The sequence below is a fragment of the Vannielia sp. ABF1_015 genome, from assembly GCF_056160745.1.
The window spans coordinates 584961-639376 of the sequence record NZ_JBSWXT010000001.1; the positions used below are offsets into that span (position 1 = coordinate 584961).

Annotated in this window: 60 protein-coding genes and 1 tRNA gene (2 of these 61 cut by a window edge); 31 read left to right on the forward strand and 30 right to left on the reverse strand. The window is 62.5% G+C overall.

Translation table 11 applies throughout. From position 1 onward, the window contains the following. The 6 genes from ACXAG6_RS02945 to ACXAG6_RS02970 all read left to right on the forward strand — a co-directional run. Positions 1-98: the 3' end of a uroporphyrinogen-III synthase gene (locus ACXAG6_RS02945; RefSeq protein WP_475334853.1), read on the forward strand. The gene continues 589 nt to the left of window position 1, outside the view; 98 of the gene's 687 nt are visible here — the last part of the coding sequence; its start codon lies beyond the left edge, outside the window; the stop codon is at positions 96-98. Between the two features lie 46 nt (positions 99-144). Next, complete coding sequence (locus ACXAG6_RS02950; protein ID WP_475334855.1) at positions 145-1602, forward strand: COG4223 family protein; 1458 nt, start codon at positions 145-147, stop codon at positions 1600-1602. A 14-nt stretch (positions 1603-1616) separates the two neighbouring features. Then, on the forward strand, positions 1617-3107 hold the full coding sequence (locus tag ACXAG6_RS02955) for a heme biosynthesis HemY N-terminal domain-containing protein (RefSeq protein WP_475334857.1): 1491 nt from the start codon (positions 1617-1619) through the stop codon (positions 3105-3107). A gap of 43 nt (positions 3108-3150) precedes the next feature. Beyond that, positions 3151-3226 (forward strand) — tRNA-Thr (locus tag ACXAG6_RS02960). A gap of 222 nt (positions 3227-3448) precedes the next feature. Next, the gene (locus tag ACXAG6_RS02965) at positions 3449-3604 is read left to right on the forward strand and encodes a hypothetical protein (RefSeq protein ID WP_475334859.1); all 156 of its coding nucleotides are present in this window, start codon (positions 3449-3451) and stop codon (positions 3602-3604) included. A 181-nt stretch (positions 3605-3785) separates the two neighbouring features. Then, positions 3786-5054: a PAN domain-containing protein gene (locus ACXAG6_RS02970; protein WP_475334860.1), complete on the forward strand. Its 1269-nt coding sequence runs from the start codon at positions 3786-3788 to the stop codon at positions 5052-5054. A gap of 119 nt (positions 5055-5173) precedes the next feature. Here ACXAG6_RS02970 and ACXAG6_RS02975 read toward each other — a convergent pair whose 3' ends face one another. The 8 genes from ACXAG6_RS02975 to ACXAG6_RS03010 all read right to left on the reverse strand — a co-directional run bounded on the left by ACXAG6_RS02975 (position 5174) and on the right by ACXAG6_RS03010 (position 8023). Further along, a complete protein-coding gene (locus tag ACXAG6_RS02975; RefSeq protein WP_475334863.1) occupies positions 5174-5440 on the reverse strand; it encodes a hypothetical protein in 267 nt (88 codons plus the stop codon). A gap of 758 nt (positions 5441-6198) precedes the next feature. Beyond that, positions 6199-6687, reverse strand: a complete 489-nt coding sequence (locus tag ACXAG6_RS02980) for a hypothetical protein (protein WP_475334866.1) — start codon at positions 6685-6687, stop codon at positions 6199-6201. 68 nt (positions 6688-6755) lie between these two features. Then, complete coding sequence (locus ACXAG6_RS02985; protein ID WP_475334868.1) at positions 6756-6980, reverse strand: hypothetical protein; 225 nt, start codon at positions 6978-6980, stop codon at positions 6756-6758. Beyond that, a complete protein-coding gene (locus tag ACXAG6_RS02990; protein ID WP_475334871.1) occupies positions 6977-7168 on the reverse strand; it encodes a hypothetical protein in 192 nt (63 codons plus the stop codon). Before ACXAG6_RS02990 ends, ACXAG6_RS02985 begins: the two co-directional genes overlap by 4 nt. Continuing rightward, a complete protein-coding gene (locus tag ACXAG6_RS02995; RefSeq protein ID WP_475334873.1) occupies positions 7165-7362 on the reverse strand; it encodes a hypothetical protein in 198 nt (65 codons plus the stop codon). The genes ACXAG6_RS02990 and ACXAG6_RS02995 overlap by 4 nt, the downstream gene beginning before the upstream one ends. Beyond that, the gene (locus tag ACXAG6_RS03000) at positions 7359-7601 is read right to left on the reverse strand and encodes a hypothetical protein (RefSeq protein ID WP_475334875.1); all 243 of its coding nucleotides are present in this window, start codon (positions 7599-7601) and stop codon (positions 7359-7361) included. The genes ACXAG6_RS02995 and ACXAG6_RS03000 overlap by 4 nt, the downstream gene beginning before the upstream one ends. Next, positions 7598-7858, reverse strand: a complete 261-nt coding sequence (locus ACXAG6_RS03005) for a hypothetical protein (RefSeq protein WP_475334878.1) — start codon at positions 7856-7858, stop codon at positions 7598-7600. Before ACXAG6_RS03005 ends, ACXAG6_RS03000 begins: the two co-directional genes overlap by 4 nt. Positions 7859-7870: 12 nt before the next feature. After that, on the reverse strand, positions 7871-8023 hold the full coding sequence (locus tag ACXAG6_RS03010) for an Arc family DNA-binding protein (RefSeq protein WP_475334879.1): 153 nt from the start codon (positions 8021-8023) through the stop codon (positions 7871-7873). Between the two features lie 89 nt (positions 8024-8112). Here ACXAG6_RS03010 and ACXAG6_RS03015 point away from each other — a divergent pair, with 89 nt between their 5' ends. From ACXAG6_RS03015 to ACXAG6_RS03025, 3 genes are all read left to right on the forward strand, one after another. Further along, positions 8113-8415 carry an Arc family DNA-binding protein gene (locus tag ACXAG6_RS03015; RefSeq protein WP_475334881.1) on the forward strand — a complete coding sequence of 101 codons (303 nt, stop codon included), beginning with the start codon at positions 8113-8115 and terminating at the stop codon, positions 8413-8415. 160 nt (positions 8416-8575) lie between these two features. Next, positions 8576-9700 (forward strand): hypothetical protein, encoded by a 1125-nt coding sequence (locus ACXAG6_RS03020; protein ID WP_475334884.1) that lies wholly within the window; start codon positions 8576-8578, stop codon positions 9698-9700. 293 nt (positions 9701-9993) lie between these two features. Continuing rightward, a complete protein-coding gene (locus tag ACXAG6_RS03025) occupies positions 9994-10269 on the forward strand; it encodes a hypothetical protein (protein WP_475334885.1) in 276 nt (91 codons plus the stop codon). A 168-nt stretch (positions 10270-10437) separates the two neighbouring features. Here ACXAG6_RS03025 and ACXAG6_RS03030 read toward each other — a convergent pair whose 3' ends face one another. The 16 genes from ACXAG6_RS03030 to ACXAG6_RS03105 form a co-directional block, all read right to left on the reverse strand. Continuing rightward, positions 10438-11328 carry an Abi family protein gene (locus ACXAG6_RS03030; RefSeq protein WP_475334887.1) on the reverse strand — a complete coding sequence of 297 codons (891 nt, stop codon included), beginning with the start codon at positions 11326-11328 and terminating at the stop codon, positions 10438-10440. 291 nt (positions 11329-11619) lie between these two features. Continuing rightward, the gene (locus tag ACXAG6_RS03035; protein ID WP_475334890.1) at positions 11620-12132 is read right to left on the reverse strand and encodes a hypothetical protein; all 513 of its coding nucleotides are present in this window, start codon (positions 12130-12132) and stop codon (positions 11620-11622) included. A 3-nt stretch (positions 12133-12135) separates the two neighbouring features. Further along, a complete protein-coding gene (locus tag ACXAG6_RS03040) occupies positions 12136-12768 on the reverse strand; it encodes a hypothetical protein (protein WP_475334892.1) in 633 nt (210 codons plus the stop codon). Continuing rightward, the gene (locus ACXAG6_RS03045) at positions 12765-13325 is read right to left on the reverse strand and encodes a DNA-packaging protein (RefSeq protein WP_475334894.1); all 561 of its coding nucleotides are present in this window, start codon (positions 13323-13325) and stop codon (positions 12765-12767) included. The genes ACXAG6_RS03040 and ACXAG6_RS03045 overlap by 4 nt, the downstream gene beginning before the upstream one ends. A gap of 357 nt (positions 13326-13682) precedes the next feature. Continuing rightward, positions 13683-14027 (reverse strand): hypothetical protein, encoded by a 345-nt coding sequence (locus ACXAG6_RS03050; RefSeq protein WP_475334896.1) that lies wholly within the window; start codon positions 14025-14027, stop codon positions 13683-13685. 103 nt (positions 14028-14130) lie between these two features. Continuing rightward, positions 14131-15183, reverse strand: coding sequence for a DUF3987 domain-containing protein (locus tag ACXAG6_RS03055; protein ID WP_475334898.1), 1053 nt, complete (start codon positions 15181-15183; stop codon positions 14131-14133). Beyond that, on the reverse strand, positions 15180-16058 hold the full coding sequence (locus ACXAG6_RS03060) for a DUF7146 domain-containing protein (protein WP_475334901.1): 879 nt from the start codon (positions 16056-16058) through the stop codon (positions 15180-15182). Before ACXAG6_RS03060 ends, ACXAG6_RS03055 begins: the two co-directional genes overlap by 4 nt. Further along, entirely contained in the window at positions 16055-16264 is a 210-nt protein-coding gene (locus tag ACXAG6_RS03065; RefSeq protein ID WP_475334903.1) for a hypothetical protein, read from the reverse strand. The genes ACXAG6_RS03060 and ACXAG6_RS03065 overlap by 4 nt, the downstream gene beginning before the upstream one ends. Then, complete coding sequence (locus tag ACXAG6_RS03070; protein WP_475334904.1) at positions 16261-16473, reverse strand: hypothetical protein; 213 nt, start codon at positions 16471-16473, stop codon at positions 16261-16263. Before ACXAG6_RS03070 ends, ACXAG6_RS03065 begins: the two co-directional genes overlap by 4 nt. Positions 16474-16673: 200 nt before the next feature. Beyond that, entirely contained in the window at positions 16674-16850 is a 177-nt protein-coding gene (locus ACXAG6_RS03075) for a helix-turn-helix transcriptional regulator (RefSeq protein WP_446310051.1), read from the reverse strand. A 102-nt stretch (positions 16851-16952) separates the two neighbouring features. Further along, entirely contained in the window at positions 16953-17582 is a 630-nt protein-coding gene (locus ACXAG6_RS03080; RefSeq protein WP_475334906.1) for a hypothetical protein, read from the reverse strand. A 182-nt stretch (positions 17583-17764) separates the two neighbouring features. Further along, positions 17765-18955, reverse strand: a complete 1191-nt coding sequence (locus ACXAG6_RS03085; protein WP_475334908.1) for a tyrosine-type recombinase/integrase — start codon at positions 18953-18955, stop codon at positions 17765-17767. 210 nt (positions 18956-19165) lie between these two features. Beyond that, positions 19166-20050, reverse strand: a complete 885-nt coding sequence (locus ACXAG6_RS03090; RefSeq protein WP_475334911.1) for a transglutaminase family protein — start codon at positions 20048-20050, stop codon at positions 19166-19168. 4 nt (positions 20051-20054) lie between these two features. Further along, complete coding sequence (locus tag ACXAG6_RS03095; RefSeq protein ID WP_475334913.1) at positions 20055-22451, reverse strand: circularly permuted type 2 ATP-grasp protein; 2397 nt, start codon at positions 22449-22451, stop codon at positions 20055-20057. Further along, positions 22448-25807 carry a transglutaminase family protein gene (locus ACXAG6_RS03100; protein WP_475334915.1) on the reverse strand — a complete coding sequence of 1120 codons (3360 nt, stop codon included), beginning with the start codon at positions 25805-25807 and terminating at the stop codon, positions 22448-22450. Before ACXAG6_RS03100 ends, ACXAG6_RS03095 begins: the two co-directional genes overlap by 4 nt. Before the next feature lie 136 nt (positions 25808-25943). After that, complete coding sequence (locus tag ACXAG6_RS03105; protein ID WP_475334917.1) at positions 25944-26513, reverse strand: hypothetical protein; 570 nt, start codon at positions 26511-26513, stop codon at positions 25944-25946. Positions 26514-26903: 390 nt separating this feature from the next. On the opposite strand from ACXAG6_RS03105, the gene ACXAG6_RS03110 reads away from it, so the two are divergent. From ACXAG6_RS03110 to ACXAG6_RS03120, 3 genes are read left to right on the forward strand one after another with little or no spacing between them, the layout of a single operon-like run. Then, positions 26904-27842 (forward strand): ABC transporter substrate-binding protein, encoded by a 939-nt coding sequence (locus ACXAG6_RS03110; protein WP_475337909.1) that lies wholly within the window; start codon positions 26904-26906, stop codon positions 27840-27842. Positions 27843-27894: 52 nt separating this feature from the next. Continuing rightward, entirely contained in the window at positions 27895-28689 is a 795-nt protein-coding gene (locus ACXAG6_RS03115; protein ID WP_140012552.1) for an ABC transporter ATP-binding protein, read from the forward strand. Further along, positions 28686-29453, forward strand: a complete 768-nt coding sequence (locus tag ACXAG6_RS03120; RefSeq protein WP_475334920.1) for an ABC transporter permease — start codon at positions 28686-28688, stop codon at positions 29451-29453. Before ACXAG6_RS03115 ends, ACXAG6_RS03120 begins: the two co-directional genes overlap by 4 nt. A gap of 191 nt (positions 29454-29644) precedes the next feature. On the opposite strand, the gene ACXAG6_RS03125 is transcribed toward ACXAG6_RS03120, so the two are convergent. From ACXAG6_RS03125 to ACXAG6_RS03145, 5 genes are all read right to left on the reverse strand, one after another. Beyond that, positions 29645-30370 carry a FadR/GntR family transcriptional regulator gene (locus tag ACXAG6_RS03125; RefSeq protein ID WP_475334922.1) on the reverse strand — a complete coding sequence of 242 codons (726 nt, stop codon included), beginning with the start codon at positions 30368-30370 and terminating at the stop codon, positions 29645-29647. Between the two features lie 7 nt (positions 30371-30377). Beyond that, on the reverse strand, positions 30378-31340 hold the full coding sequence (locus ACXAG6_RS03130) for an ABC transporter ATP-binding protein (protein WP_475334924.1): 963 nt from the start codon (positions 31338-31340) through the stop codon (positions 30378-30380). Continuing rightward, complete coding sequence (locus tag ACXAG6_RS03135) at positions 31337-33220, reverse strand: dipeptide/oligopeptide/nickel ABC transporter permease/ATP-binding protein (RefSeq protein WP_475334926.1); 1884 nt, start codon at positions 33218-33220, stop codon at positions 31337-31339. The genes ACXAG6_RS03130 and ACXAG6_RS03135 overlap by 4 nt, the downstream gene beginning before the upstream one ends. Next, entirely contained in the window at positions 33217-34164 is a 948-nt protein-coding gene (locus ACXAG6_RS03140) for an ABC transporter permease (protein WP_475334928.1), read from the reverse strand. The genes ACXAG6_RS03135 and ACXAG6_RS03140 overlap by 4 nt, the downstream gene beginning before the upstream one ends. Before the next feature lie 154 nt (positions 34165-34318). Beyond that, a complete protein-coding gene (locus ACXAG6_RS03145) occupies positions 34319-35887 on the reverse strand; it encodes an ABC transporter substrate-binding protein (protein ID WP_475334930.1) in 1569 nt (522 codons plus the stop codon). A 136-nt stretch (positions 35888-36023) separates the two neighbouring features. Between ACXAG6_RS03145 and ACXAG6_RS03150 the strand changes: the two genes are divergently transcribed. The 11 genes from ACXAG6_RS03150 (at position 36024) to ACXAG6_RS03200 (ending at position 46591) form a co-directional block, all read left to right on the forward strand. After that, a complete protein-coding gene (locus tag ACXAG6_RS03150; protein ID WP_475334933.1) occupies positions 36024-36725 on the forward strand; it encodes a DUF1028 domain-containing protein in 702 nt (233 codons plus the stop codon). Next, entirely contained in the window at positions 36722-37942 is a 1221-nt protein-coding gene (locus tag ACXAG6_RS03155) for a M20 family metallo-hydrolase (protein WP_475334935.1), read from the forward strand. Before ACXAG6_RS03150 ends, ACXAG6_RS03155 begins: the two co-directional genes overlap by 4 nt. Before the next feature lie 81 nt (positions 37943-38023). Continuing rightward, positions 38024-39442 carry a circularly permuted type 2 ATP-grasp protein gene (locus ACXAG6_RS03160; protein WP_475334938.1) on the forward strand — a complete coding sequence of 473 codons (1419 nt, stop codon included), beginning with the start codon at positions 38024-38026 and terminating at the stop codon, positions 39440-39442. A gap of 3 nt (positions 39443-39445) precedes the next feature. Then, entirely contained in the window at positions 39446-40387 is a 942-nt protein-coding gene (locus tag ACXAG6_RS03165) for an alpha-E domain-containing protein (protein ID WP_140012568.1), read from the forward strand. A 9-nt stretch (positions 40388-40396) separates the two neighbouring features. Further along, positions 40397-41212 carry a transglutaminase family protein gene (locus ACXAG6_RS03170; protein WP_475334942.1) on the forward strand — a complete coding sequence of 272 codons (816 nt, stop codon included), beginning with the start codon at positions 40397-40399 and terminating at the stop codon, positions 41210-41212. A gap of 4 nt (positions 41213-41216) precedes the next feature. Next, positions 41217-41945, forward strand: coding sequence for a proteasome-type protease (locus tag ACXAG6_RS03175; protein WP_475334944.1), 729 nt, complete (start codon positions 41217-41219; stop codon positions 41943-41945). A gap of 102 nt (positions 41946-42047) precedes the next feature. Continuing rightward, on the forward strand, positions 42048-43100 hold the full coding sequence (locus ACXAG6_RS03180) for a LacI family DNA-binding transcriptional regulator (protein WP_475334946.1): 1053 nt from the start codon (positions 42048-42050) through the stop codon (positions 43098-43100). 4 nt (positions 43101-43104) lie between these two features. Continuing rightward, positions 43105-43839 (forward strand): glycosyltransferase family 2 protein, encoded by a 735-nt coding sequence (locus tag ACXAG6_RS03185; protein WP_475334948.1) that lies wholly within the window; start codon positions 43105-43107, stop codon positions 43837-43839. Beyond that, positions 43832-44137: a lipid-A-disaccharide synthase N-terminal domain-containing protein gene (locus ACXAG6_RS03190; RefSeq protein WP_475334951.1), complete on the forward strand. Its 306-nt coding sequence runs from the start codon at positions 43832-43834 to the stop codon at positions 44135-44137. Before ACXAG6_RS03185 ends, ACXAG6_RS03190 begins: the two co-directional genes overlap by 8 nt. Continuing rightward, the gene (locus ACXAG6_RS03195) at positions 44127-45590 is read left to right on the forward strand and encodes an ArnT family glycosyltransferase (RefSeq protein WP_475334952.1); all 1464 of its coding nucleotides are present in this window, start codon (positions 44127-44129) and stop codon (positions 45588-45590) included. The genes ACXAG6_RS03190 and ACXAG6_RS03195 overlap by 11 nt, the downstream gene beginning before the upstream one ends. Continuing rightward, entirely contained in the window at positions 45587-46591 is a 1005-nt protein-coding gene (locus ACXAG6_RS03200; protein WP_475334955.1) for an NAD-dependent epimerase/dehydratase family protein, read from the forward strand. The genes ACXAG6_RS03195 and ACXAG6_RS03200 overlap by 4 nt, the downstream gene beginning before the upstream one ends. A gap of 95 nt (positions 46592-46686) precedes the next feature. On the opposite strand, the gene ACXAG6_RS03205 is transcribed toward ACXAG6_RS03200, so the two are convergent. Continuing rightward, the gene (locus ACXAG6_RS03205; RefSeq protein ID WP_475334957.1) at positions 46687-47319 is read right to left on the reverse strand and encodes a CAP domain-containing protein; all 633 of its coding nucleotides are present in this window, start codon (positions 47317-47319) and stop codon (positions 46687-46689) included. A gap of 171 nt (positions 47320-47490) precedes the next feature. Here ACXAG6_RS03205 and ACXAG6_RS03210 point away from each other — a divergent pair, with 171 nt between their 5' ends. The 8 genes from ACXAG6_RS03210 to ACXAG6_RS03245 all read left to right on the forward strand — a co-directional run. Then, complete coding sequence (locus ACXAG6_RS03210; RefSeq protein WP_475334960.1) at positions 47491-48846, forward strand: UDP-glucose dehydrogenase family protein; 1356 nt, start codon at positions 47491-47493, stop codon at positions 48844-48846. 21 nt (positions 48847-48867) lie between these two features. Continuing rightward, positions 48868-49527, forward strand: coding sequence for a sugar transferase (locus ACXAG6_RS03215; RefSeq protein WP_475334963.1), 660 nt, complete (start codon positions 48868-48870; stop codon positions 49525-49527). Positions 49528-49764: 237 nt separating this feature from the next. After that, entirely contained in the window at positions 49765-50682 is a 918-nt protein-coding gene (locus ACXAG6_RS03220; protein ID WP_475334966.1) for an NAD-dependent epimerase/dehydratase family protein, read from the forward strand. Between the two features lie 22 nt (positions 50683-50704). Continuing rightward, positions 50705-51559 (forward strand): dTDP-4-dehydrorhamnose reductase, encoded by an 855-nt coding sequence (gene rfbD, locus ACXAG6_RS03225; protein WP_475334967.1) that lies wholly within the window; start codon positions 50705-50707, stop codon positions 51557-51559. A 61-nt stretch (positions 51560-51620) separates the two neighbouring features. Next, complete coding sequence (gene rfbC / locus ACXAG6_RS03230; RefSeq protein ID WP_475334970.1) at positions 51621-52190, forward strand: dTDP-4-dehydrorhamnose 3,5-epimerase; 570 nt, start codon at positions 51621-51623, stop codon at positions 52188-52190. Next, positions 52187-53224 carry a dTDP-glucose 4,6-dehydratase gene (rfbB, locus tag ACXAG6_RS03235; RefSeq protein ID WP_475334973.1) on the forward strand — a complete coding sequence of 346 codons (1038 nt, stop codon included), beginning with the start codon at positions 52187-52189 and terminating at the stop codon, positions 53222-53224. Before rfbC ends, rfbB begins: the two co-directional genes overlap by 4 nt. Before the next feature lie 197 nt (positions 53225-53421). Beyond that, complete coding sequence (gene rfbA, locus ACXAG6_RS03240; protein ID WP_475334975.1) at positions 53422-54294, forward strand: glucose-1-phosphate thymidylyltransferase RfbA; 873 nt, start codon at positions 53422-53424, stop codon at positions 54292-54294. Positions 54295-54382: 88 nt separating this feature from the next. Further along, a protein-coding gene (locus ACXAG6_RS03245; RefSeq protein WP_475334977.1) for an NAD-dependent epimerase/dehydratase family protein crosses the window boundary here: on the forward strand, positions 54383-54416 show its 5' end (the start). 1136 nt of this gene lie beyond the right edge of the window; only the first 34 of its 1170 coding nucleotides appear in the window; the start codon lies at positions 54383-54385; its stop codon lies beyond the right edge, outside the window.

Sequence of the window (54416 nt, forward strand, 5' to 3'; positions counted from 1 at the left end):
GTAGTGCGGTGGCTCAGGAATGGCCCGGAGATGCCGTTGTTGCGGAGCGCCCTGACGCAGCGGCGATGCTGGATGCTGTCAGGCGCGAGGTTGGTTGAGCCGCTGCGGGTGGCAGGCTAGGGTGTTGTGCGGCAGCGCAGCGAAATGACGAGAGGAGTTGACGTGGCGGGTTCGGACGACAAGCCGGAAGACGAGGGCAGCGAGGCCGAAGTGAACGGTGCGGATGCGCAAGATGATGGCCCGGATCAGAAGAAGGATCATGAGCCTGAGACCGCTGCAGACGCCGAAGAGTCGGCCGACTCCTCGCAGGATGACGCGACCGAAGAGACAGCCGATGAAGATGGCGAACCGGTTGAAGCCGAGGCTGACGAGAACGCTCTGACACCCGTTGAGCCGGAGGATTCGCCCAGTGGTGATGCCGCCGACCCCGAAGCAACGCTAGAAATCGCTGAACCGTTGAAGCTTGGACCCACCGAAAAGGGCGCGGATAGCCTCGAAGCCGAAGCCGAAGCCGAAGCCGAAGCCACGGATGAGGTGCCCGACCTTTCCGAACCGCCGGAGCCTGAGGCCACGCCGACCCATGCAGCGGCTCCGCCACCAGCCGCGCAAAAAGCCAGCGTCATGCCCATGCTTTTTGGCGGAATCATCGCGGGCTTTATAGGCTTTGCCGCCGCATGGGCCCTCTGGGGGCGTGACAACTCTTCCGCAGACCTGACCGCGCGGCTGACCCAGCAAGAGGAAAGCGCCGCTGGAACGACGGCCGCGCTCAATGAAAAGGCGTCTTCGGAGGATCTTGCCGCGCTGGAGGCTCGCGTGGCGGAGCTTGAAGCCGCGCCAGCCGTTACCGCCGATACCAGCGAAACCGATGCCGCCATCGCAGCACAGGCCGATGCACTGGCTGCCCTTTCAGCGCGGATGGAGGCGCTGGAGAAGGCCCCGGTGGAAGGTTCGGCAGACCCGGCAAGCCAGGCCGCCCTTGCTGCATATGGCCGAGAAGTTGAGGCCCTTCGCAAGGAAGTGGCCGAACAGATGAGCGAGATGAATGCGGCGCTGGAGGCCGCGAAGGAAACCGAGGCGCAGGCCGCCGCGCGGCAGGAAGAGGCCGCGGCCGCCGCCGCCCGCGCCGAAGAGCAACGCGCGTTGCTCGATGTGCAACAGGCCCTCGACACTGGCGCGCCCTATGCCGAGGCGCTTGCGCGCATCACATCTGCGGAGATCCCCGGAGGGCTTGCCGCCCATGCCGAAGAGGGTGTGATGACCCTGGATGCGCTGAAAGCCAGCTTCCCCGCCACGGCCCGAGGTGCGCTTCGGGTATCGCGCGAAGAAACAGCCTCGGAAGAGGGCGGCGGTTTTGGCTCGTGGCTCACGCGGCAAGTTGGCGCTCGCTCACTTGAGCCCAAAGAGGGGGATGACCCCGATGCCGTGCTCTCCCGCGCTGAAGCGGCGCTGAATGGGGGCGACCTTTCCACCGCGCTCGAAGAGCTTGCAGCGCTGCCCGAGGGCGGCCAAAACACGATGGATCAGTGGATCGCGCAAGCCAGCCGTCGCAACGATGCCGTGACCGGGGCCCGATCCCTGTCTGCCACGCTTACAAGTAACTAGGAGACAACAGACGCATGCTCTGGTCGGTTCTCAAGATTCTCTTTTTCGTCGTGATCGTGGCGGCTCTCGCGCTTGGCGCGGGGTTCGTGATGGAAAACGGCCCATCGGTGTTGCTGCGCGTTGGCTCCATCGAATTTGCGCCCTCGCCATTGGTTGCGATCATCTGCGCCCTCGTTCTGCTGCTCGCGGTCTGGCTGCTGCTCAAGCTCGCTGGCCTTCTGGTGGCTGTGGTTCGCTTTCTCAACGGCGATGAAACCGCGATGAGCCGTTACTTTGACCGTCACCGCGAAAAGCGCGGCTATGAGGCTTTGGCAGACGGGATGATGGCGCTGGCTTCCGGTGAGGGGCAACTGGCCCTGACCAAGGCCAACCGGGCTGAGCGCTACCTCGGCAAGCCCGAACTCACCCGCCTTCTGACGGCGCAGGCCGCCGAGCAGGTGGGCGACAAGAAGCGGGCCGAAGAAGCCTATAAATCCCTGCTGACCGATGACCGCACCCGCTTTGTGGGGGTACGCGGCCTACTGAAGCAAAAGCTCGCCGATGGTGACACTGACACCGCCCTCAAACTGGCCGAAAAGGCCTTTTCAATGAAGCCGGGCCACGAAGAGGTGCAGGATACGCTGCTCCAGCTTCAGGCTGGCCACTCTGATTGGTCCGGTGCCCGCAAGACTCTGAGCGCCAAGCTGAAGCATGGCTCGCTGCCGCGTGATGTGCATCGTCGCCGTGATGCTGTTCTGGCGCTCTCGGAAGCCAAGGATGTGGTTGAGGAAGGCGGCAGCATCGAAGCGCGTGAAGCCGCGATCGAGGCCAACCGTCTTTCGCCCGATCTCGTGCCCGCTGCCGTCATGGCTGCCCATGGCTACATCGAGCAAGACAAACCGCGCTATGCGACCCGGGTGATTAAGAAGGCGTGGGAAGCCCAGCCGCACCCCGATCTTGCTGCCGCCTTTGCCGCGATTCAGCCCGACGAGAGCCCCGAAGCCCGGCTCAAGCGCTTTCAGCCGCTTCTGCGTTCGCATCCTGAGAATGAGGAAACCAAACTGCTGCTGGCCGAGCTCAACCTCGCCGCGGAGGACTTTCCGGCGGCTCGCAAGGCGGTTGCGCAGCTTGCCAGCGCGGAAGGTGCCAATGCCCGGGCGCTTACCATCATGGCCGCTGTCGAGCGCGGCGAAGGAGGCGATGATCACGTGGTTCGCGCTTGGCTGGCACGTGCCCTGACAGCGCCGCGTGGCCCCGCATGGGTTTGTGAGAAATGCCAGAACATCCACGGCCAATGGTCGCCCACCTGCGACAATTGCGGCGCGTTCGACACGCTCTCATGGCGTGAGCCGCCCAAGGCTGAAGTCACCATGCCCGGCGGCGTCGAAATGCTCCCCCTCCTTGTTGGCCCCGCTCCTGAGCCAGAGCCGGAGGAGGCCCCGCTTGTCTTGCACGAGGGCGAGGTGGAAGACGCCGAGACGGTGGAGCCTGAAGAAGAGGCCCCGGTGGAAGAGAAGGCAAAATAGGGCTGGCCCGCGCGAAGCGTCCGCGCTATAGACCGCGCCGGTTGCCGCTGTAGCTCAGCTGGTAGAGCACGTCATTCGTAATGATGGGGTCGGGGGTTCGAGTCCCTTCAGCGGCACCAGTTTTCCAAAGGTAACGAAGTAAATACAATCGCTTAGCGGAAGTGCCGCCGAGTGTATCCACCCCCCTGCCCACCTTTGGCGTTCTGGTGAATGGTCATTCGTGGCCGTAGTGTGATGCAGAGAAGACCGCGCTCTGAGTTTCTCTCCAGCTTCTCCGGGTCCAAGTCTCGCAACCCCGCTCACTCGTGGCCCAGAGTGCCCCCAGGGAATGGGACTACGACATGTACCTACAGAGCTTGCGCTTCTTCCGGGACGAGGAGGAGGCTGACACCAGTGAGGCCGACAAGTGGCCCTCGGGGTGGTGGATCGTGCCAGCGGCTATCTTTGGCCTCGCCTTCTGGGCGGGAGTTGGCTGGCTGTTCTGGTCGCTGCTTTGAGGCTCCGGCATATGTCGCCTAACAATGGAAGCAGGTTACTGCCCAGCGCGCTCTGCCGATTTTCCCCAGTAAGCAAAAGTAGGCGCATCCCAGCCTAGCGCTCAACTACCTGCTTACTGCAGGCGGATTGCCCCTTGAACAGCATCATGAGACTCTTTGCGTGAAGTGCCGGAGTACGCAGATGCTGAAGAGCCAAACAATCGCCTACCTACTACCAATCGCTCTACTTTTGATTGTTGTCGCCGCGTCTCCTTCTGACAGCGCAACATTCCAGGTTGAGGCGTTTGATCTTAGACCGATCCGGGAGCCAACGATCCACGTCACTATGAGTGGACCTATCGTTTCGGGCGATGCAGAGAAGCTAACCGAGGTTCTTGCCAAGCATAGCTTCGAGGGCATGCGCGACATCCTCTTCCTGATGGACTCGCCGGGCGGAAGCCTCATCGAGGGCTTGGCCATCGGTCGCGTGATTGCTTCACTTCCAGAGATTACTTCCGCGCAAGTGGGATCAATCGAACGGCCTGATGCGACTTGCGCCAGCGCCTGTGTCCTATCGTACTTGGGCGCTGACTACCGATACTTGGCCGAGCGGGGGCGGATTGGGGTGCACCGCTTTGCAGCCCCAGACACGGACATGAGCGGCGCCGAGGCGCTTTCAGTGGCACAAGAGATGTCCGCCGTCCTTACCGAGTACATGCGCCAGCAGCGCGCCGACCCAGCTTTCTACGAGCGGATGGCGCGGACACCTTTCGACGGCATCGACTGGGTGGACCGGAAGCAGTTGGAGGAATGGCGGGTGGTCACCGGACCTGTCTACGACGAGTGGACCGAATACAGGAACGCCAACGGCTCGATTGCCCTCTTTCTCGGTCATATCAGTTTGTACGGCGAAAATAGTATGACCTTGCTCTGCGGTGATCGTGGGCTCGTGGGCCTAGCTTCACTGAATAAGCCCGAACTTTCGATGTATGGTCGCATGGAGCTGGCGATTGATGGCGACGGGTTTACTGTTCCAGATTATCAAGTCGTGAAGGACAGCGAGCGATTTGCCCAGGTTGCGTTTCAGATTCCGGCAGACAGCTTACATCGGATCGCTGCTGCTAAGTCGTTCGGGGTGCGCATCCTGCTGCCCAGCGAGTACGGCTTCTTCGGGTTCGAGATGCAGATTAAAGATAATCGGCTGCGGGAGATGGTGACGACTTGTTCAACCGCGAGCGTTGCCAACCCTAGTGCAACCGGTATGAGACTGATCCAAGGGACCGATTATCCAGGGGGAGATGTGACATCCTCCGGCATTCGCGGCATCAGCTTGGACGCGTGTCTGCGTGCTTGTGACGTAGATAACTCTTGCCGGGCGGTTTCCTACGTGACCGAACTGAGTTGGTGTTGGCCAAAGTCACAGGTAGGGCAACCGACTGCTGCGCCTGGGATCGTGAGTGCTATAAAGTGATTCCCGCCAACCTATTGCCTCACCCCGAAACCACCGCACGCGCCGTAGCCACCGTTTTCTCGGTCTCATCTTCTAGGGAGGAGTCGGCTGGCTGATCTGTTCGTTCTCACGAGGCCCGCCTAGGTAGCACGGTCCGAGGGTTCCGCCTTCTCTTTCGAGCGAACACTTAGACTGATCTCAGTCAGCACCCCAAGCGCGATGGCGATGCCTATCCAGTAGAAGCCCTGGTCGATGGCCTCGCCGGTGGTATCCGTGCGAAGATAGAGCTTCGCAGCGGCAACTGGATCGTCGGCGGTGAGCGCTAGCGTGAATCCCATGAAAAGCCGGATAGCCGCCAACACGAATACCACCCAGGCGCCAACGCGCCCTAACTTCGTGAAGAACATATCGTACCCCTTATCTGTTCGAGCTATTTGAGTGGGGCATCAACCAATCCATCCGGTTGGGTGCCGGGACCTGCGCAAGGGCCATGAAAAGATTGCTCGCCTATAGGTTCTTCAACGCCTCTAGTTCTTGGAAGCGGTGCCATGGAAGTGAGGGATGAGAACAGTAAGGGTGGCTGGGATAAACCTGCACGACCACATCGCCGCGAAGCAAGACGCCAAAGTTCTCGCGCCCGGTATAGCCACCGAAACCGTTCTTGGCGTTGCCTCGGACACAGACGCCCCGAAGGCCCGAGCTGAAAGTTCCAACATTGGATATCCCCGCATCGCGGATGGAGTAAGGATCCAAGAGCTGGGTCCTAGCAACCTCAACTATCTTAACGCGGACCACCTTTGATGGAGGGGATGAGTTCGCGATCACCTTATTCAAGTCCTCTGATGGCGTTGCTGCACACCCAGAGACGACTACAGCCACAGTTGCGACTGTAGATTTCAAGACTTTTCTCACCGTTTCATGTCCTTATGTGCCCAAGTTAGGGTAAAATGTTCTTCAGAACGGAAGCGTTTGTCCAGCGAATTTGCGTGCCGGTTTCGGGATCGACTTTCAGCAAAGTTCGCGCCAAGCGCGACAGTCATGCAAGCGGACATAGTGAAAGCTTTCATTGTGGCACCCACCCTCAACGTCACCCTGTGAGAGCGTTAACCGCACCGTCGGCTGTGCCAAACGGAACCCGGTTGCTGATTGCGCGCTTCACGGCTTCTCAGGATGATGCGAGCACCATTGGGGGGTGGACTGGGAAGCTCCGTAGGTCGAACCACGTAAAACGCGTGCCATCCGGGTTCGTCTTGTTGCCCCATCGTAGACCGTTGGCCCCTCGCCGCACCAATGCCGCGCGAAAGGCACGCAGGTCGATCAACCACCACTTTTCGAAACCGACACCAGAAGCACTGGCATGGCCGTAAAACATCCAATCACCCGCCCCATTGATGATCTTGGAAAGCTCCGTTTCACCGCCAGAAGGGAGCTTGGAGCGGATGGTAAAATCATGGGGGTATCGTTCAGCATAGCCCGGCCTCCGGACTCTCGCCGCTATCCGCATGTCGCGAGCGTCCAGCATGAGTAGGTCAGTGGCCTGTCGCTGATCAAGAAGGTCGGGTGCGGCTTGGAGGAGGTGTGATCCGACGATGCTCTTGATCTGGGGAATGTAGCGGTCGGACCACTGCCTGTTGATGTCGTAATGCGCGTTCATAGGAAAGGGTTTCTGAAATGGATGGGTGAGGCGACGACCCGATGAATGCTGGGCCGTCGCCTTGGGGCTCAATGGACCTCCGGAGGCTTGTTAGGGGGGCTGTGAGGCGGTTGTGCTTCCGCGAGCGTTATCAGTTCATCCACCTTGGCCAGAGCCACTAAGAGAGTGCCAACAATGCCCCTCGCGGTCAGCGGGGTGCCTGACGTCTCGTTCTCCAGCGCGTGAACGCTGGCATTGATCAGGCAGGCGACCTCATGGCCGATGACGCAGGCCTTGTTGTCCAAGGCGCTCATGTTGCGGCCTCCTCCAAGTTCTCAAAGTGTGGGACCAACTCGCTGAGCAGGTTCTCGGCAAGTTCAAGCGACGAGGTTTCGAAACGACCAAGGGGAAACATCATTTCGACGTTGCAGCCTGTATCCTTCGCAAGGATGTGATCCTGCAGGATCGCGATGGCGGCGCAGAGTTTGGTATGTGGGCTCATGCCGCCACCTCCACTCGGTTCACGCAGTCGAGGCCAGCGTTCAGTTCGCCAGCAAGTTCCTCGCAGCGATAGAGGATGGTCTTGGCGGTATCCTCCTGCTCATCGCTGAGGCAGGCCAGTGCGCCGGTCACCATGTTTTGCAGGTTCATAGCCTTGACCTGCAGCATGTCGTAGTAGTCGCTCTCGGGGTTCATGAAGTGGCCTCCTTTTCGTTCAGCGCATCAAAGAGAGCGCTGTACTTCACGTTGAGTTCGGCGACCTTATCGCGGAGGCTTTCGATTACTCCGCAGGCCGCATTTCGCTGTTCGTTGTCGCTTTTGTCAGGAATGCTCAGCCCGGCAAGCTCGAACCCTACGAAGCCCAGGGCGTCCGACAGGTTCATCAACTGGCCAATCGTGTAATCGACCTCCTCCAAGTGCTGCTTTGTAATCATGCCCGGCTCTCTTGCGCCGCACGGAACGCTCCGAGGATCAGGCTTCGAGGCGCACCCAACCAGAGCCAATCGAGCGATAGGCCGGTGCGGTCGGCGAACTGTAGAAGCTCGGTCGAGAAGGTCAGGCCATCGCCCTGGTCTTCCGTGACACTTGCGGGCGGCGTGGCGCCGGTCCAGGCGGCGAACTGTGCCAGGCGCTCTTTGACGCCATTGGGCAAGCGGGTATCTGTCGCGCTGGCGCGTTGTTCAGTGTTCATCTTGGTGTTCTCTCAGTTGGTTTGTGTGTTGGCCCGCTCCATGCGGTCACGCAGTGCGCGGATCACTTCGGAGTTCTGACTTGAGCCGTTCTTCTTCGCTTCGGCTTCAATCCACGCCTTCAGGTCTGCGGGTAGTCGTAGCTGCATCGGCTTTCTATCACTCATGGCATCTCCATGCTGGCAACGTGCCATACAGCAAATATGGCAACTAGCCACCATTGCGTCAAGAGCCGATATAGTGGCAACTCGCCAGCATGTCAAAAGCACCTTCTCAGACACAAGACAAGTTCATCATACGGCTGCCCGAAGGCATGCGGGATCGGATCAAGATCGCAGCAGAGGCGAATGGTCGCTCGATGAACTCTGAGATTGTGGCAACGCTTGAGCACGCATATCCGGAGCCAAGGGACACAATGCACTTAGTCATAGAAGATATTCGCCGCACCCTTGACGACTACGAAGCAGAAACCGACCCGGAACAGCGCCTTCGGCTTCAGACGGTTGTTGAGGGTCTGGCCTCTGGAACTTTAACCACAGTGAGGGATCAAGAGGAGTAGGCCGCCTATTTGCTTCCCACTAGTGAGACTTTGGGAGCGGTTGAAATAACTCAGGGACTCAAACGCGCTTAGCCTTGGAAGAGCAAGCCGCGAGCCGTTGCCAATGCGTCTTCTAACCCGATAGCCTGCATACAACACGCGAAGCGGGGGAGGCCCAAATGTGGCGAAACATGCCGCTCGCACCAAGAAACGCGATATCGAGATCGATCAGTTAATTGGCATGTGGACAGTGAACATCAGGTTTGATTTACGAGAACCAATCCCTCGCGAAGAGAATGGTAGTTTCGTGCTCCTCCACTTCACTGGAGGTGTTATCGCGAGAAACTTGATCAAGGGTTGGACCCTTGAGCCAGTGCCCTACGATGGCAAACCACATATTGTTGGGTTCGTGCCCCACGCTCTCCTACCTCGCCTCTTCTCAAGCACTGATTTGCGTCCGATCTTCTATGAGCAGTCTTCGGTTACTGACGGTGTTCGGCGCAGTTTTATAAAGCCATGGGTCAACAGTGTGAACGCTGATCCAAGACATGCTCGTGATCTATGGAGCGCTATTGCGAAAAACTACTTGGATACTGAAGACGGCATAAAGGAAAAGGCAAATCACATCGCTCTAAGCCTCACTAACATAAACACCCACGTAGCGCGCATTTGTCGCTCATTCAGCCAGCAACTCTTTTCAGCCCTGCTATCAGGTGATGACGCCGGTGACCGTAAGTTCTCAAACCTGACGGATCATGAAATCTCCGCAAGCCTTCACGACTTCTACGCAGCAATTGGTACCGCGAGAGACCATCTGGGCGCGCTGATTGCGTTGAGGCTTGGTAAGCCACCGAGAATCAATGATTTTGCTCGACTGCTCGCCGTGCTCAAGAGACCAGGCGAATTCGATGATGCGATGCTGACGACGCTAACCGACGGCGGCCACATTGTTCAGTCTGGGACAGCTTGTAGCGCCGGTGATGCGTTGCAAGGCGTGGGGCAAGTCCGGAAGCGGCTGATCCACCACGCGCCATACGGTTCGAGAGAAAACGAGAACTGGGGTCAAACAGCGACATCCCTTGTTACGGGCGCTCTCAAGATCAACTCCTACAAGCGGACCATAGTGGACGACAACGGCGTGGCCAACGACCTCCTTACACAAGTGCGGCACGACTACCTGTATATAATGAACTTGTTCAGTCAACTTGCTGAGTCATCCGGATACTCGATGGACATTCAAACCATTACAGAAGCTGGCATAAAGGAGCTAAAGATTACCCCACGGCGACCAAGCGAAGAAGGCTAGCATCACCCGACGGGCGAGCAATCCGAACCACAGATAACATTTCGCGTGCGCCTCGGTATTCTACATGCATGCCACGCACCCTTGCTCTTCAAAGGTGTGAAACATGTGAATCTGCCGAGTAAGAAGCCCGGCAACGAAATTCAGCAAGCCGTTCGGGACCGAATAACACGGGCGCGGAACATCAAAAGCGGCAGGTTTAAACTCCGGTAGCTACTTCCGAAATCCTACTGAGCCTTTGAAAAGCTCGCTTCGCTGGCGCAGGCTTGAAACATGGCTAGTAAGGGGATTCGGTAATGGCGCTGTTTGTTGTGAGCTACGACCTTCGGAAGCGAAAAGACTATCCGAAACTTTGGGAAGAGCTTGACAGGCTCGGCGGGCACAAGCCGCTGCTGTCTGTATATCTTCTCAACTTGGACTTGACCATGGAACAAGCGGGAGAGCTTCGTGACCACTTGGCTCAGTTCATAGATGATGACGACCGGCTGCTTGTTGTGCCGTTTTCCCACAAACCGGCGCACCAGAAGGCAAACAAAGGTACCAACGACTGGATCAAGTCGAACCTGCACTAACCCGCGCCTCAAAACCGCGTCCGTAGTAGACTGAGAAGCCTTGGCTGTTTTCCCTTCCGGCACACCTCCCAAATCATCGCGAGACATTTTGTATTTCTGCGACGAATCCAGCCAAGTGACCGACCCTTGTTCCGCAGTATGGAGCAAACTTACCAAATGTGGTGATCGTTACACCCACAGTGGTTCGGTTGTCCAATCAGTGGGGAAGCCTGCCGCGGCAATGTTGTATCGAGGGGACGCCGGAAAGGTGGCAACGTGCGCCTTCAGTCTCTCGTGCCATAGCGTTCTCGGGTTCGCAAACTTCAGCATGTACCGAGCGATGCAAGCTATCGCGTATAGCCTGGTTGTGCCGCCGGGGGCACGTGAAACGTGAGCGAGGTCAGGAGGGGGCTTGCCTGCTGAACCTTGAAGCGACGGCTGATTAATTAGGCGCTTGTTCCAGAGGCGAGAATGGTGGGCGCAGACGTTTCGCGTAAATGAGAGGGAGCGAGCCCACGAAGAAAGCTGGCGTTGGTCGATCCCTCCGTAGTTCCCGCCTATCGACATGCTGTCGGCGTATCTTAGCCCGCTTATCAAGTGCGACAGCGGTCCAAAGTCTAACAGCTCAACTGCGACCCAGACCGGCATGTCATCGCTCGGGTACTTTCTCCTGAAGTGTTCGGCAAATTGATCCTTCGAGTCAGCAAATCGTTTATCTAGCTTTTGGAGCCATTCTCGGTGCTTCGTGGGGCCGGTCTTGTGTCTAGACCTCGCGAACTTTGGCCCGAGATATCTGAGATCGCGATGAGCTTTCGGATTGTGCGCGCCCAAGGTCAGCGACACGTCCGTCCTGAGCGAAACTTCGAGGCGTTCCAATGCATCCAGCATTAAGAGCCGAAGCCGCCCGTCGAAGGTGTAGAGGTCAGTCGCTTCTTTGAAGCGAGTTCCTGGCTCGAAGTCGTCTAGAGCTCCACCTGTGATCGGGTCGCGCTTGCGCATGGGGTGCCAGTAGGCGCTGAGACGATAGTAGCCAATCCTTTGAAGATATTCAGACGCCTTGGGAATGTCGTCGATCGTCATTCCGCGCGACTGAAGCAAGGTGATTTGCTGGGGTACTGTAAGGTAAGGTTTTGTGTACATTAAAGAAAAGGCCAACCCTTGATGCGATTAACAACAGTGGGGCTGGCCGTATTGCAGCCTATATGCCCACTGCTGTCAGGGTTTTCAACATAAAGTTGGCCGTCAACCCCCTACGCCATCTCTCCAAGTTTAGTGACCGTGCTCCTACCTCGTCTATGCACATCATGAAAAGCGTTGCGCGATACATGACTTCGCATCTCGTGTCGGAAGGTGTCCGCCTCCTCACCCCCACTACTTCCTCCCGGCATACTTCTTGTTCAGGCTTGGGCCGAAGTCGTCCATCAGCGAGCTGTAACCGCTAGCGAACCGTGAACCTGCCTGCAGGTAAGATGCAGTCTGCTTTTGCTGGCCCTCGAAGCGCCGAGCATCTGCCTGAGCCTCGAAGCCACGGGCAGCCTCTTCGCCTTCCCACAGCGCAACCATAGCCCTATAAGTGCCTTCCTCCTCGATAGCAGCGTCTAGGCCGTAGTCCAAACCGCCGCCTGATGCTGCACCCACGGCGCGGGCGCGGGATTGTACCAACCTTTTCTGTCGGTGCTCCTCCTGTGCCTTGTGGGAGGCCGTACCGCGCTCTGCGGTCGCCTTTTGGTCCAATTGCTTGGCTTCGAACTTGGCAGCCGAGTTGGCCGCGCTTCCTGCCGCGATGGTGCCAGCAGTGGACAGGATGGTGCCGCCTGCCATGAGTGCGGCACTCATTCCTCCTGCTTTTATGGCCGCGACTGCGGGCATGATGAGTTGCGCCATGGATCAGGCCTCCTCTTCGACTTCGCCAAGAATGACGGCCACTTGTCGCTCAATCTCGGCTGCAACCGGCTTCTCGCCCAGCAGCCAGCTCGTGCCTTCAGTGAGGAAGCCGGAACGCAGGATCATGTCGCCGAAGTGGTTCTTACCAAGGGCAGGCTGAAGCACCGCCGCCGTACAAGCCGCCAAACGAGTCTCCTGGGCGCGAGGTTGCAGTTCGTGGGTGACACCTGCTCCAGCGGCGCTAAGCGCCCCTGTGAGGCCTCTCCGCGCCTCCTCGGCCCTTGCGTAGGCCTTGGCGGCGCTCCGCATGGCCGCTTCCATGTCAGAGATGGCGTTTTCGCGTGCCTGGGCCAGTTCGCGGACCCGCTTGGAATGTGCCTGTCGCCGCTCTTCATCGGACACAGCCGCTGCCGCCTCGGCCTCTGCCGCAGTCCGGGCCTGCTCCCGGCGCTGGAACTCAGTCAGTGCAGCCTTGGTGGCTTCCAGGTCGCTCTCCGCTTCGCGCAGGGCAGCAGTGTCGAACTTGGTGCCGTTCAGGATTGCTTCGACCTGCTCGCCCTTCATTTCGGCTACACGAGCCTCCTGCTCGGTCACCCGCTGTTTGAGGTCTGCTTCGGTGATCTGTTTCTTGGTCATTGATGCGCTCCTTTCTGAGCGTTGCCTGTATGGTCGTTGAGTTGCTCGCCGGTCTCCTGCTTCGCCCTGAGGCCCTTCTCCAGGATGAACGCAAGCCGCCGGGCGATTTCGAAGTCGCCGAGGGTGTTTGTCTGGATGGGGCCTCCATTCGGCCCGGTGTGTTCCTGCTTGTCGGCGAGGCCAAGGTCTCGGGCGATGATGTTGGGGTTGAGGAGCCCGGCAGCCGCGCCGGTAAACTTCTGCTCCCGGATGACCGTCTCGACCCGTGCAGCGACTTCCGAAAAATCTTCACGCTGCCGGTAGTCCGCCCAAGTGCTGAACCCGATCCCGAGGTGCAGGCACAGACCGTGAATGGTCATCGCCCGCATCTTCGGCAGGTCTTCCAGCTTCGACTTCCCCTGATGGGAAACCAGCTTGGCCTCCATGAGCGGGTTGGCGTCCACCCACTCGAAGTAATCGACGGCAGCGGCCCAGAGGTCTTCCGGGGTCTCGAAGATTGGTGGGCGACCGTGCTTGCTGCGGAGCGTCCAATAAGAGTTGTTCTCAGGCGCAGCCATGGGCTTGCCCTCCTTTCGTTTGATTGTCTGTTTCAGCGTCTTCCCAGCCTCCTGTGAGCGCGTTCCATCTCGCCCCTTGAGGCCCCCACCGCTCCCAATTCGAGAGCGCCTTCCATTCGGCGAGAGAGACGACCTTGCCCTGCCAGCAGCGAGGGCGGTTTCCGACGCTTTGAAGCGGCGCTTGTGCGTCCCCTGGCTCCGGCCGATTTTTTTCCGAGTTCTCCACCCGACACCCCGACAAAAGGGGACAGAAGCCCTCATCCGGACCTTGCGAGGGGCTTTTGTCGGGTTCTGTCGGGGTGTCGGGTAAGGAAGCGGGAAATTCTGCGGCCTTCCGGACGAGCTGCAACCAACGGCTCATTTTGCCCCCCATAGCTTCGGGTTCAGGACGTAAATGGTGCGGGGCCGACCAGCGGTTTCCTCGCGCTCTTGGCGCACCCAGTCTGCCTCCTCAAGCACCTTCAGAGCGGCGGTGATGGCCTTCGATGTCTGGAGGCCAGCAAGCTCACGCCGCTGGATTTCCCGAACGGTCACCTGCCGGGGTTCATCACGCAGGAGCAGATCACCCAGGCGGCGTGCCTGCTTGATCTCTTCGGGAACCTCGGTCGCACCGTAAGCCCTGAAGGCATGGAGCCGCAGATGCTCGCCGACCAGGTGGCAGGCGCGCCCGATGTGATCCACCTCGATGCGGTCCGGCAGCATGGCCCCGGCATCAGCAGCCCAATCGAGATGGGCGAGGACACAAGAGACGCGAACAGCGAGGCCCGGCAGCTTGCCGACGTGCCCTTTGAAAATCCCGCGCGCTTCACCCTCCCATTCCCTGCAGCGCCCCCCGGAACTCCTGCAGAGCGTCGGCAGCGTCGGGAGAGAAGGGCAGGAAGAACGGACGTATGCCGCCCGTCTCGTCGGTGACGCCCTTGAGGTCGCGCAACCGGGTAAGTGCCCGCTTCATGGTCTCCTCATCCAAGGCGGCGCGAGGACGCGAGAGGGGTACAGGTTCGGGGTAGATGGTCAGGAAGCGTGCCAGCAGACCGTCATCATCGGATTTCACCAGCAGGCTCGCCAGCTTGTCCGGTTGCGTGCCTCCCAGTACCGAGATGCTGAGACGATCCACGATGATGGGCTCAGGGCTGCTCTTCCGATCTACCGTGAAGGAGCGACCCCCGAAGGCTTCGAGCCAGAAGGGTCGATCACCCCCGTTGCTGTAGCGATCCATGCTCCCGAGCCAGCCGGAGAGTTCATCGCGATACTGAAGCAACCCGCGCCAAGTTGAGGCGACAAGCTCGGCCACCTTCTCGGTTGTCGCGTCACTGATCGCGATACGCTCCCGAATAGGAGGTGCGCCCGCATCTGCCGTGCCGGGCTTCTCTGGAGCTTCCTCGCCCTCACCGATGGCCCGCTTCGCGTCGGCCTTCCATTGAGCAAGGGTCAGACCAGCGAGTTCAGCCTTGCCCTCCCAGTCCGTCCGAGCGGCCCTGTACTCTTCACTGAGTTCGCGCTCGATGGCCTTCACCGGATCAAGCAGGGCATCCAGTGCGGGTGACTTACCCGAAGAAGGGTCGCCCACGAGCATGACCCAGAGAACTGGAGGCTCTTTCCAGCCTTCCCAGGGTGAGGCCCAACGAGAGTTCCCCAGAACCGCGCTGGCGGTCGAAAGAAGCGCACCGGCAACGTAATCGGTCGGTGCGCCCTTCACGTCCGCAGCATCCCTGATCCACTTGGTCCAAGGCCCGTAGACAAGATCGAAGTCCGCAGGGTCCATGACCGGAGCTTGCGGGCGTTCAGGCTTGGAGAGAGACAGGTCCGGTTCGGGCCAGGTCGCTGACGGGTTGAAGGGGATGGCGGCAGGCATGTTCATGCGGCAGCCTCCTTCGCGGTCAGGACGTCGTTCCAATCGCGACCCTCCGGCGCGGGCAGAAGGCTGACCTTCCAGCCATGGCGGTCAGCCCGCTCGGCCAGTTTGTCGCCGCTCGCCTTGCCTGCCTTATCGCCATCCGTCGCGATGATCAGTGCGCCCGGCGTCGGCGGCAGACGGAGCGCGGCCATGTTCCCGGCAGAGAGCGCGGCCCAGATGGTCGGTGCGCCCTTCAGCAAGCCACTGGCGAGGCTCAGGCCGGTCTCGATGCCCTCGGCCACCACCAGTGGCCCAGAGCCTGCCGTGAGCCTCACAGCGCCGCCCTTGACCGTGCCCAGCATTGCCCTGTTCGGGGCTACCTCGGCTTTGGCTCGACAATCCGCCCTCAGGTAAGTCCGGTGAACTCCGAAGCCCTCCGATCCCTCCACAAGCGCGACCATCGCCGGAAGCCGCTTGGCGCTCTGGTGCCAGCATTCAGGTGCAAACCGCAGGGTTTCCGGCAGGCCGCAGGTGATGCCACGAGAGCGGAGGTAAGTTTCGGCGATGGTCCCTTGAATGGGTTGGGCGTCATCCCACGACGCCTGGGCCTGACGGGACCGGCGCTGCACATCTGCTCGCTCTTCTGCCTCACGACGAGCGATCTCGGCAGGATCAAGCTGACTGTGGCCGACGTCACCCAAGCCGATGCTGTCCAGGGCAGCTACGATGTCGGTGAAAGTGCAACCCGCATGGCAGCGGAGCAAAAGCTTCCCGTCCGCTGCGTTGGTAAGAGACAGGCTGGGCCTTGTATCGTGATGCGCCGGGCATTTTGCGATCCCGTAGGTGCGGAGCCACTTGCCGCTGAGCGCCGCTGTGATCTGGCGTGCGTCACTGGTCATTGAGCACCCTCCCGAAGAGCGACAACTTCCGCGCTGTAGAAGGAGAGGTCAGAGGCTTCGACCATGCCCTCGGCAAAGTCGATTGCCCTCTGTCGGGTTGCGAAGCACTTGGCAATGTAGCCAGCATCCCGATGACGGTCCCAAACGCAAACCGCAAAGGGCTCGTTTCGGTCGAAGCCTACCATGATTTCAATTTCCCCGTTCATGCGGCCACCCGGTCGTGGAGGTCTGCCGAGGGCTGGCCATGCTGGGGGAAGGCGGCTTCGAAGGTGTCAGCCGCAGTCTTGGGCGGGAGGGACTTCAGCGCCGCGAAGGCGAGTGCCGCCCGCTCTGCTTCAGTCAGCCAGGCAATTGCGACGGTCACGAAACCGGACCATCCGGCGCTGGTGCCGAGGGTCAGCGTGTAGCCCAACATCTGGGCAGTGCGGTTGTGCCCCTCCCTCGCATAGAGAGGCGCAGTAAAGCCACGCCGGCGCGGGCTAGCCTGCTGATATTCATGATTTTTGGTGTTCACTGCTCGGTCCTTTTCGTTGAAGGATCGGGCTGCGTGCGCTATGCTTCCGATGTCAGCCGAAAGAATTGCCCCGCCGCCCATATGGGTTGGTGGGGGTTTCTTCAGGCGGCAGCAGCCAAGCCTTCCATCAGGTCGTCGATGTCGGCCTCTTTCCAGTAGAGCCGAGCGCCGAACTTCATAGGCTTCGGAAGGCGTCCCTGGTCAATGTCGCGATAGATGCTGGTGCGGCCCCGGCCACCCAGCTTCTCCTGAAGGTCACGGAAGGTGAGGTATTTCATGGCTTTGCCCTTTCATCCTGGTTTGCTGCCAAGCGGGGCAAAGTGGTGCCCCGATGAATACCATGACGATAGGCGGGCGGTCTGTGACGGTGGCGGGGTGTGTCACATGTTTCTGTGGTGGCGGTACCAAGTCCGGCGGTTTGCTTCAGCGGATGCGCCTAGACCTGCCTTTGCCGCGAGACGTGCGGCTTGGGTTATCCCCACTCCGGCGTCGATCTTCTCGGCCATGAAGGCGAGAATTCTCAGAAGGTCTGAGCGTTGGTTCTCAGCGCTGCTTTCTCCGCCTCGGCGAGCAGCTTCTAAGGTCCCTTTTCCACGCAGGAAGTGCCCTTCACTACGCTCCCTTTGGTGGATCAAAGCTGTAAGATAGCCGTACAGAAAGTCGTCTTGCCGGACGTGCGCTGCGTGAAGCGACATTGCCGCCAACCAGATGTCACTGAGGGGTTCTTCAAAGACCTGAACCCATGTGGCGACGACCAGGACCTCTACGATGAAGTCGCAGGGGTCAAATGGCGGGAATACATCAGTCGGGGCTGACTCTGCTCGCTCATGTATGGCGTCAACTTCCCGCTCAAGCGCGGCCCAATCTTCGGAGTTAAGATGCTCTTTCAGTTCAAGCTTGAGCTTCGCAGTCGGCCTGTAGCCGCCCATAAAGAAGCCCGCTTCGCCCAACAACTGGAAACCAAGCTCCTCAGGTTGCAGCTCAAAGAAACGCTCATAGGCAAGCTCCATGCGCCCATCGGTCGGGAGAGCATTAATTTTCTTCAGTCGCTGGGACACATCAGGCCCGTGCGACGTCTGCGTGAAATGCAGTATGCCTGCGGAGTAGGAGGACGTTCGTAGTGTCTCCCCGGGGCGCTGCGACCAGGGCTTCACTCTGGTGACGAGTTTCGGTGGCTCCTTCGGTCGCTTCGTCAACTGGACACCATCGCCAGAACGTCTCCAGTCCTGCCCAGGCACACCTGCCCCCAACGCCCCATCAGAACGCGCCGCTGCTCAAGGAAGTCCGTTCGCCGGTACGCCCGCTCGACGGCAGAACCGGCGACATGCCCCAGAACCGTCTCGGCAACCTCGTGCGGCGCGTCAGTGGCCTCGGCCAGCCAGGTCCGCAGGCTGGACCGGAAGCCGTGGGGGCGTTCCTCCATCCCCTTTCGCTCCATGAAGCGCGCCATCGTCGCATCAGAGATGACGCCCTTGCGGACGCTGGGGAACAGGTAGCCATCCCGCTCGTGGGGTTTTGCCATCTCGATCACGGCCAGCGCCTCCGTCGAGAGCGGTACCCGAAAGTCTGCCGTCTGACCCACGCGGCCCTTCATCTCCTCACCGGGAATGGTCCAAACGCCGCCCTCGATGTCCTCCAGCCGCATGAAGCGCAGCGGCTTGGACCGCACGCCAGTCAGGATGAGAAGCCTCAGGGCGAGCTGGGTGACTGTCGGCTCTGTGAGAGACTGGTAGAACGCAGGCACCACCTGCCACGGCAAGGAAGGGATGTTGGTGGCCTTGTGTCGGCTCTTCCCGAGTAGCGCCTTGGCCTTGTCTATCGCTTGCAGGTCCACATCCAACCCAAGCGCGGCTGCATGACGGAACACAATGCTCAGCCGGTTCATCGCCTTGCGGGCCGTGTCGGCCTTCTCGTGCCAGATCGGCGCTAGGGTGTTCTTGATGTCCTGCTGATCGATCTCTTCGACCGGTACCTTGCCCAGCTTCGGCAGCACGTGAAGCTCAAGAGGCGAGAACCAGCGCCCTGCCTTGCCGTCGCCCTTCAGTTCTGCCTTCCGGGCTTCGAAGGCATCCTCAGCTACCGTTCGCAGGGTGTTGTCCATACGCTCGGCTTCACGACCGAGTCTCTGCCGCTCCTTGATCGGGTCTTTCCCCGACCGGGCCACGGCACGCCAGCGCTCGGCTGCTTCCCTGGCTTCCTTCAGTGACACGGCAGAAAGGTTGCCCAGGCCCATCTCCCTGCGCCGACCGTGTACTGTCATGCGCAGGAACCACTGAGCCCCGCCATCTTCGCGTTTGTGCAGCCAGAGGCCACCGCCGTCGCCGTACTTGCCCGGCCCCGCGGATTTCACCTGAGCGCTGGTCAGCTTGTTCAATGCCCTCATGATCCTATCCACCCCTCAGTCCACCCCTACATGTAGCATACCATGGGGCATCTTGGGAAACAGTGGAACAGAAAAGTTCAAGCTATGTTGGCTTTCCGGCATCTACTGGAACAGGGTGAAACAACATGGTGTAGGTGTTCAATGCCCTTCAGCGGCACCAGTTTTCTCCGAAAGTTCCGGAACCGGCCCCCGGCCGCGTAACGCCCTTCGTCAGGCCGCTGGCAGCGGGATGACGTCGACGCTGTGGCTGGTGTCTTGATTACCCACCGTGCGGATCACGCCCTTTACTGGTGCCACATCGCCGTAGTCGCGCCCGACGGCGACGGTGATATGATCCATCCCGGTGGAAATGTTGTTTGTCGGGTCGAACTCGATCCAGCCGACTTCGGTGCCGCACCATGCCCGCACCCATGCGTGCATCGCATCGGCCCCCTCCAGCCGCTCCTCACCCTCGGGCGGGATCGTGCGCAGGAAGCCAGAAACATATCCGGCGGGAATGCCGAGCGATCTCAAGCAGGCGATCATGATATGTGAGAAATCCTGACACACGCCGTGGCGTGCCTTGAAGGCATCCGCCGCCGGTGTATCCACCTCGGTGGCGTCTGGATCAAAGGTCATCTCTTTGTGCAGAGCCCGGCCAATTGCGCGCACCGCTTCAAGCGTTGGCATGTTTGTCGACACCACCCCCTTGGCGAAGCTGCTCATCGCCGCGTCGGGCGAAACCCTTGGGCTTGGGCCGATGAAGTGGTGAGGCGCGGTGCCGTCTATGTGCCTTGCCTCGGCAATCTCGCGCGGGAGGGCGGCCAGTGGTGGCGATATCTCCAGCCCCGGAGGCTGCAAGAGACGTTCGGCGCGGGCGGTCAGAGACAGTGATATCCGGTCTATCGGCTCGTGGAATCCGATGAAGGTCATCAGGTTGCCGTAGAAGTCGAATAGATCACGCCGCTCTTGCGGCATTGGGTCTACGGTCAGCAGGCTGGCGGAGATGCGCTGCCGATCAGGGATCTCGGCGGGCAGAAGATGGAGCAGGTTGCGGGCATGGTCAGAGGTGCCCGCATATTCGTACTCGATCAGGAGTTTCACATCATAGCGCAAGCGATCACCTCAGATAGAGCGTTGAGACGAGGTTGGAGAGGTTCGCCAGATCGTCGCGAAGCGTCAGGAAGGACTCGGGGGTCAGCGCACCGGAATCGGCGGTTCGCAACCGCGTTTCGATTGGCATCACGGCGCGGGTCAGCGCCGTGGGACGACCGGGCGCGGCCCGGCCCGGCAACATTTTTGACAGCTCGTGCATTTCGGTGAGCTGAAAAACGATGGCGCGGGGGTTGTTTGGGTCGAGGGCGAGCAGATCAATCGCCGTGTTGCGGCTGGCGTCAATCGGGTAGCGCTGGCGATGGGTCATCACGGCGTCGCCAAGTTCAAGCGCAATGTCGAGGCTGCCCTGCGGCTGCTCCTCATCGCAGAAGGCCGCGAGGATTGACGCGAGCGCATCAGAGCGTTCCAGCGCCCGCCCGAAGGCCAGAAAGCTCCAGCCGATGGAGCGATACATGTTTTCCTGCACAAGGCCGGAGAACCCGGTGATCTTGCGGAGCAGGACGCCCATTTCATGGGCTGCCCCATCGCCGGGATAGGTCATGCCGATGATCGCATCGAGGCTCCGCGCCAGATCGGAAAGCGCGTTCCAGCCGTCGATAGAGAACCTGTCTCGCACCTTTCCGGCGCAAGAACGGGCGGAGGACAGAAGGCCTGTGAGGGCATCGGGCACGGCATCGTTTGTGTCGATACCGAACGCCTTCATATATTTGGCCAGGGCGACGAGGCGCGGATCTTTGCGGTCTCCGGTTTCGGCCAAGCGCAGGTGATAGGCCCTGAGAAGCCGAACCGCCCCCTCGAAGCGCTCAACGTAGCGACCGAGCCAAAACAGGTTTTCAGCGGCACGCGCCGGCAAGGCTCCCTTGCGGGGTGACAGGGCCGATGAGCGGCCCAGCATCGACTCGGCGGCGACTGCGGTGTCGCCCATGATCCAGACATCGGCCACCGTGCCGCCGCGTTGCATGGCCAATGCGGACAGGTCGTTGGATGCGCCGATCCGTGCATAGCCGCCGGGCATGAAGGTCCAGCCTGTCGGGGTTCTGGCTGCTGTTACCCGGACGGTCATCGGGCGCGGCACAAGGCGGCCATCTTCCCAGGCCGGGGTGGTTGAGAGCGTGACAAGCTCCTGCCCCACAAGATTGCTTCCTTCCGCCTCTATCCATGCGTCGATGGAGGGCTGGGCGCTCTCGCGGAAACTGCCGCCTTCTGCGGTTGTTGCCCCCATCTCGAAGGGAAGATCGGAGGCCAGCGCATGGCCGATCATTATCTCGGAGGTGTGGCTGCGAACATGGGCGCGCTCGCTCTCGGTGCCGCACCACCATGTGGCGATGTTGGGCAGCTTCAGGGGCTGGCCGGTGAGCACCTCGGAAATGCGCGGCAGGAAGGCCTGCATCGCCCGCATCTCCAGCACGCCAGCACCGAGCGCGTTAACCATGGAAAGGGTTCCGAGCCTGAGGGCCTGCACAAGCCCGGGCGTGCCAAGGTATGAATTTTCGTCCAGCTCAAGCGGGTCGGCAAACTCGCTGTCGAGGCGCCGCCAGAGGGTGCCGAGGGGTTCTAGGCCTTCGACGGTGCGCACCTTGAGCTGGCCGTCGTGGACGATCATGTCTTCACCTTCGAGCAGCATCATCCCGAGGTAACGGGCGATATAGGTATGCTCGAAGTAGGTGTCGTTTCCGGGCCCGGGGGTGAGGATCGCGGCCCTGCGCCCGGCCACCCCGGAGAGACCATCCAGCGCGGCGCGGAATGCCCGGAAGAAGCCCGCCAGCCGGTGGATGTTGGCGCGGGGGAATGGATCCTGAAAGGTTCGGGCGGTGGCCATCCGGTTTTCCAGCGCGAAGCCAGCGCCGGAGGGGGCCTGTGTGCGATCTCCCAGCACAAACCATGAGCCATCGGGATTTCGGGAAATTTCGAAGGCGATGACGTGAAGAAAATGCCCGCTCGCCGGGGTGATACCCACCATCGGGCGAAGCCATTGCGTGTTGCGCGCCACAAGCTCCGCCGGAAGATGGCCGCCCTTGACCAGATCTGCGGTCCCGTAAAGGTCTGCCATGACCTGCTCCAGCAGATCGGCCCTTTGGGCGAGGCCGTCGCAGATGGAAAACCACTCCTTTTCGTGGATGATCACGGGCACATGGCTGAAAGGCCAATCTCGCTCTGGTGCCGGGTCGTTGGAGTATTGACGAAAATAGACGCCCGCATCGCGCAGGTAATTCGAGCCACGGGCAAAGATGTCTTCTGTTTCCTGCCGCGAAAGGCTGCCGAGAGCGGACATAAAGCTTTGCCACACAGGGCGCATTTGCCCCTCCGCATCAATCAGCTCATCCGCCGTCCCCGGGCGCGGCGCGTAGCCTGCCAGAAGAGGCGGAAGCCTGTTGGTGCGGAGGGCGCTGGACTTGCTCAAGCGTCAAGCCTCGGATCTCGCCGCAGGTCGAGCGTGCAGGGAAACTCGGGGTGCGGGCGCTCGGGCGCCGGGCGATAGGCACCGGGGGCGTGGCCGTAGGGCTCGAACCGCGCAAGGCGGCGCGCCTCGGCCTCGTTGCCGTTGACGGGGAAGGTCTCGTAGTTGCGCCCGCCGGGGTGAGCCACGTGATAGGTGCAGCCACCGATGGGCCGGCCTGTCCAATCATCGTAGATGTCGAAGTGCAGCGGCGTGTTGACCGGCAGCACCGGGTGCAGCGCCTCCGGCGGCTGCCATGCCTTGTAGCGCACCGCGCCGACGTGAGTGCCACTCTCGTTGCCCGCGCTCAGCGGCACCGGGCGTTTGTTGACCATGATCCGGTAACGGCCCTGATGCTGGGTTGTGAGCTTGACCTGAAGCCGCTCGACGGAACTGTCGGTGTAGCGCACCGTGCCGCCGATGGCGCCGGTTTCACCGAGCACGTGCCACGGCTCAAGCGCCTGCCGCACTTCGAGATGCGCTCCCTCGACCTCGACCTGCCCACAGAACGGAAAGCGGAACTCGGCCTGCGCCTCGTACCAGACAGGGTCCAGCTCGTAGCCGTACTGCGCGAGGTCTTCCAGCAGCTTGAGGAAGTCGGCCCAGAGGAACTCTGGCATCATGTACCGATCATGCAGGACGGTGCCCCAGCGGACCGGTTTGCCCTCGACCGGAGCCTTCCAGCAACGGGCAATGATGGCGCGGATCAGCAATTGCTGCGCGAGGTTCATCCGCGGGTGTGGCGGCATTTCGAAGCCGCGGAACTCCACCAGCCCGAGACGGCCGGTGGGGCCATCGGGTGAATAGAGCTTGTCGATGCAGATCTCGGCGCGATGCGTATTGCCGGTGACGTCTGTCAGCATGTTGCGGAAGAGCCTGTCGACCAGCCAAGGCGGGGGCATGTCTCCCTCGCCGGGTTTGGGCACTTGCGCCAGCGCCATTTCCAGCTCGTAGAGCGTGTCATGCCGGGCCTCGTCAATGCGCGGGGCCTGCGAGGTTGGGCCGATGAACATGCCCGAGAAGAGGTAAGAGAGCGACGGGTGGCGCTGCCAGATCAGGATGAGCGACTTCAGCAGATCGGGGCGGCGGATGAAGGGGCTGTCGGTGGGCGTGGCCCCGCCGACAACCACGTGGTTGCCTCCGCCGGTGCCGATGTGGCGCCCATCGATCATGAACTTGTCGGCCCCGAGGCGGCAATTGCGCGCCTCCTCGTAGATAGCCTCGGTCGTCGCCACACAATCCTGCCAGTCGTAGGCCGGGTGGATGTTGACCTCGATCACCCCCGGATCGGGGGCGACGCGGATGACGTTGATGCGCGGGTCATGAGGCGGGGCGTAGCCCTCGATATGGATCGGCAGGCCCATGTCCTTGGCGGTCGTCTCGGCTGCGGCGAGCAGGTCGAGATAGTCTTCGGCATCCTCAACGGGCGGCATGAACACGCAGAGCCGGCCATCGCGTGGCTCAACAGAAATCGCGGTGCGCACGGCACCTCCGATGCTGCCAAGCTCCTGCTCCACAACGTCTTGCGTGGGGCCTGTGGCCTGCGGGGCCGACACGGGCTGCTTGCGCTCTTCGCTGCTCTCGGGCAGCGCATCCCCCGCCTCGTCGTGGTAATCGGGCAGCGGGCCACGCTCGACTGACGGGTCGGTAACGTAGGTGTAGGGAAACTCGGAGGGCTTGACGTAGGGCAGGGTGCCGAGGGGCAGGCGGTAGCCAACGGCACTGTCGCCCGGAACCAGAAAGACCTTGCCGCGCCGCAGCTTCCACTTCTCAGAGCGCCATTTGTGGCCACTTGCCTTGGCCTGCCAGCGCTGGATTGGCAGCACGTGGCCAGCCGCCTCCGTCAGCCCGCGCTCGAAGACCTTGGCAATGCGAGCGCGTTCCTCCGGGTCTTTCAACTTGGAGTTCTCGGGGGTGACGTTTTCGGGCAGGTTGCCTTCCTTGATGATCCACTCGGCGGGGTCTTCGTAGGCGGGGGCAACGTAATCGGCGTCGACGCCAAGGTTCTGCGCCATGCCCTCAAGGAACTTTTGCGAATCCTCGGCTGTGGCGCCAGTGTCTTGCTTTTCTTCGGCAATCAGCGCGTCATCGGACCAGATCGGCTTTTCGTCCCGGCGCCAATAGAGCGAGAAGGTCCACCTTGGCAGGGTTTCACCCGGATACCACTTGCCTTGGCCGTAGTGCAGGAAGCCGCCAGGGGCGAAACGGTCGCGCAGGCGGCGGATCAGTTGGTCGGCCAATGCGCGTTTTTCGGGGCCGACGGCGGCGGTGTTCCACTCTTCGCCCTCGAAATCGTCAATGGAAACAAATGTGGGCTCGCCGCCCATGGTAAGCCGGGCGTCGGCGGCTTTGAGATCTTCATCCACCTTCTCGCCCAATGCGTTCAGCCGGGCCCAGGACTCGTCGGAAAAGGGCTTGGTGATGCGCGGGTGCTCGGCCACGCGGTCGATCTTCATGTCGAAGGCGAAATCAACTTCGGGGGTGCCCGCGGCAGCGAAGCCCCCGGTGATCGGCGCGGCGTTGCGATAGTGCGGGGTGGCGGCGAGCGGAATGTGGCTTTCGCCCGTCAGCAGGCCGGAGGTTGGGTCGAGCCCGATCCAGCCAGCGCCGGGGATGTAGACCTCGACCCATGCGTGCAGGTCGGTGAAATCCACATCGGTGCCAGAGGGGCCGTCGAGCGCCTTCACGTCCGGCTTGAGCTGAATCAGGTAGCCCGAGACGAAACGGGCGGCGAACCCGAGGTGGCGGAGGGTCTGCACCAGCAGCCATGAGCTGTCGCGGCAGGAGCCGGACTTGATGGTGAGCGTCTCTTCGGGCGTTTGCACGCCGGGCTCCATGCGGATGGTGTAATTTACCACCTGCGAGACATGGGCGTTGAGCGCGACCAAGAAATCCACGGTGCCGTCTGTGCCGAAGTCGAGCCCACCGATAAACTGCGCCAGCTTGGGGCCTTCGGGCTCCGGGCGGCGGTAGATGGACAGGTCTTCGCGCAGGTCTTCGGGGTAGTCGAAGGGCCACTTTTCGGCGCTCTCTTCGACGAAGAAGTCGAAGGGGTTGTAGACGGTCATATCCGCCGTCAGGTCCACCTCGATCTTCAGCTCGCGGACCGGCTCGGGAAAGACAAAGCGCGACAGCCAGTTGCCGTAGGGATCCTGCTGGTGGTTCACGAAGTGGCCGCCCGGAGAGACCTTGAGGCTGTGCGACAGAACCCGGGTGCGCGAATGCGGGGCCGGGCGCAGGCGTATTATCTGGGGGTCGAGGGTAACAGGGCGGTCATACTTGTAATGCGTCAGGTGATAGATGCTTGCGAGAATGGCCATGCTGTTGGGTGCGTCCTTGGATGAGTGGAACACACGATTTATGCCGCATATGCGAAGCGATGCCTAGCAAGCATTATGTCCGGGGCGTATCCGGAGGTCGGCCGGGCGCGAACCCGGCCGGTTTTGCCGGACCGTTTCAGAGCGACTCGACGTCGAGCCCGACCGTGATTGCGCCGATCGGCTCGCCGGTTTCAGGATCTGAAATCGTCATCGAGACCTGCCCCTGATAGGTGTCTGAACTTTCATCAAATTCGACCTCGTCAATGAACATGGCACCGGCGCCTGCGGCATAGGTTTTGGCGTGTTTGTCCTCATCGCCTTGCCACATGTCGGAGGTAACGGTGGAAGCGGCGACGTTGAGGCCGTGCGTATCCATGATGAAAACTTCAGAGATCAGCCCGCCCGAGGCGGAGACCTGCTTGCGCAAAAAATCGGCAGCGGCATTCCGCAGCACCGGGTCGATGGTGGGGCCAGCGCCGCCGTCCGCTTCAGAGCGCCAAGCTGTATCCATGGCGTCAATATCGGCCTGGGTCAGCGCGGCGCGCTCGGCATTGGCAGCCTTGATCGCGGCCACAATCACCTCGTCAGAGGCCCAGTTGGCAATGCTGGCGGAGAAATAATCTGTCATCGCGGCGTGGTAATCCTGCGCGGTTGCGGGCAGAGCGAAGGCGGTGAAGGCGGCGAGGGCGAGGGCTTTGCGAAACATGGGGACTCCGGTTTGTAGGGCAGGGCATAGCGGCAGAGGAAAGTGCCGCCTTGGGTGGGTAGGCTAAGGCGGATGTCTTAAGGCCCGGTTGAGGATGCCGGCCTGAGGAGGGCCAAACTGCTAAAATGCCAGCTAACGGGCGGATGGCCTTGCTGCCGATTTCAGCGGCACACCCTCAAGAGAATGCCTAAATATTGAGCGGATGCGGCCCCCGTGCTACTCCTACTCCTGCGGCAACTCCCCCCGGGCGCGGTGTCATGCCTAAGTCGGGCCGCTCAACACCTGAAACGGAGGATTTCGCCCGTGTTCATTCGTACCCTTATCGGCGCCGGGGCCATTGCAGCCGCCACGCTCACCGCAGCGCAGGACGCCAAGGGGGAAAGCCACGCCATGACGTTGCCCTTCGCCCTCGACTGGAAGTTTGAAGGCCCCTCGGCGCCCTATTTCGCCGCCATCGACAACGGCCACTTCGAAGAGAATGGCCTCTCCGTCGAGATTACCGCAGGCTCCGGCTCGCTCGATGCGATCCCGAAGGTGGCCACCGGCGCCTTTCCGGTGGGCTTTGCCGATATCAACTCGCTCATCAAGTTTCTCGACCAGAACCCCGGCGCGCCCGTGACGGCGGTGATGATGATCTACGACAAGCCGCCCTTTGCCGTGATCGGGCGCAAGTCGCTCGGCGTTTCCGAACCCAAAGACCTTGAGGGCAAGGTGCTCGGCGCACCGCCGCCCGATGGCGCATGGGCGCAGTTCCCGATCTTTGCCGCCGAGAACGGGCTCGATATGGCCACGATCACGGTGGAGCCCGTAGGCTTCCCGACCCGTGAGCCGATGCTGGCCGAAGGCAATGTGGCCGCGATCACCGGCTTCTCGTTCAGCTCCTACCTGAACCTTGTGCGGCTCGGGATTGAAGAGGACGATATCTCAACAATCTTAATGGCTGATTACGGGGTGGACCTTTACGGGAATGCCATCATCGTCAACACCGAGTGGGCCGCCGAAAACGGCGATGCGCTGAAGGGCTTTTTGGCCGCCGTGGCCGCGGGCTGGAAAGATGCGATTGCCGACCCGGCCGCCGCAACAGCGAGCCTGATGGAGCGCAACCCGGCGGCCGATGCCGCGCTGGAGCAGCGCCGGTTGCAACTTTCGATCGACGCCAATGTGGCGACCGACTACGCGATGGAAAGTGGCTTTGGCACCATCGACGAAAACCGGCTGGCCAGCTCGGTGGAGCAGATCAAAGCCACCTATGAGTTCGTTAACGAGCCTGATGTGTCGCTCTACTTCACCGAAGAGTATCTGCCCGAGGGCGGGTTTGCGCTGAAGTGAATGGAGAGCCTCGTGGCGGTGGGCAGATTGCCCGCCCTACGGGCCGCGCAACATGACGAACCTTATAGAAATCAAGGGCGTGCGCCACGCCTACCAAACCCCAAGCGGGCCGTTGCCGGTGCTGGACGGGTTGGATGTGGCGGTGCCCGAAGGTGGCTTTGTGGCCGTGGTCGGACCGTCGGGCTGTGGCAAGTCCACCCTGACGCGATTGGTCGCGGGGCTGATGAAGCCCGATGAGGGTGAGGTTTGGCTGCATGGCGAGCGGGTGAAGGGGCCACGTGCGACGGTGGGCATGGCCTTCCAGAACCCGGTGCTGCTGGAGTGGCGCTCGATCCTGAAGAACGTGATGCTGCCGCTGGAGATTGTGCCCACCAAGATGGGCCGGAAAGAGCAGGAAGAGCGGGCGCGTTACCTGCTTTCTCTCGTCGGGCTGGAGGGGTTTGAAGACAAGCGGCCCAGTGAGCTTTCGGGCGGGATGCGCCAGCGGGCGAGCCTTTGCCGCGCCCTTGTTCACAAGCCTGAAGTGTTGATTTTGGATGAGCCTTTCGGGGCGCTGGATGCCTTCACCCGGGAAGACCTGTGGCAAACGATGCAGAAGGTGAAAGAGGCGGAGCCCTTCACCGGCGTGCTGATCACCCACGACCTGCGAGAAAGCATTTACCTGGCCGATCAGGTTGTGGTGCTTTCGGGCCGACCGGCGCGGACGCAATACGTGCTGGATGTGCCGGACCGGGGGCATGATATCGAGCAGCTCTATACGCCTGAATCGGCGGAAATGCTGGCCATTCTGCGGCACCAGATCGAGGTGGCGCAAGGGCGGGCTCCGGCTGAGGAGGGCGCGGCATGAGCCCGCGATTGCGCAAGGTGGCGGTGCCCGTGGCGGCTGTTGTCGTCTTCCTCATTCTTTGGGAATTCCTTGTTTGGGCAATGGGTTGGCCGAACTACAAGATGGCGTCGCCATCAGACCTGGTGCCCGCTTACACCCGCTACTGGGAGCTGTTCCTTGTGATGGGTTGGCAGACGCTTTGGCGCACGGTGGTGGGGCTGGTCCTTGCCATCATCGTTGGCGTGGCCATCGGTATGGTCATGGGCTTTTCGCGCGTGATGCGGGAGGCGCTTTACCCCTTGTTGGTGGGCTTCAACGCCATCCCCAAGGCGACTGTGGTGCCTATCGTGGCGCTGATGTTCGTCGGGGCGCATGACTTCAACACGGTGCTCATTGCCTTCATGATCAGCTTCTTCCCGATCGCGGTGAGCATCAGCATCGGGCTGAGCACGCTGGAGCCGGAATATCGTGATATTTTAAGGGCTTTGGGGGCCTCGCAGAGCACGATCTTCTGGAAGATCGCCCTGCCTAAGACGCTGCCGGAGTTCTTTGGCGCACTCAAGGTGGCGGTGACGCTGGCCTTCATCGGAACCAACCTGATGGAGATCGTTTCGCCCCACGGGAGAGGGCTTGGCGCGCTGTTTGATAGCGGCAAGACCAACTCGGATTACCCGCTGATGTTTGCGGTGCTCATTGCCCTCGCGGCGCTCGGAATCCTACTTTATTACATTGTGGTCTGGCTGGAGAGCATCTTTGCCGGTTGGGCGGAGCGCGCGCCGGGGTAACGAACGGGCGTTAACCCCGAAAAGCACGGGGCAACACCCTATGCACAAGTGATGCACATCCTATGCACATGTCGGATGACATAGGCGGGATTAATCAATGGACCGTGCGGTGGGCCTCTGGAGCGGTGGCCGGGAGATCCTTGGATCAAGTTCGAGGATGACAGCGGCGCCGGGGGTCTTGCGGAGATCGGCTACCCTGCCATGAACCTCTGGGCCATGACGGCCTCTTGCCCTTCCATCAACTCCCGCGCGGTGGCCATGTGGTTGGACATGATCGTGCGGGCCTCGTCGGCCTTTCCTTCGCGCAGGGCGGTGACGAGGCGGGACTGGAAATCACGCCCCTTTTGCCAGAGCTCGATATTGGGTGGCGCATAGAGCTCGCGGTAGACTGTGAGGTCGGAGAGGAGAGCGATCATGAAATCGATGCAGAAACTCAGGAGCGGGTTGGGCGACTGGGTGGCGAGGATGGCGTGAAAACGGAGCGAGGCGATGTGCTGCTCGCGCTCCTCTTCGATCGACTTTGATGGCTCGGAATAGGTGGCGATGTTTGCCTCCAGCTCGGTCAGCGCTTCTTCGGACAGGGTGCCTGCCAGTGAGGCGGCAAGCTCGGGCTCCAGCGCCTGACGGAGCTGGTAGATGTCGGCGATGGTGAGATCTTTGAAGTAGAAGTAGTTGCCCAAGAGCGCCCGCGCTCGCTCGCGGCTGACTTCGTGAACAAACACGCCGCCGCCGGGGCCGGTGCGGGTTTTCACGAGGCCCTGCGCCTCGAGTATCCGCATGGCCTCGCGGATGGTGCCCTTGGCCATGCCGAAGCGCTCGATCAGCTCGGCCTCGGCGGGCAGACGATCACCGGATTTCAGGCCGTGCTCGACGACCCAGGACTTGATCGCCTCGGCGACTTGAACAGGGCGGCTCATGCGACCGTCAGAGGGGATGGAAACAGGCGGCAACTTGATTTTCTCCCATGGCCACCAGGGGCGGCTCTTTCTTGCGGCATTCGTCGGTGACCCGCGGGCAGCGCCCTGCAAAGGGGCATCCGGGGGGCGGGTTGAGCGGGTCGGGCAGCTCGGCGGCGGCGCTTTCGGGCGCGGTGAGCGGGCGGCCCACCACCGGGGCGGAACTGGCGAGCAGCTTTGTATAGGGGTGTTTGGGCGTGCGGAAGACATCTTCGGCGCGGCCAATCTCCACCACCGAGCCGAAGTAGAGAACCATGATCCTGTCGGAGACAGCCTCCACGACGGCGAGGTCATGGCTGATGAAGAGGTAGGTGAGGCCGAACTCGGCCTTGAGGCGCGCCATCAGGTTGAGGACTTGGGCCTGCACAGAGACGTCGAGCGCCGAGACCGGCTCGTCGAGAATGATGATCTCGGGGGAGGCGGCGAGGGCGCGGGCGATGCCGATGCGCTGGGCCTGACCGCCGGAAAACTCGTGCGGGTAGCGGGTGAGGAACTCCTCGCGCAGGTTCACCGAGGCGAAAATTTCGGAGATGCGAGCGTCGCGCTGGGGCTTGTCCATGCCGTGGAGCAGCTTGAGGGGGGCTTCCATGATCTGGCGGATGGTTTTGCGCGGGTTTAGTGACGATATCGGGTCTTGGAACATGTACTGGATGAGCCGGCCGAAGGCGGCCGGGTCGGCGTTGTCGAGCGCCTTTCCGGCGATTTCGATGGTGCCGGTGGTGGGCTCCAGCAGGCCGACGAGCATGCGGGCGAAGGTGGACTTGCCGCAGCCACTCTCGCCGACGATGCCGAGGGTCTCCCCCTCGGGCACCTCGAAGGACACGGGGCGCACGGCGCGGACCCCGGCCTTTGGCTTGGAGAAGAGGCCGCCGCCGATGGGGAAGGTCTTGGAGAGGTCTGAAACCTTGAGGGCGAGTTTTTGCGTGGTCATGCCAGCACCTCCTCGGGATGGATGCAGCGGACGGTGCGCTTTTCGCTCCCTTCCAGCGGGATGTAGCCGACCTTGCACTCTGGCTTGCACTTGTCGCAGCGGGCGGCGAAGTGGCAGCCGGGGGGCAGGTCATTCACCACAGGGGGCAGGCCGGGGATGGCCGCCAGCTCGCGCCGCCCGCCGCCAAGCTCGGGCACGCAGGCGATGAGGCGCTTGGTGTAGGGGTGGGCGGGCGCATCAAGCACCGATTGGGTTGGCCCCTCCTCGACGATCCGGCCCGCATACATGACCGCGACCCGGTCGCAGAGTTGGGCCACCACGCCGAAGTCGTGGGTGATGAAGATGATCGCCAGACCGCGCTCGCGGCGCAGATCGTTCAGCAGAGAGAGGATTTGGGCCTGAACAGTCACGTCCAGCGCGGTTGTCGGCTCGTCGGCGATGATGATGTCGGGCTCGTTGGCGAGCGACATGGCGATGCCGACGCGCTGGCGCATGCCCCCCGACATCTCGTGCGGGTAGTTGCTGAGCCGGGACTCGGGGTTGGGGATGCGGACCTGCTTCATCAGTTCCAGCGCGCGGGCGCGGGCGGCGGATTTGCTCACCCGGCTATCGTGCACGCGGATTGCCTCGGCCAGTTGATCGCCCACGGTGTAGAGCGGGTGCAGGGTGCTGAGCGGGTCTTGGAAGATATAGGCGATGCGGTTGCCGCGCACCGAGCGGAGTTGCTCGTAATTGGCGGAGAGCAGATCCTGCCCGTCGAGCCGCACCGCGCCGCCGGTGATGACGCCGGGGGGCGAGGCGACGAGGCCGGTGACGGAGAGGGCGGTGACGCTTTTGCCGGAGCCGGATTCACCGATGACGCCGAGACATTCACCCGGTTTGACGGAGAGGGAGACCTTGCCGACCGCCTCGTAGACCCGGTCGCCGACGTGAAACTGGGTTTCCAGCTCCTGAATGTCGAGCAGGGGGGCGTTGTCGCCGGTGTTTTCGGCGGGGACGGCGCGGTTCTTGGCGACGTTAGTGACCGGGAGCGGGCGCGAGAGGGCGCCGGAGCGGAGGCGTGGATCGAGTGCGTCGCGCACGCCATCGCCCAGCAGGTTCACCGACATGACGATCAGGAAGATCATGATGCCGGGGATGATCGAGGTGTGCGGATTGGTGGTGAAGGCGGCGCGGGCCTGGCCGAGCATGGAGCCGAGGTCTGAGTCCGGCGGCTGGGAGCCGAGGCCGAGGAAGGAGAGGCCTGCCGTCTCCAAGATCATCCAGCCGACGGTGGTGGACATGGCGATGACGATGACCGGCAGCACGTTGGGCAGCACCTCGGTGAGGATGATGCGGATGTGGCCCTTGCCCGCCAGCCGCGCCGCATCGACGAATTCGCGATGGGCGAGGCCCACGGTGATGCCGCGGATGTTGCGGGCGAAGAAGGGGATGTTGACGGCGGCGACGGCGATCAGCGCGTTGATGAGGCCGGTGCCAAGTGCGGCAACGATGGCCAGCGCGAGGAGGATGTAGGGGAAGGCCATCAGCATGTCGATCAGGCGCATCAGGATGTTATCCGTGCGGCCGCCGAAGTAGCCCGAGATTATGCCGATGGCGGAGCCGAAGAAGGCGGCGAGGAAGGCGGCGACGGCGCCGACCATCAGCGAGGTGCGGGTGCCGTAGAGCAGGCGCGAAAGCTGGTCGCGGCCGAGGTGGTCTGCGCCAAGGAGGTAGCCCTCGGAGAAGGGCGGCGCGAATCGGTCGGCGGTGTTGGTTATGTTGGGGTCCTGCAGGGGCAGGATGGGGGTGAGGATGGCCAGCAGAACGATGATGGAGAGCACCACGGCGCCCATGGCGGCGAGTCGGTTGCGGAAGAGCAGCTTGAGGAAGGCACTCATGATTTGATCCTCGGGTCGAGCAGGGCTTGGGCGACGTCGACGATGATGTTGAAGAGCACGTAGCAGGCCGCCACGACCACGACGCCGCCCTGCACCAGCAGCACGTCGCGCTGGGAGATGGCGTTGACCAGCATCTGACCGATGCCGGGCCAGTCGAAGACCATCTCGATATAAACCGCGCCGGACACCACGAACCCGGCCTGGATACCGAGCACCGGGATGATCGAGACCATGGCGGCCTTGAGGGCGTGGCCCATGATGACGCGGCGCTCGCCAACCCCCTTGGCGCGGGCGGTGCGGATATAGTCCTGCCGCAGCACTTCGAGCATGGCCGAGCGGGAAAGGCGGGCGATGACGCCTGTTGCCACCACCGCAAGCGCGGAGGCGGGCAGGACGAGGTGGTTGGCGAGGTCGGCCAGGCCGCCCCCGCCGTAGATGAGATACATGCCCGAGACCGGGAACATACGCAGCTTGAGGGCGAAGAGGATGATGAGGATCATGCCCAGAAAGAAGCTGGGGATGGAGATGCCGATGAGGACGGTGAAGGTGATCAACTTATCCGCCAGACCATACTGACGGGCCGCCGAGACGACGCCGGCGAGGATGCCGAGCACAGAGCAGAGCACGAAGGCGACACCGGCGAGGATGAGGGTGTTGCCGAAACGGCCGAGCACCTCGTCGATCACCGGTTTGTTCTGCGAATAGCTTCGGCCGAAATCGCCAGTGAGCATATTGCCGAGCCAGATGAAGTAGCGCTGCACCAGCGGCTTATCGAGGCCGAGATCGGCGTTGAGTTTGGCAACGTTCTCGGGCGTTGCGTAAGAGCCGAGGATGGCGAGGGCCGGATCGCCGGGGATCATGGCCATGATGAAGAAAACGAGGACGGAGACGCCGATGAGCACCGGGATCGCGGCGGCGAGGCGTTTGAGGATGTAGCTGCCCATGACGGGGGTCTCCTGTCTGGCTGGGTCGCGCTTGTCCGTCCTTCGAGACGTTCTCGCGGCGGCGGCTGGCGGTTGCGGCAGGCTGTAGGCGGTGAACAGCTTCCGCAAAGGTGCTCTCCGGCCCGAAGGCCGGAGAGCGAACTGTGATAACTCGCTACTTCTTCACTACCTTTTCAAGCTGGAGCAAGAACGAGGGCTCCAGCGAGAAGTTCTCGACGCGGTTGTTTGTGACCGCGTTCTGTTTCCAGTTGGCGATGAAGGCCCAAGGCGCATCATCCTGCACGATCTCCTGCATCTCCTTGTAGAGCGCTGCGCGCTCTTCCTGATCAATTGCCGTGCGGGCGGATTCCAGCAGCTCGTCCACCTTGGGGTTGGAGTAGTAGCCGGAGTTGAAGCCGCCGTTCTCGGGCCACGCGTCGGTGCGCAGGGCGAGGTAAGGCAGGGTGTCGGGGTCATTCGTCATCCAGGCCATTTCGGCCATGTCTGCCTTGCCCTCGAGCCCCGGGTTCACGTTGCCCAAGAAAGTGTTCCACTCGTAGGTTTCGATCTTCACGTCGAGGCCCACGGCGGCGAGGTCGGCCTGAATCGCGGTGCCCATGGCGACCGGATCGAGCATGCCGGAGCCGCCTTCGGTGACATAGAAGGTGAGCGAGGCGCCTTCGGCCCCGGCTTCGGCCAGCAGGGCCTTGGCCTTTTCAGGGTCGTAGGGGTAGGGCGAAAGCGCGTCGTTATAGGCCCATGCGAAGGCCGGGGGCGTGGGGCCGGCGGCGACTTCGGCGGTGCCTTCGAGCACGTCGTTGACGATGGCTTCCTTGTTGATCGCGTAGTTCACCGCCTGACGGACCTTCTTGTCGGCCAGCGGGCCTTCCTTGGCGTTCAGGATCAGGAACCAGACGTGGGGGCCTGCTTGCTCGACCACGTTGAACTCATTGCCCTGAAACTGGCTGAGCGCGGTTGGGGGCACTTCGACCATCATGTCGATGCCGCCTGCGATCATCTCGGCGACGCGGGTGTTGGCGTCTTCGATCGGGCGGAAGACCACGGCCTGCGCGCCTGCGGGCTCGCCCCAGTAGTCCTCATACTTGTCGATCACCACGGCCTCGTTGGCGCGCCATTCGACGAACTTGAACGGGCCGGTGCCCACGGGCGCGCGGCCAAAGTCGGCGCCGCCCGCCTCGACGGCGGCGGGGGAGACCATGAGGCCGGTGGGGTAGGCGAGGTTGCTGAGAAACGGCGCATAGGGCGCGGAGAGCTTGAACTTGACGGTGGTGTCATCAACCGCGGTCGTCTCTTCAACCGAAGAGAAGAAGAAGGCCAGCGGGAAGGGGCCGGTGTTGTGGAAGGGGTGATCCTCGTTCAGCATTCGGTCGAAGTTGAACTTGACCGCCTCGGCGTTGAACGGCGTGCCATCGTGGAAGGTGACGTCTTCGCGCAGCTTGAAGGTATATTCGGTGCCGTCCTCCGACACTTCCCAGCTTTCGGCCAGACCGGGTGCAACTTCGAGCGTGCCGGGTTTGTAGCGGGTGAGCCCCTCGTAGAGGTTCACGAGGATGCGGAAATCGTTCACCGCGGTCACCGCTGCCGGGTCGAGTGACTTGGGCTCGGCCACCTGACCGACGATCAGCACGCCTTCGGGGGTTTGCGCCGTTGCGGCCATCGGGGCCAGCGCAATCGCGGCACCGGCGGCGATCACGGCACGGCGTGTCCAGTTGAAGAGGGTCATTGGAGCATCTCCCTGTGGTTTTTTGTGCGGCCTGTCCCTTGCGGGCAGCCGGGTGTTCGTGTGAGGAATTAATCATGATAAATTTGACAGGTCAATTTATCATGATAAATTTATTTGCGGAGAGTAAAGGAGCCGCATGACATTCTCAATTCTTGTGCATGACGCCCAAACAAACGCCATTGCCGGTGCGGCAGCGACTGGGAGTCTGTGTGTAGGCGGCTGGGTGCTGCGGGGGCGATGGGGCGCGGGCATGAGCGCGAGTCAGGGGGCGGCCCCCTCGACGCTTTGGGGCGAGCAGGTGCTGGACGAGATGGAAGGCGGTGCGGGTGCAGGCCTTGCGTTGAACAGGGTGACGGCCCCTGACGCCGGGCGCGACTGGCGCCAGCTTGCGGCCTTGGACATGTCTGGCGCGGCGGCTTGCTTTACCGGCACGAAGAACACCGCACTCACGGCTTCGCATGTGTTCAAGGGTGGGGTTGCCTCGGGTAATATGCTGGGGAGCCGGACGGTGCCGGAGGCGATGGCGCGCCGCTACATGGAGGCGGAAGGCAGCTTGCCGGAGCGTTTGATTGCAGCGCTTTGGGCGGCTGCGCGGGACGGCAGCGACAAGCGGGGGCTGCTCTCGGCGGCGCTCCTTGTGCTGCGCCCCGATGCGGCGCCGCTGACGCTGAGGATTGACCATTCGGAACAGCCCTTGGAGGCCCTTGGAGACCTGTTGCAGCGGGCGACCACGGGCGATTATGGCGATTGGGCGCGGCAGGTGCCCACGCTCGCAAAGCCCGAGCGGGTCTTGGATGAAGGGCTGGTGGGCACCTTGGTGCCGGAGCCCGAGGAGTGACCGACTGGGGCGCACGCGCGGCAGACCATCTGGAGGCGCTGGCCGGGTTCAGCGCGCCGGGGCCGGGCGTGACGCGGCTGCCCTATGGCCCGGAGCATCGCGCTGCGGTGGGCTACTTGACGGATATGATGGAGGGGGCCGGGCTTTCGGTGCATCTCGACGCGGCGGCCACGTTGGTGGGCCGGGCAGAGGGCGGCGGGGCGGGCACCTTCTACATGGGTAGCCATCAGGACAGCGTGCCAGAAGGCGGTGCGTTTGACGGGATTGCGGGCGTGGTGCTGCCGGTGCTGGCGATGCAGATGCTGGCCGAAGAGGGCGTGCAACTGCCGTTTGCGGTGGAGGTGCTGGGCTTTGCCGACGAAGAGGGTGTGCGCTTTCCGACGGCGCTGGTCGGCAGCCGGGCGGTGGCGGGCACGGTGGATATGACCGTGCTCGACATGGAAGACCGCGACGGGGTGAGCCTGCGGGCGGCGCTGGAGGGGTTTGGCTGCGATCCGGCAACCATTCCCGCCATTGGGCGAAAAGGAAACCGGGCGCTGGGGTATCTTGAGGCGCATATCGAGCAGGGGCCGGTGTTGGAGGCCGAGGGCGAGGCGCTGGGCGTTGTGACCGGGATCTGCGGGATCGAGCGCCATACGCTGCGTTTTGTCGGCGAAACCGGACATGCGGGCACGGTGCCGATGGCGGCGCGCAAGGATGCGCTGGTGGGTGCGGCGCGGGTGATTACCGAGGTTGACCGGCTGGCGCGGGCCAAGCCGGGGATTCGGGCCACGGTGGGGCAAGTGGATGTGCGCCCGGGCGCAGTGAACGCGGTGCCCGGTGAGGTGCGCCTGCCGGTGGAGTTGCGCAGCGAGGATGACGCGGCCCGCGATGAGGCGGGCGCAGAAATTCAGGCCTTTGCCCGGCGCGTGGCCGATGAGATGGGCTTGGAGCTGGAGGCGCGGCGCACCTATGCCCAGCCCGCCGCGCCCTGCGATCCGGCGTTGAGGGGCGCGTTGGTGCAGGCGGTGCAAGCAGGCGGTGGCAGGGGGCTGGAACTGACATCTGGTGCCACTCATGATGCCAGCGCGATGGCCGACCTTTGCCCAATTTCTATGCTATTCATCCGCTGCCGGGGCGGGGTGAGCCACCGGCCTGACGAATACGCAAGCCCAGCAGACCTTGGCGCGGCGGTTCATGCGATTGCGGAGACGCTCCGGCGGCTGGCCGACGCCTAAAAAGCGGGCAAGTTCCGCGTGTAAGCGCCGTGTTTGTCATTTCACTTTGTAATGTCGGCTATGACGTGGATAATCGAAGCAATGACAAAAACGTTTGACGAGATGTGGGGGAGGGAGGATTCGCTAAGAGCGCCCTACTCCCAATTTGGACAATGGTTTGAAGGGGAAGACCCGGCCCGGCTGCGCGCAAAGCAGCGTGAGGCCGAGGAGGTTTTTCGGCTTACGGGCATCACCTTCAACGTCTATGGGCAGGCGGCGGCGGAGGAGCGGCTTATTCCGTTCGACATCGTGCCGCGCATCATCAGTGGTAATGAATGGAAGAAGCTGACCCGTGGCATCGAGCAACGGGTGCGCGCCATCAATGCCTTCCTGCATGACATCTACCACCGCCAGGAGATTGTCCGCGCCGGGCGGCTGCCTGTGGAGATGATCAAGAACAACGAGGCTTATCTGCCCGAGATGATCGGCGTCACGCCGCCGGGCGGGGTGTATACCCATATCGTAGGCATCGACCTTGTGCGCACCGGCGACGATGACTTTTTCGTGCTGGAAGACAACGCGCGCACGCCGAGCGGTGTGAGCTACATGCTCGAAAACCGCGAGACGATGTACAAGATGTTCCCCGAGCTCTTCGGCAAGACGAAGGTGCGGCCGGTGAGCCAGTATCCGCGTTCGTTGCTGCGCTCGCTTTCGGCCTGCGCCCCGGCCTGCGCCGAGGGCAACCCGACCGTCGCGGTGCTGACTCCGGGCAGCTACAACTCGGCCTATTTCGAGCATGCCTTTTTGGCCGACCAGATGGGCGTGGAGCTGGTGGAAGGCTCTGACCTGCGGGTGGTTGATGGGCGCGTGGCCATGCGCACGACCCAGGGCTACAAGCCGATTGACGTGATCTACCGCCGCATCGACGACGACTATATCGACCCGCTCACCTTCAACCCCGAGAGCGCGCTGGGCGTGCCGGGGATCATGGATGTTTATCGCGCGGGCAACCTCGCCATCGCCAACGCCCCGGGCACCGGCATTGCCGATGACAAGGCGATCTACAGCTACATGCCGGAGATCGTTGAGTTTTACACCGGCGAGAAGGCGATATTGCAGAACGTGCCGACATGGCGCTGCAATGACCCGGAAAGCCTGAAATACGTGCTCGACAATCTTTCAGAGCTTGTCGTCAAGGAAGTGCATGGATCGGGCGGCTACGGGATGCTGATTGGCCCGACCGCCAGCAAGAAAGAGATTGCCGAGTTCCGCAAGAAGCTGGAGTCGCGGCCGGGCAACTACATTGCCCAACCGACGCTCAGCCTCTCGACGGTGCCGATCATGACCAAGGCGGGCCTTGCCCCGCGCCACGTGGACTTGCGGCCGTTTGTGCTGGTCAGCCCGGAAGGTGTGAACATCACCCCGGGCGGTCTGACGCGGGTGGCGCTGAAGAAGGGGAGCCTTGTCGTCAATTCCAGCCAGGGCGGAGGCACCAAGGACACCTGGGTGCTGGAGGACTAGGCCATGCTAGGAAAAACGGCAGGCGGCCTGTTCTGGATGTACCGCTACCTTGAGCGGGCAGAGAACATCACCCGCATCGTGGAGACCGGCCAGCGCATTGCCTTGACCCGGAATCAGGAAAACGGCGACGAATGGGCCTCGGTCCTGCAGACGGCCTCGGTGGATCTTGGCTACTTCGAGAAGCATGACGAGCTGTCGAAGGATGCGGTGATCGACTGGATGCTGCGCGACAAGGAAAACCCCTCGTCGGTGATGAGTTCGGTGGAATCGGCGCGCAACAATGCCCGGCAGGTGCGCACCGCCCTGACCCATGAGGTTTGGGAGGCGATGAACCTGTGCTGGATGCGGCTCAAGGAGGTGCTCAAGCGCAAGGTCAACGAGCGGGATCTGCCGCATGTGCTGGGCCTGATCCGGCAGCGCACCGCGCTTGTGCGCGGCGCCACCCACGGCACGCTGCTGCGCAATGACATTTACGACTTTGCCCGGATCGGCACCTTTCTGGAGCGCGCTGACAACACCGGGCGCATTCTCGACGTCAAATACTACGTGCTTCTCCCCTCGGCTGCCGCGGTTGGCTCGCGGCTCGACAATGTGCAGTGGGAGACCATTCTGCGCTCGGTCAGCGGGGAAAGCGGCATTCGGATGGTCTATGGCCACAACCCGACGCCGCGCGACATTGCGGCCTTTCTCATCCTCGACGGGCGCATGCCGCGCAGTCTCTACTTTTGCGCCAAGAAGTTGCAGGACAACCTCGGCTATCTCGCGCATGACTACGGCAGCACCGCCACCAGCCATGACCTTGCCGTTCAGCTCGGAAAGAAGCTGAAGGAAAAGTCCATCGACGAGATCTTCGACGGGGGGTTGCATGAGCACATACAGGAGACCCTCGTTGCCCTGGGCGACCTCAGCCGTCAGATTGAAGTGGATTATCGGTTTTATGAATAGGCCGGACAGATGCGCCTGAAGATCTCCCACGAAACCCGCTACAGCTTTTCGGAGCCTGTGCGCTACGGGCTGCAACAGATGCGGAAGTCGCCGAAATCCTACCGAAACCAATCGGTTTTGAGTTGGGAGACCAGCGTTATTGGCGGAGAGAAGCAGCTGCAATACGAGGATCAGCACCGCAACACGGTTGAGCTGATCAGCATCACGCCGGGCGAAACCGAGCTTTTGCTGCGCAGCGAAGGCGAGGTGGAGGTGGCGGACAACAACGGTGTGATCGGCCAGCATGAGGGCATGACGCCGCTTTGGCTGTTTGACCGGCAGACCCCGCAGACCAAGCCCGGCCCCAAGGTGAGGGAGCTGGCACGTTCTCTTGGCGACCGCGAGGGCCTTGACCAGCTTCATGCGCTGATGGAGGCGGTGGGCAAGGCCGTGGAATATCAGGCCGGCTCATCGGAACCGGATTGGACGGCGGAGAAGGCGCTGGAGGTCGGCAAGGGCGTTTGCGCGGATCAGGCGCATGTATTCATTTCCGCCGCCCGCCATCTGGGATACCCGGCGCGCTATGTTTCGGGCTATCTGATGCTCGACGACACGGTGAGCCAGACCGCGATGCACGGCTGGGCCGAGGTGCATGTGGACGCCCTTGGCTGGGTTGGCTTTGATGCCTCGAACAACATGTCGCCCGATACACGCTACGTTCGTGTTGCAACAGGGCTGGACTATACCGGTGCCGCCCCGGTAACTGGTACGCGCACAGGCGGCGAAGAGGAGTCACTTTCCGTTGCCATAGAAGTTGCGCAACAGATGAGCCAGAGCCAAGAATAGCACCATGACCTATTGCGTCGGAATGAAGCTCGATCGCGGGCTCGTCTTCATGTCTGACACGCGCACGAATGCGGGTGTCGATAACATCAGCGTTTTCAAGAAGATGCATTCGTGGGAGGTGCCGGGCGAACGGGTGATCACCCTGATGAGCGCGGGCAATCTGGCCACCACGCAGGCGGTGGTTTCGATCCTTGAAGAGCGCACCAAGGCCCCCGGAGAGCGCAGCCCCTCGCTGTTGGAAGCGCCCAGCATGTTTCAGGTTGCCCGGATGATTGCCAAGGTTCTGAAGGATGTGATTGCCGAGCATGAGCAGGCCGGGCAGCAGGCGAGTGCTTTTGGGGCAACGCTTATTCTGGGCGGGCAGATTGCGGACTCCGCGCCGCGGCTGTTCCTGATCTACCCGGAAGGCAACTTCATCGAGGCGGGGGATGACACGCCGTTCTTCCAGATCGGTGAAACCAAGTATGGCCGCCCGATCCTTGTACGGGCCTACCGCCCGGAGATGAGCTTTGCCGAGGCGGTGAAGCTGCTGATGGTGAGCTTTGACTCGACGGTGAAGGCCAACCTGACCGTGGGCCTGCCGCTGGATTTGCAGTTCTACGAAGAGGGTAGCCTGACGCTGGGCTATCAGAACCGCATTGAGGCGAACGACGAGAATTTTCAGCGCATCAGCAACGGCTGGGGCGAGGCGCTGACGCAGGCGCTCGACAGCTTGCCGGATATCGAGATCTGACGGCTGGTGGGTTTCACCCACCCTACAGCCTGCCGCAACTGCTTGGAGTGGCGGGAATAAGGCGGTAAGCAGGGAGAAAGACCCGTTGAAAGGCCCGCTCCGTTGAACCAGGACGCCCCCAAGCCCATCCCGCCGCGCCGCCCGCTGACCCTGAGAGATGTGTCCGAGGCCTCTGGCGTCAGCGAAATGACGGTGAGCCGGGTGTTGCGCAACCGGGGCGATGTGAGCCAGGCGACGCGGGAGCGGGTGTTGGAGGCGGCCAAGCGGCTGGGGTATGTGCCCAACAAGATTGCCGGCGCCTTGGCCAGCAGCCGGGTGAACCTTGTGGCTGTGGTGATCCCCTCGCTTAGCAACATGGTGTTTCCCGAGGTGCTTACGGGCATTGGCACGGTGCTGGATGACACCGAGTTGCAGCCGGTTGTGGGCGTGACCCATTACAAGCCCGAACGGGCCGAGAAGGTGCTTTACGAGATGCTGTCGTGGCGCCCGAGCGGGGTGATCGTGGCTGGGCTGGAGCATACCGATGCCGCCCGGGCGATGCTGGCGAACGCAGGCTGCCCGGTGGTGGAGATCATGGATGTGGACGGTGAGCCGATCGACTCCATGGTGGGCATTTCGCACCGCCGCGCGGGGCGGATGATGGCCGAGGCGATTGCCGGGGCGGGCTACAAGAACATCGGGTTTGCGGGCACGAAGATGCCGCTGGACCACCGGGCGCGCAAACGCTTTGAGGGCTTCACCACCGCGCTGGCCCGGGCCGGGCTGGAGGTGCGGGACCGGGAGTTTTATGCCGGTGGCTCGGGGCTCGCCAAGGGGCGCGAGATGACGGAGGCCCTGCTGGCTCGCTCGCCGGAACTGGATTTTATCTATTATTCCAACGACATGATCGGCGCGGGCGGGATGCTGCATTGCCTGACATCGGGCATCAACATCCCCGAAGAGCTGGGGCTTTCGGGGTTTAATGCCCTCGAGATGCTGAGCGCGTTCCCGCAGAAGCTGGCGACGATGGATGCCTGTCGGCGCGAGATTGGCGAGGCCGCGGCGAAGATTATTGCAGACCGAACAGCCAGCGGTGATCTGGCCGGCGAGGGTGGCGGCACAGTGATTGAGCTGGAGCCGGTGCTGGCGCTGGGCGACACGCTGAAGCGGGGCTGAGGTGATGAGCGCGCCGCAGGTGTCGGTGGTGATCCCGATGATGAACGAGGCCGAGAACGTTGCGCCGCTGATCGGGCGGATCGTGACGGCCTGTGGGGATGTTGAGTTTGAGGTTGTTGCCGTGAATGACGGCTCGACCGATGGCACCGGCGAGGAACTGCTGAAGCTGGCGCGCGACGATGCGCGCGTGCGGGTGTTGCAGCACCCAAAGCCTGCCGGGCAGAGCGCGGCGGTGCATTCGGGAGTGAATGCCGCCCGCGCGCCGATCTGCGTGACACTGGACGGCGACGGGCAGAACCCGCCCGATGAATTGCCGAACCTCTATGGCCCGCTCTTGGCCGACACCACCGGCAAGCTGGGGCTTGTGGCCGGGCAGCGGGTGGACCGGCAGGACACCGCGAGCAAGCGCTGGGCGAGCAAGGCGGCGAATGGGCTGCGTGCGCGCATTCTGAAGGATGGCACGCGTGACACCGGTTGCGGGCTCAAGGGCTTTCGGCGCGATGCCTTTCTTGGTCTGCCGTTCTTCAACCACATGCATCGCTACCTGCCAGCGCTGATGCGGCGGGACGGCTGGGAGGTGGCGCATGTGGATGTGAGCCATGCCGAGCGTGCTGCGGGACAGAGCAAGTACAACAACCTTGGTCGCGCCCTTGTGGGCATTTACGACCTGATCGGCGTGGCCTGGCTGATCCGGCGGCGCAAGACGCAGGTGCCGACCGAGGTGACGCCCGATGTTTGAGTGGCTTTTTGCGGTGCTCCATGTCGAGACATGGGTTGAGTTCTGGTGGGTGGTCATCGGGCTTGGCGGGCAGTTGCTGTTCACCGCGCGGTTCTTGGTGCAGTGGATCGCCAGCGAGCGGGCGCGTGCCTCTGTGGTGCCGGTTGCCTTCTGGTATTTTTCGATCGGCGGCGGGCTGATCCTGCTGGCTTATGCGCTGTATCGCAAAGACCCGGTGTTCGTGCTGGGGCAGGCGATGGGGCTCTTTATCTATGTTCGTAACCTCTATCTGATCCATGTCAGCAAGCGTGAAGCCTGACGGCGCCGGATGGTTTGGCCCCGCGTTTGCGGTGGTCGCGGCGCTGGTGATCTTTCGCCTCGCGCTGCTGCCCTTTGCGCGGGCCGAGGTATTTGTGGACGAGGCGCAATACTGGCTTTGGGGGCAGGAGCTGGCCTTTGGCTACTACTCCAAGCCGCCGATGATTGGCTGGTTGCTGCGCGGCGTGACCGAACTGGCGGGCAGTGATGCCGCCTTTTGGCTGCGCGCCCCGGCGGCGGTGCTGCATGGGGCGACGGCGCTGCTGTTGGCGGGCCTCGCGGCGGAGCTGGCGGACAGGCGCACGGCGATCATCGTGGCGGCGAGCTACATCACCTTGCCGCTGGTGGCGGTGGGCAGCTTTTTGATCAGCACGGATACGGTGATGTTCCCCTTCCTTGCCGGGGCGCTCTGGGCTTGGGTGCGGGTGATCCGCGAGCAGAGCCGGGGCGCGGCGGTGCTGGCCGGGGCGCTGGTGGGGTTGGCGGTGATGAGCAAATACGCGGGGCTCTATTATGTGCTTTGCGCGGGTCTGGCGGCGGTGTTTGTGCCCGGCGCAAGGGTGCGCTGGAGCGATGCGGGGCTGGCGCTGGTAGCGCTGCTGATCCTCATTTCGCCTAACATCATCTGGAACATCCAGAACGGGCTTTCGACGTTGGAACACACCATGGACAACGCCGATTGGGTGCGTGATCCGGGGGCGCGGGCCGGGTTGAACTGGGCGGCGTTGGGGGAATTTGCGGGCAGCCAGTTTGTGGTGTTCGGGCCGGTGCTGCTGGTGGGCCTTCTGTGGTCGGCGGTGAAGAGGCGCAGCGCGATGCTGCTGTGGTTTGCCCTGCCGATCCTCGTGCTGGTCTGCGGGCAGGCGCTGCTTTCGAAGGCCTATGCCAACTGGGCGGCTGCGGCTTACCTCGCGGGCACCATTGCCGCCGTGATCACGGTGCGGGGCTGGGGGCGTTGGGCGATGGGGGTGAGCCTTGCGCTGGGCGCGGGGTTCGCCGTTGTGCTGGTGCTGGCCACAGTGTTTGCGCCGGTGCTGCGGCTGGGCGACGGGCCGCTGCTGATGGAGCGTTACCTTGGGCGGATCGCGATGAGCTCGGCCATCGCGGCGCGGGCCGAGGCCGAGGGCGTTTCGGTCGTGGTGGCCGATGACCGCGATGTGCTGGCCGACCTGTTCTATCGCATCCGGGGCCGGGGCGTGGCGGGCAAGATCACTGGGCTGGAGGCCTACGCCCGGCCCGAGCGGGGCCGCCCGCCAAACCATTACGTGCAGAGCCATGCCTTTGCGGGCAGCCCCGGCGATGTGCTTTACGTCAGCCGACGTATCGTGCCGCCGGCCTGTGAGGGGGCCGTGGCGCTGGAGGCGATTACACCCGGAGAGGGGGCGTTTCGGCGCAGGCCGCAGACTGTCTGGCGGGTGCCGGGCGATTGTTGGACAGAAGGAGCCATACCATGACGCGCACCGCCCTTGTGACCGGTTCTGCCGGGTTTATCGGCTCGCATATCGCCCGCCGCCTCTTGGATGATGGCTTCAGGGTGATCGGGCTGGATGCGATGACCGATTACTACGATGTCAGCCTCAAGCAGCGGCGGCATCAGCGGTTGTTGCAGAGCGAGGGGTTCAGCGCCGTGGAGGCGCGGCTGGAAGAGCCGGGGCGGCTGGAAGAACTGATGGAAGAGCACGCGCCCGAGATTGTTATCCACCTCGCGGCGCAGGCGGGGGTGCGCTACTCGATCGACGCGCCGGAGAGCTATGTGGAGGCCAACCTGATTGGCACCTTCCGGCTGCTGGAGGCGGCGCGCGCCCATCCACCGGCCCATATGCTGATGGCCTCGACCTCTAGCGTTTACGGGGCGAATGAGGCCATGCCCTATGGCGAAACTGACCGCGTGGCGCATCAGATGAGCTTTTACGCCGCGACCAAGGCCGCCAATGAGGCGATGGCGCACAGCTATGCGCATCTTTACCACCTGCCTGTCACCATGTTCCGCTTTTTCACCGTTTATGGCCCGTGGGGGCGGCCCGATATGGCGCTGTTCAAGTTTGTGAAGTCGATTCGGGCTGGAACGCCGATCGACGTTTACAACCATGGCAAGATGAAGCGGGACTTCACCTATATCGACGATCTGGTGGAGGGTATCCGGCGGCTGGTGGATGTGCCGCCGGAGAGCGGGGCGCCGGTGGGCGAGGCAGACAGCCTTTCACCCGTGGCGCCGTGGCGCGTGGTGAACATTGGCAACGCCGCGCCGGTGGAGCTTGGCGCCTTCATCGAGGCCATCGAAGCGGCGCTGGGCCAGCGGGCGGAGAAGAACATGATGGACATGCAGCCCGGCGATGTGCCTGCGACCTGGGCCGATACCCGCCTGCTTACCGATCTGGTTGGGGCGATGCCGCAGACCAGTTTGCAGGATGGCGTGCGTGCCTTTGTCGATTGGTACGACAAGCACTATGCCTGAGCACGGCCTGAGCGCCCGGCAACGGGCGGGTGCGGAGGCTTAGATGGGCAGGCAATGGGCCAGAGCCGGGGGCCCATTGCGTTGAGGTGCCCTGCCTATCCGGCGAAGTTCTGGGCGATGTAGAGCGAGCCGCAGGCCTTGCCTCGGGGGTCGAGGGCAATGGCGGAGGCGGCCATCTTGTACTTCCGCGCGAGAATGTTCACCCGGTGGTCGGGAGAGTCCATCCAGAGCGCCACGGTGTAGCGGGCGAGTGAGCCGTAGCTGTGCCGCCCGATGGGCGTTCCGTCAGGCGTGGTGAACTTGCATTGCGCGGCGTTGGTGATCTTGTAACCACGCTGGCCCTCAACCTTGTAGAGCGCGACGCGGGCAATGTTCTCGGAGCCGCGGCGGACCTTGAGGCCAGAGGCCAGAATACGCGCCTTGACGGTTGCCCGGCCCGGCCGGGTGGACTTGTGGCTCAGCGTGCTTTTAGAGGCCATCCAGTTGGCGTGTCCGAAGGCCGTATCCCGCAACGGGGCCGCGCCTGCCAGCCGGGGAAGGCCCCTTTGGCACCGCTGATAATTTACCTCTACCGCAATCACCGCGTCCAGCAACGGCTGGTCAAGCCGCGCCGGGTTGATTGGGTTTTCCGCACCGGCCACATCCCCCCGGATGCAGCCGCTTGCAGTCGTTGACAGGCTCGCCACTGTCATCATGGCCCCGAAGGCCAGGCGAAATGCCTTGTGCATTGGTTACCTCAAGCGTCTGGCCCCCACCATCTGCTCTGATCTCAGCCAACCCTTTCGCTTGGGCGATTTTAAGGCGCGAATGAGGAAACTCGGATGCACAAGTTGCATTTTCCCGCCGCTCCCGCCATTGAGAAAACCGTCATAGCCGCCGCGCGGAAGGATTGTTGAACCATGAAGATTGCAATGATTGGCACGGGCTACGTTGGCCTCGTCTCAGGTGTGTGTTTTTCGGACTTCGGGCATGAGGTTGTTTGCGTTGACAAGAACCCCGAGAAGGTGGCGCAGCTGAAGCGGGGCGAGGTGCCGATTTACGAGCCCGGCCTTGATGTGCTGATGGCAAAGAACGTGGCCGCCGGGCGCTTGAGCTTTACCGAAGAGTTGGCCCCTGCCGTGGCGGGTGCCGATGCGGTTTTCATCGCCGTGGGCACGCCCACCCGCCGGGGCGATGGCCATGCCGACCTGACCTATGTGTTCGCCGCCGCCGAAGAGATCGCCCAGTCGCTCGACGGGTTTACTGTGGTTGTCACCAAGTCGACGGTGCCGGTGGGCACCAACCGGAAGGTTTATGAGATTATCGCCAAGACCTGCGAAGAAGGCAGCTTTGACGTGGCTTCCAACCCCGAGTTCCTCCGCGAAGGCGCGGCCATCGACGATTTCATGCGGCCTGACCGCGTGGTGGTGGGCGTGGAGACGGAGCCGGCCAAGGCGGTGATGGGCGATATCTACCGCCCGCTGTTCCTGCGCGATTTTCCCATTGTCTACACCGATCTGGAGTCGGCTGAGATGATCAAATACGCGGCCAATGCCTTTCTCGCTACGAAGATCACCTTCATCAACGAGATCGCCATGCTCTGCGAGCGTGTTGGCGCGGATATCAAGTCTGTCTCCAAGGGCATGGGCCTTGATGGGCGGATCGGGAACAAGTTTCTCCACGCGGGGCCGGGCTATGGCGGCTCCTGCTTTCCGAAAGACACCAAGGCGCTGGCCCGGATCGGGCAGGACCATGCGGTGCCGCTGGAGATTACCGAGGCCGTCATTGCCGTGAACGAGGACATGAAGCGCCGGATGGTGGAGAAGTTGCGCGATCTCTGCGGCGGTTCCTTTAACGCCAAGAAGATCGCCGTGCTCGGCGTGACCTTCAAGCCGAACACCGATGACATGCGCGAGGCCCCGAGCCTCACCATTGTGCCCGCGCTGGTGGGCGGTGGTGCCGAGGTGCGGGTGGTGGATCCGCAGGGCCGCCGCGAGGGCGAGGCGTTGTTGCCCGGCGTCACGTGGGAAGAAGACCCTTACGCCGCCGCCGAGGGCGCGGATGTGCTGGTGCTGCTCACCGAGTGGAACGAGTTTCGCGCGCTCGACCTGTCGCGTGTGGCCGAGTCGATGGCGACCGCGAACATGGCCGACCTGCGCAACATCTACTCCGCGGAAGATGCGCGGGATGCCGGGTTTGATGCCTATGTCTGCGTTGGACGCCCCGATGCGGAAGGCATGCAGGACAAGCCGGATCTGACCGCAGTGGCAGGCTGAGGCAAAACGGGGGCCGGGCCGGTGAATGCGGGCAAAAGGGCCTTTGACATCATCTTGGCGCTGGCCCTGCTGGTGCCCGGGTTGCCACTGATGGCCCTGCTCTGGTGCCTTGTTGCCCTGAAGGACGGACTGCCCGCCTTTTACACCTCCGAGCGGATGCGAGCGCCGGGCCGGCCATTTCGACTGTACAAGATCCGCACCATGAGGATTGCGCAAGGTGGGCCGGAGAGGGGGGTATCCGGTGGCGACAAGGCCGGGCGGATCACCCCGCTGGGTCGAACATTGCGCCGCTTCCGCTTTGACGAATTGCCGCAGCTCTTCAACGTTCTGAAGGGCGATATGAGCTTTGTCGGCCCGCGCCCGCCGATGCGGCAGTATGTTGAGCAGTTTCCCGAGCTTTATGGTGAGGTGCTGAAGAGTCGGCCCGGTATTACCGGCCTGGCCACCATCATGCACCACAGCCACGAGGAAAAACTGCTGAAGAACAGCCGGTCGGCAGAGGAGACCGAGGAGATTTATGTGAAGCGATGCGTGCCCCGGAAGGCCGCGATTGACCTGCTCTACAGCCGGCGGCAGAGCTTTTGCTTTGATCTCTACATTCTTTACCTGACGATGGGGAAGCTGATGTCTCTCCCCGGGGCGCGGCTGCAAAGGCTGCGGGCCAAGGCCGCGCGGGTGTGAGCCGCTGCCGCCAGAGAATGAGTTTGGTTAACCCTATCTAGATACTCTGGCGATATTCCAACCACGAACAGTGACCGGGACGGGCCAAGGGCCTTGTCCGCAGGTTGAGGGCCCGGTGGCGGGCTTGATTGAAGGGCGTTCGCGCCACGGTGGGGCTCTGCGCCATTGCCGGGTGACGCGGCCTTGCGTGGACGTGCGTGTGAAAATGGAGAGCAGAATGCCGGGCTGGGCCGTGGGATGAAACTGGTGATCACAGGTGCGCTGGGCTTCATCGGCCAGAACCTTGCACGATATCTCCGCGCCTCAGAGCTGCCCTGCACCCTGATTGGGATCGACCGCTACAGCGATGCCGGGGCGGAAGAACGTGCGGTGTTCGACACGCTGCACATCGGCTGCTTCACCAGCGATACCGCCCTTGCCCTAGCGGCGGGCGCAGATGTTGTTGTTCACCTAGCTGCGCAGGCCTCGGTGCAGCAGAGCATGATCGACCCGCTCGGCACCTATGAAAACAACGTGGCCCGCAGCCATCGGCTGATTGACCATTTGCGCAGGCACGCACCGGGCGTGCACTTTATCTTTGCCTCAACCGGGGCCGTTTCGCAGGATGAAGGGCCGATTGATGAGCGGGCCAGCGCCAACCCGGCCTCGCCCTATGGCGCCTCGAAGCTGGCCACCGAGGCCCTGCTGCGCGCCTACAGCAGCACCTGGGATTTCACGGCGCTGACGCTGAGGTTTTCCAACGTCTATGGCCCATATTCAAGGCGGCAGGGCGGGGTCATTCCGCAGTTTTGCCGCAAGGTGCTTGGAGATGGTCGGATCACCGTGAACGGCGATGGCCGGCAAACGCGCGATTACATCTATGTTGATGATATTTCGCAGGCGATTGTCACCGCCATCGAGACCCGCGCCAAGGGGCTTTATCAACTTGGAACGGGGGTTGAGACCCCGCTGATGGGTGTGGTGGAGATCTTCCGCAGCCTCTGCGCCCGACACCCGCCGCAGCTGGCCAGAGGCCCGGCGCTGTCGGGTGAGATCAGACACAACTGCGCCAATATTGCCCGGGCCACGGCCGAGTTGGGCTTTGTGCCACGCCACAGTATACACGACGGCATCGCCCGGACGTTACGGTGGTATGAATCGGAATATGTAAGCTAGCCGGAACGGGGAGCTGCGACAGATGAAGTTGCTGGTGTTCGGAGAAACCGGACAGGTCGCGCGGGAGATCGCCGCGCTCGCGGGCGAAGACCTGACGATAGAGACTGTGCCACGAAGCCGTGCCGATTTTGCCGAGCCTGATGCGGCGGCGCAGGTGGTTGCGCAGAGTGATGCGGATGCGGTGATCAATGCTGTGGCCTATACGGCGGTGGACAAGGCGGAAGAGGAAGAGGCGCTTGCGCGGCAGATCAATGCCGTGACGCCGGGCGCGATTGCGCGGGCTTGCGCCGGGAAGGGCCTGCCCTTTGTGCATATCTCGACCGACTATGTCTTTGACGGAAGCGGGACCACGCCGCGCAGCCCCGACGCCGCGGTTGCCCCGCTGGGGGCCTATGGCCGCACCAAGCTCGCCGGAGAAGAGGCGGTGCGGGCGGCGGGCGGCGTTTATGCCATCTTGCGGACCTCTTGGGTGTTTTCGGCCCATGGCGCCAACTTCGTGAAGACGATGCTTCGGCTGGGCGCGGAGCACGAGCGGCTGACCATCGTGGATGACCAGCGCGGTGGGCCAACCGCAGCGGCGGATATCGCAAGGGCCTGCGTGGCCATGGCCCGGGCGCTGACGGAAGCGCCCGAAAAGAGCGGCACCTATCACTATTCCGGCGCGCCGGATGTGAGCTGGGCAGAGTTCGCCCGCGAGATATTTGCCCGCGCGAAGCTTCCTTGCGAGGTCGCGCCGATCCCCAGCAGCGACTACCCGACGCCCGCCGCCCGCCCGCTGAATTCGCGGCTCGACTGCCGCGCCAGCGAGGCAACATTCGGCCTGCCCCGCCCCGATTGGCGGGTGGCGCTGGACAGGGTGCTGAGCCAGCAGACGTGACCTGAACTTCCGTGGCCGAAACGCCCGGGCAACCGCAATTCGAGCAGCAGAGCGACGCAACGTGAAGATCGAAGAAACTCCCCTCCCCGGTGTGCTTGTCATCACCCCGTCCCGGTTTGGCGACCATCGCGGCTTCTTTGCCGAAACCTATTCGCAGCCCAAACTTGCCGAGGCGGGTGTGGAGATGGTGTTTGTGCAGGACAACCATTCGATGAGCCGTGAGGCCCCCACCCTGCGCGGGCTGCATTTTCAGGCGCCGCCGCGCGCGCAGGACAAGCTGGTGCGTTGCGGTCGGGGCGCTCTGTTTGATGTGGCGGTGGACATCCGTAAGGGCAGCCCGACCTATGGCCAATGGTATGGCGCGGAGCTGACCGAGGATAACGGCCGCCAGCTTCTGGTGCCGGCGGGCTTTGCTCATGGCTTCGTGACACGGGTGCCGGACACCGAGATCATCTACAAATGCACCGACACTTATGCCCCCGACACCGAGGGCGCATTGCTGTGGAGCGATCCGGACATCGGGATCGACTGGGGCCTTGGAGGCGCAGAGCCGGTGCTATCGGAGAAAGACGCGGCGGCGGCCCGGCTCGACGGCTTTGACAGCCCGTTCATCTGGGAGGGCGGCGCATGAAGCTGCTGGTGACAGGAGGCGCGGGCTTTATTGGCTCGGCGGTTGTGCGGCGCGCCATCCGGCAGGGCCATGAGGTGGTGAACCTCGATGCGCTGACCTATGCCGCCTGCCTCGAAAACGTGGCAAGCGTGGCAAACCACCCGGGCTATCGCTTTGAGCATGCCGATATCCGCGACCGGCCCGCGCTGGATGCGATTTTGGCCCGGCACCAGCCGGATGCGATCATGCATCTGGCCGCCGAGAGCCATGTGGACAGGTCGATCGACGGCCCCGCGACCTTTATCGAAACCAATGTGCTCGGCACCTTCCACCTGTTGGAAGCCGCTCGCGCCTATTGGCAGGAGCAGGGGCGGCCCGAGGCGTTTCGGTTTCATCACGTGAGCACCGATGAGGTGTTTGGCTCGCTGGGCGCGGAAGGCCAGTTTACCGAGACCACGCCCTATGACCCGCGCAGCCCCTATTCGGCCTCGAAGGCCAGCTCCGACCATCTGGTGCGAGCTTGGCACGAGACCTATGGCTTGCCGATGGTGATGACCAATTGTTCCAACAATTACGGGCCTTTCCACTTCCCCGAAAAGCTGGTGCCAGTAGTGATCCTGAACGCCTTGGAGGGGCAGCCGATTCCGGTATATGGGCGCGGCGAAAACGTGCGGGACTGGCTCTATGTGGAGGACCACGCCGATGCGCTGCTGACGGTTATCGAGCGCGGCGTGCTGGGCCGAAGCTACAACATCGGCGGCGAAAACGAGGCGCGCAACATCGACCTTGTGCGGATGATCTGCGCCATTCTCGACGAGGCCCGCCCGGCACAGCGGCCCCGCGAGGAGCTCATCGCCTTTGTGGCCGACCGGCCCGGCCATGACCTGCGCTACGCCATCGACCCGAGCCGCATTGCCTCAGAACTCGGCTGGCGGCCCTCGGTGACCCTTCGCGAAGGGTTGGAGAAAACCGTGGCTTGGTATCTGGCAAATGAAGCCTGGTGGCAGGCGCTCCGCGACCGGGACGGTGTGGGCAAGCGGCTGGGAACCGGATGAGGCAAGCTGCGGCCCGGCCTGGGCAAATCGCGGTGAACAAGCTGGGTGACATGACCGACGCTCGGTAATGAACACCCTGCCGCATCCCCGACCTGATGGTTGTGGATTGGTTAAGACGGGACGAAGCGCACAGAGGGCGCTGACGAAATAGCCGGCGCGGGCCCAAGGTAAGGGCGGACCGGCAAGAGAGGTTTGGAATGGGCGAACGCAAGGGTATCATTCTGGCCGGGGGCACCGGCTCGCGGCTTTATCCGATCACCATGGGTGTGTCGAAGCAGCTGCTGCCGATCTACGACAAGCCGATGATCTACTACCCGATTTCCGTGCTGATGCTGTCGGGCATCCGCGATATCGCGGTGATCACCACGCCGGAAGACGCCGAGCAGTTTCAGCGCCTTCTGGGAGATGGCAGCCAATGGGGTGTGTCCTTTACCTACATCGCGCAGCCCTCGCCCGACGGGCTGGCGCAGGCCTTCATTCTGGCGGAAGACTTCCTCGCCGGTGCGCCCTCGGCGCTGGTGCTGGGGGATAACATCTTTTTCGGTCACGGGCTGCCCGAACTGCTCCACGCGGCGGGCGACAAAGGCACGGGCGGCACCGTTTTTGGCTACCGGGTGGCGGACCCGGAGCGCTATGGCGTGGTGGATTTTGACCCGGGCGGCAAGGTGCGCTCGATCATCGAAAAGCCGGAGACGCCGCCCTCGAACTACGCTGTCACGGGGCTTTACTTCGTTGATGGCACGGCACCCGAGCGAGCGCGGCAGGTGAAGCCATCGGCGCGTGGCGAGCTGGAGATTACAACCCTGCTGGAGAGCTACCTTGCCGATGGCCAGCTGGACGTGGAGCTGATGGGCCGGGGCTATGCCTGGCTGGATACCGGCACCCATGGCAGCCTGCTGGATGCGGGCAATTTTGTGCGCACGCTTGAGCAGCGGCAGGGGTTGCAGACCGGCTCGCTCGAAGAGATCGCCTTTTCCCTCGGTTGGATCACGCGGGAGCAGCTGATTGACCGCGCGAAGCTCTTTTCCAAAAACGAATATGGTGCCTATCTGCTTGGCCTGCTTAATTAATCCGCCCGCCCACAGGATTTCCTTTATTGCTGCCTGTTGTCGCCGCAATACTGCGCCATAGCCCCTGCGAGGCGCTGAGGAGCAGAGCATGAAGATTGTTGTTTTGGGTGGAGACGGGTTTT

What these genes read in the sequence shown, in the direction of transcription:
- ACXAG6_RS03125 (WP_475334922.1), bottom strand. Translation starts at nt 30,370, where the DNA reads ATGAGCCGCCCTGTTCAAGTCGCCGAGGCGATCAAGTCCTGGGTCGTC.
- ACXAG6_RS03220 (WP_475334966.1), top strand. Translation starts at nt 49,765, where the DNA reads ATGAAACTGGTGATCACAGGTGCGCTGGGCTTCATCGGCCAGAACCTT.
- ACXAG6_RS02985 (WP_475334868.1), bottom strand. Translation starts at nt 6,980, where the DNA reads ATGAGCGCCTTGGACAACAAGGCCTGCGTCATCGGCCATGAGGTCGCC.
- ACXAG6_RS03105 (WP_475334917.1), bottom strand. Translation starts at nt 26,513, where the DNA reads ATGTTTCGCAAAGCCCTCGCCCTCGCCGCCTTCACCGCCTTCGCTCTG.
- ACXAG6_RS02965 (WP_475334859.1), top strand. Translation starts at nt 3,449, where the DNA reads ATGTACCTACAGAGCTTGCGCTTCTTCCGGGACGAGGAGGAGGCTGAC.
- rfbD (WP_475334967.1), top strand. Translation starts at nt 50,705, where the DNA reads ATGAAGTTGCTGGTGTTCGGAGAAACCGGACAGGTCGCGCGGGAGATC.
- ACXAG6_RS03025 (WP_475334885.1), top strand. Translation starts at nt 9,994, where the DNA reads ATGGCGCTGTTTGTTGTGAGCTACGACCTTCGGAAGCGAAAAGACTAT.
- ACXAG6_RS03170 (WP_475334942.1), top strand. Translation starts at nt 40,397, where the DNA reads ATGCGCCTGAAGATCTCCCACGAAACCCGCTACAGCTTTTCGGAGCCT.
- ACXAG6_RS02995 (WP_475334873.1), bottom strand. Translation starts at nt 7,362, where the DNA reads ATGAACCCCGAGAGCGACTACTACGACATGCTGCAGGTCAAGGCTATG.
- ACXAG6_RS03160 (WP_475334938.1), top strand. Translation starts at nt 38,024, where the DNA reads ATGACAAAAACGTTTGACGAGATGTGGGGGAGGGAGGATTCGCTAAGA.
- ACXAG6_RS03165 (WP_140012568.1), top strand. Translation starts at nt 39,446, where the DNA reads ATGCTAGGAAAAACGGCAGGCGGCCTGTTCTGGATGTACCGCTACCTT.
- ACXAG6_RS03075 (WP_446310051.1), bottom strand. Translation starts at nt 16,850, where the DNA reads ATGAAATACCTCACCTTCCGTGACCTTCAGGAGAAGCTGGGTGGCCGG.
- ACXAG6_RS03035 (WP_475334890.1), bottom strand. Translation starts at nt 12,132, where the DNA reads ATGGCGCAACTCATCATGCCCGCAGTCGCGGCCATAAAAGCAGGAGGA.
- ACXAG6_RS03005 (WP_475334878.1), bottom strand. Translation starts at nt 7,858, where the DNA reads ATGAACACTGAACAACGCGCCAGCGCGACAGATACCCGCTTGCCCAAT.
- ACXAG6_RS03175 (WP_475334944.1), top strand. Translation starts at nt 41,217, where the DNA reads ATGACCTATTGCGTCGGAATGAAGCTCGATCGCGGGCTCGTCTTCATG.
- ACXAG6_RS03205 (WP_475334957.1), bottom strand. Translation starts at nt 47,319, where the DNA reads ATGCACAAGGCATTTCGCCTGGCCTTCGGGGCCATGATGACAGTGGCG.
- ACXAG6_RS03100 (WP_475334915.1), bottom strand. Translation starts at nt 25,807, where the DNA reads ATGGCCATTCTCGCAAGCATCTATCACCTGACGCATTACAAGTATGAC.
- ACXAG6_RS03135 (WP_475334926.1), bottom strand. Translation starts at nt 33,220, where the DNA reads ATGAGTGCCTTCCTCAAGCTGCTCTTCCGCAACCGACTCGCCGCCATG.
- ACXAG6_RS03030 (WP_475334887.1), bottom strand. Translation starts at nt 11,328, where the DNA reads ATGACGATCGACGACATTCCCAAGGCGTCTGAATATCTTCAAAGGATT.
- ACXAG6_RS02970 (WP_475334860.1), top strand. Translation starts at nt 3,786, where the DNA reads ATGCTGAAGAGCCAAACAATCGCCTACCTACTACCAATCGCTCTACTT.
- ACXAG6_RS03200 (WP_475334955.1), top strand. Translation starts at nt 45,587, where the DNA reads ATGACGCGCACCGCCCTTGTGACCGGTTCTGCCGGGTTTATCGGCTCG.
- ACXAG6_RS02990 (WP_475334871.1), bottom strand. Translation starts at nt 7,168, where the DNA reads ATGAGCCCACATACCAAACTCTGCGCCGCCATCGCGATCCTGCAGGAT.
- ACXAG6_RS03110 (WP_475337909.1), top strand. Translation starts at nt 26,904, where the DNA reads ATGACGTTGCCCTTCGCCCTCGACTGGAAGTTTGAAGGCCCCTCGGCG.
- ACXAG6_RS03140 (WP_475334928.1), bottom strand. Translation starts at nt 34,164, where the DNA reads ATGGGCAGCTACATCCTCAAACGCCTCGCCGCCGCGATCCCGGTGCTC.
- ACXAG6_RS03115 (WP_140012552.1), top strand. Translation starts at nt 27,895, where the DNA reads ATGACGAACCTTATAGAAATCAAGGGCGTGCGCCACGCCTACCAAACC.
- ACXAG6_RS03150 (WP_475334933.1), top strand. Translation starts at nt 36,024, where the DNA reads ATGACATTCTCAATTCTTGTGCATGACGCCCAAACAAACGCCATTGCC.
- ACXAG6_RS03060 (WP_475334901.1), bottom strand. Translation starts at nt 16,058, where the DNA reads ATGACCAGTGACGCACGCCAGATCACAGCGGCGCTCAGCGGCAAGTGG.
- ACXAG6_RS03015 (WP_475334881.1), top strand. Translation starts at nt 8,113, where the DNA reads ATGTCAAAAGCACCTTCTCAGACACAAGACAAGTTCATCATACGGCTG.
- ACXAG6_RS03055 (WP_475334898.1), bottom strand. Translation starts at nt 15,183, where the DNA reads ATGAACATGCCTGCCGCCATCCCCTTCAACCCGTCAGCGACCTGGCCC.
- ACXAG6_RS02950 (WP_475334855.1), top strand. Translation starts at nt 145, where the DNA reads ATGACGAGAGGAGTTGACGTGGCGGGTTCGGACGACAAGCCGGAAGAC.
- ACXAG6_RS03040 (WP_475334892.1), bottom strand. Translation starts at nt 12,768, where the DNA reads ATGACCAAGAAACAGATCACCGAAGCAGACCTCAAACAGCGGGTGACC.
- rfbB (WP_475334973.1), top strand. Translation starts at nt 52,187, where the DNA reads ATGAAGCTGCTGGTGACAGGAGGCGCGGGCTTTATTGGCTCGGCGGTT.
- ACXAG6_RS02955 (WP_475334857.1), top strand. Translation starts at nt 1,617, where the DNA reads ATGCTCTGGTCGGTTCTCAAGATTCTCTTTTTCGTCGTGATCGTGGCG.
- ACXAG6_RS03080 (WP_475334906.1), bottom strand. Translation starts at nt 17,582, where the DNA reads ATGGAGCTTGCCTATGAGCGTTTCTTTGAGCTGCAACCTGAGGAGCTT.
- ACXAG6_RS03000 (WP_475334875.1), bottom strand. Translation starts at nt 7,601, where the DNA reads ATGATTACAAAGCAGCACTTGGAGGAGGTCGATTACACGATTGGCCAG.
- ACXAG6_RS03070 (WP_475334904.1), bottom strand. Translation starts at nt 16,473, where the DNA reads ATGTTGGGCTACACGCTGACCCTCGGCACCAGCGCCGGATGGTCCGGT.
- ACXAG6_RS03130 (WP_475334924.1), bottom strand. Translation starts at nt 31,340, where the DNA reads ATGACCACGCAAAAACTCGCCCTCAAGGTTTCAGACCTCTCCAAGACC.
- ACXAG6_RS03045 (WP_475334894.1), bottom strand. Translation starts at nt 13,325, where the DNA reads ATGGCTGCGCCTGAGAACAACTCTTATTGGACGCTCCGCAGCAAGCAC.
- ACXAG6_RS03145 (WP_475334930.1), bottom strand. Translation starts at nt 35,887, where the DNA reads ATGACCCTCTTCAACTGGACACGCCGTGCCGTGATCGCCGCCGGTGCC.
- ACXAG6_RS02980 (WP_475334866.1), bottom strand. Translation starts at nt 6,687, where the DNA reads ATGAACGCGCATTACGACATCAACAGGCAGTGGTCCGACCGCTACATT.
- ACXAG6_RS03085 (WP_475334908.1), bottom strand. Translation starts at nt 18,955, where the DNA reads ATGAGGGCATTGAACAAGCTGACCAGCGCTCAGGTGAAATCCGCGGGG.
- rfbA (WP_475334975.1), top strand. Translation starts at nt 53,422, where the DNA reads ATGGGCGAACGCAAGGGTATCATTCTGGCCGGGGGCACCGGCTCGCGG.
- ACXAG6_RS03185 (WP_475334948.1), top strand. Translation starts at nt 43,105, where the DNA reads ATGAGCGCGCCGCAGGTGTCGGTGGTGATCCCGATGATGAACGAGGCC.
- ACXAG6_RS03050 (WP_475334896.1), bottom strand. Translation starts at nt 14,027, where the DNA reads ATGCTGCCGGACCGCATCGAGGTGGATCACATCGGGCGCGCCTGCCAC.
- ACXAG6_RS03190 (WP_475334951.1), top strand. Translation starts at nt 43,832, where the DNA reads ATGTTTGAGTGGCTTTTTGCGGTGCTCCATGTCGAGACATGGGTTGAG.
- ACXAG6_RS03120 (WP_475334920.1), top strand. Translation starts at nt 28,686, where the DNA reads ATGAGCCCGCGATTGCGCAAGGTGGCGGTGCCCGTGGCGGCTGTTGTC.
- ACXAG6_RS02975 (WP_475334863.1), bottom strand. Translation starts at nt 5,440, where the DNA reads ATGTTCTTCACGAAGTTAGGGCGCGTTGGCGCCTGGGTGGTATTCGTG.
- ACXAG6_RS03010 (WP_475334879.1), bottom strand. Translation starts at nt 8,023, where the DNA reads ATGAGTGATAGAAAGCCGATGCAGCTACGACTACCCGCAGACCTGAAG.
- ACXAG6_RS03210 (WP_475334960.1), top strand. Translation starts at nt 47,491, where the DNA reads ATGAAGATTGCAATGATTGGCACGGGCTACGTTGGCCTCGTCTCAGGT.
- ACXAG6_RS03065 (WP_475334903.1), bottom strand. Translation starts at nt 16,264, where the DNA reads ATGAACGGGGAAATTGAAATCATGGTAGGCTTCGACCGAAACGAGCCC.